General features: G+C 71.2%; 58 protein-coding genes (2 of these 58 only partly in view). 28 read left to right on the top strand and 30 right to left on the bottom strand.

All coding sequences use genetic code 11. The features are described from left to right. The 4 genes from ABZX11_RS15310 to ABZX11_RS15325 all read right to left on the bottom strand — a co-directional run. Positions 1-163 carry the 5' end (the start) of an RES family NAD+ phosphorylase gene (locus ABZX11_RS15310; RefSeq protein ID WP_176171350.1) on the bottom strand. Its footprint begins 494 nt before the window's first position, so the window shows 163 of its 657 coding nt (coding positions 1-163); the start codon lies at positions 161-163; its stop codon lies beyond the left edge, outside the window. A gap of 51 nt (positions 164-214) precedes the next feature. Continuing rightward, a complete protein-coding gene (locus ABZX11_RS15315; RefSeq protein WP_176171349.1) occupies positions 215-796 on the bottom strand; it encodes a DNA-binding protein in 582 nt (193 codons plus the stop codon). 333 nt (positions 797-1,129) lie between these two features. After that, positions 1,130-2,107 carry a LacI family DNA-binding transcriptional regulator gene (locus tag ABZX11_RS15320; RefSeq protein ID WP_176171348.1) on the bottom strand — a complete coding sequence of 326 codons (978 nt, stop codon included), beginning with the start codon at positions 2,105-2,107 and terminating at the stop codon, positions 1,130-1,132. Positions 2,108-2,169: 62 nt separating this feature from the next. Beyond that, the gene (locus tag ABZX11_RS15325) at positions 2,170-3,069 is read right to left on the bottom strand and encodes a helix-turn-helix domain-containing protein (protein WP_354913408.1); all 900 of its coding nucleotides are present in this window, start codon (positions 3,067-3,069) and stop codon (positions 2,170-2,172) included. Between the two features lie 410 nt (positions 3,070-3,479). On the opposite strand from ABZX11_RS15325, the gene ABZX11_RS15330 reads away from it, so the two are divergent. Both ABZX11_RS15330 and ABZX11_RS15335 read left to right on the top strand, forming a co-directional pair. Further along, complete coding sequence (locus ABZX11_RS15330) at positions 3,480-3,950, top strand: MmpS family transport accessory protein (protein WP_354913410.1); 471 nt, start codon at positions 3,480-3,482, stop codon at positions 3,948-3,950. A 27-nt stretch (positions 3,951-3,977) separates the two neighbouring features. Further along, positions 3,978-4,742 (top strand): ABC transporter permease, encoded by a 765-nt coding sequence (locus ABZX11_RS15335; protein ID WP_354913412.1) that lies wholly within the window; start codon positions 3,978-3,980, stop codon positions 4,740-4,742. Here ABZX11_RS15335 and ABZX11_RS15340 read toward each other — a convergent pair. After that, positions 4,705-5,391: a histidine phosphatase family protein gene (locus tag ABZX11_RS15340; protein ID WP_354913414.1), complete on the bottom strand. Its 687-nt coding sequence runs from the start codon at positions 5,389-5,391 to the stop codon at positions 4,705-4,707. The two genes, ABZX11_RS15335 and ABZX11_RS15340, sit on opposite strands and share 38 nt — an antisense overlap. A gap of 65 nt (positions 5,392-5,456) precedes the next feature. Beyond that, positions 5,457-7,319, bottom strand: coding sequence for a Na+/H+ antiporter (locus ABZX11_RS15345; protein WP_354913505.1), 1,863 nt, complete (start codon positions 7,317-7,319; stop codon positions 5,457-5,459). Between the two features lie 137 nt (positions 7,320-7,456). On the opposite strand from ABZX11_RS15345, the gene ABZX11_RS15350 reads away from it, so the two are divergent. Together ABZX11_RS15350 and ABZX11_RS15355 are read left to right on the top strand one after the other, a co-directional pair. Continuing rightward, entirely contained in the window at positions 7,457-8,842 is a 1,386-nt protein-coding gene (locus ABZX11_RS15350; RefSeq protein ID WP_354913416.1) for a carboxylesterase family protein, read from the top strand. Positions 8,843-8,965: 123 nt separating this feature from the next. After that, on the top strand, positions 8,966-9,607 hold the full coding sequence (locus ABZX11_RS15355; protein WP_354913418.1) for a hypothetical protein: 642 nt from the start codon (positions 8,966-8,968) through the stop codon (positions 9,605-9,607). Positions 9,608-9,671: 64 nt separating this feature from the next. Here the strand turns inward: ABZX11_RS15355 and ABZX11_RS15360 are convergent, their stop codons facing one another. The 5 genes from ABZX11_RS15360 to rnhA form a co-directional block, all read right to left on the bottom strand. Continuing rightward, complete coding sequence (locus ABZX11_RS15360) at positions 9,672-12,743, bottom strand: carbohydrate-binding protein (RefSeq protein ID WP_354913420.1); 3,072 nt, start codon at positions 12,741-12,743, stop codon at positions 9,672-9,674. Positions 12,744-12,861: 118 nt separating this feature from the next. Beyond that, on the bottom strand, positions 12,862-13,212 hold the full coding sequence (locus ABZX11_RS15365; RefSeq protein ID WP_354913422.1) for a hypothetical protein: 351 nt from the start codon (positions 13,210-13,212) through the stop codon (positions 12,862-12,864). A gap of 206 nt (positions 13,213-13,418) precedes the next feature. Next, complete coding sequence (locus ABZX11_RS15370) at positions 13,419-13,970, bottom strand: hypothetical protein (RefSeq protein ID WP_354913424.1); 552 nt, start codon at positions 13,968-13,970, stop codon at positions 13,419-13,421. Between the two features lie 32 nt (positions 13,971-14,002). Continuing rightward, entirely contained in the window at positions 14,003-14,377 is a 375-nt protein-coding gene (locus ABZX11_RS15375) for a YchJ family metal-binding protein (RefSeq protein WP_354913426.1), read from the bottom strand. Positions 14,378-14,429: 52 nt separating this feature from the next. Beyond that, complete coding sequence (gene rnhA, locus ABZX11_RS15380; RefSeq protein WP_354913428.1) at positions 14,430-14,891, bottom strand: ribonuclease HI; 462 nt, start codon at positions 14,889-14,891, stop codon at positions 14,430-14,432. Positions 14,892-14,966: 75 nt separating this feature from the next. Between rnhA and ABZX11_RS15385 the strand changes: the two genes are divergently transcribed. The 4 genes from ABZX11_RS15385 (at position 14,967) to ABZX11_RS15400 (ending at position 18,009) form a co-directional block, all read left to right on the top strand. Further along, positions 14,967-15,671, top strand: a complete 705-nt coding sequence (locus tag ABZX11_RS15385; protein WP_176171338.1) for a Crp/Fnr family transcriptional regulator — start codon at positions 14,967-14,969, stop codon at positions 15,669-15,671. 111 nt (positions 15,672-15,782) lie between these two features. Then, positions 15,783-15,950 (top strand): hypothetical protein, encoded by a 168-nt coding sequence (locus ABZX11_RS15390; protein WP_176171337.1) that lies wholly within the window; start codon positions 15,783-15,785, stop codon positions 15,948-15,950. A gap of 231 nt (positions 15,951-16,181) precedes the next feature. Next, entirely contained in the window at positions 16,182-17,108 is a 927-nt protein-coding gene (locus ABZX11_RS15395) for a hypothetical protein (protein WP_176171336.1), read from the top strand. A gap of 82 nt (positions 17,109-17,190) precedes the next feature. Further along, positions 17,191-18,009, top strand: a complete 819-nt coding sequence (locus ABZX11_RS15400; protein ID WP_354913431.1) for a DUF1684 domain-containing protein — start codon at positions 17,191-17,193, stop codon at positions 18,007-18,009. On the opposite strand, the gene ABZX11_RS15405 is transcribed toward ABZX11_RS15400, so the two are convergent. From ABZX11_RS15405 to ABZX11_RS15415, 3 genes are all read right to left on the bottom strand, one after another. Beyond that, positions 17,990-18,478: a hypothetical protein gene (locus tag ABZX11_RS15405; protein ID WP_354913433.1), complete on the bottom strand. Its 489-nt coding sequence runs from the start codon at positions 18,476-18,478 to the stop codon at positions 17,990-17,992. The genes ABZX11_RS15400 and ABZX11_RS15405 overlap by 20 nt on opposite strands. A 132-nt stretch (positions 18,479-18,610) precedes the next feature. Further along, positions 18,611-19,852: a hypothetical protein gene (locus tag ABZX11_RS15410; RefSeq protein WP_354913435.1), complete on the bottom strand. Its 1,242-nt coding sequence runs from the start codon at positions 19,850-19,852 to the stop codon at positions 18,611-18,613. Positions 19,853-19,996: 144 nt separating this feature from the next. Further along, on the bottom strand, positions 19,997-20,674 hold the full coding sequence (locus tag ABZX11_RS15415) for an MBL fold metallo-hydrolase (protein ID WP_176171332.1): 678 nt from the start codon (positions 20,672-20,674) through the stop codon (positions 19,997-19,999). Positions 20,675-20,785: 111 nt separating this feature from the next. Here ABZX11_RS15415 and ABZX11_RS15420 point away from each other — a divergent pair, with 111 nt between their 5' ends. Together ABZX11_RS15420 and uvrA are read left to right on the top strand one after the other, a co-directional pair. Beyond that, entirely contained in the window at positions 20,786-21,991 is a 1,206-nt protein-coding gene (locus tag ABZX11_RS15420; protein ID WP_354913437.1) for an acyltransferase, read from the top strand. Positions 21,992-22,066: 75 nt separating this feature from the next. Next, entirely contained in the window at positions 22,067-24,928 is a 2,862-nt protein-coding gene (gene uvrA / locus ABZX11_RS15425) for an excinuclease ABC subunit UvrA (RefSeq protein WP_354913439.1), read from the top strand. 3 nt (positions 24,929-24,931) lie between these two features. Here uvrA and ABZX11_RS15430 read toward each other — a convergent pair whose 3' ends face one another. Then, positions 24,932-25,471: a fibronectin type III domain-containing protein gene (locus ABZX11_RS15430; RefSeq protein WP_354913441.1), complete on the bottom strand. Its 540-nt coding sequence runs from the start codon at positions 25,469-25,471 to the stop codon at positions 24,932-24,934. 224 nt (positions 25,472-25,695) lie between these two features. Here ABZX11_RS15430 and ABZX11_RS15435 point away from each other — a divergent pair, with 224 nt between their 5' ends. From ABZX11_RS15435 to ABZX11_RS15450, 4 genes are all read left to right on the top strand, one after another. Further along, a complete protein-coding gene (locus tag ABZX11_RS15435; protein ID WP_176171328.1) occupies positions 25,696-26,199 on the top strand; it encodes a hypothetical protein in 504 nt (167 codons plus the stop codon). Between the two features lie 145 nt (positions 26,200-26,344). Next, on the top strand, positions 26,345-26,896 hold the full coding sequence (locus ABZX11_RS15440) for a sigma-70 family RNA polymerase sigma factor (protein WP_026469270.1): 552 nt from the start codon (positions 26,345-26,347) through the stop codon (positions 26,894-26,896). Beyond that, positions 26,893-27,603, top strand: coding sequence for a zf-HC2 domain-containing protein (locus ABZX11_RS15445; protein ID WP_176171327.1), 711 nt, complete (start codon positions 26,893-26,895; stop codon positions 27,601-27,603). The genes ABZX11_RS15440 and ABZX11_RS15445 overlap by 4 nt, the downstream gene beginning before the upstream one ends. A 1-nt stretch (position 27,604) precedes the next feature. Then, complete coding sequence (locus ABZX11_RS15450) at positions 27,605-28,048, top strand: SRPBCC family protein (protein ID WP_176171326.1); 444 nt, start codon at positions 27,605-27,607, stop codon at positions 28,046-28,048. Here the strand turns inward: ABZX11_RS15450 and ABZX11_RS15455 are convergent. Further along, positions 28,036-29,469 carry a DHA2 family efflux MFS transporter permease subunit gene (locus ABZX11_RS15455; RefSeq protein WP_354913444.1) on the bottom strand — a complete coding sequence of 478 codons (1,434 nt, stop codon included), beginning with the start codon at positions 29,467-29,469 and terminating at the stop codon, positions 28,036-28,038. The two genes, ABZX11_RS15450 and ABZX11_RS15455, sit on opposite strands and share 13 nt — an antisense overlap. Before the next feature lie 104 nt (positions 29,470-29,573). On the opposite strand from ABZX11_RS15455, the gene ABZX11_RS15460 reads away from it, so the two are divergent. Next, positions 29,574-29,969, top strand: a complete 396-nt coding sequence (locus tag ABZX11_RS15460; RefSeq protein ID WP_176171324.1) for a helix-turn-helix domain-containing protein — start codon at positions 29,574-29,576, stop codon at positions 29,967-29,969. 97 nt (positions 29,970-30,066) lie between these two features. Here the strand turns inward: ABZX11_RS15460 and ABZX11_RS15465 are convergent, their stop codons facing one another. Further along, the gene (locus tag ABZX11_RS15465) at positions 30,067-31,410 is read right to left on the bottom strand and encodes a cation:dicarboxylase symporter family transporter (protein WP_354913446.1); all 1,344 of its coding nucleotides are present in this window, start codon (positions 31,408-31,410) and stop codon (positions 30,067-30,069) included. A 157-nt stretch (positions 31,411-31,567) separates the two neighbouring features. Between ABZX11_RS15465 and ABZX11_RS15470 the strand changes: the two genes are divergently transcribed. Together ABZX11_RS15470 and ABZX11_RS15475 are read left to right on the top strand one after the other, a co-directional pair. Then, positions 31,568-33,142 (top strand): sensor histidine kinase, encoded by a 1,575-nt coding sequence (locus ABZX11_RS15470; RefSeq protein ID WP_176171322.1) that lies wholly within the window; start codon positions 31,568-31,570, stop codon positions 33,140-33,142. After that, positions 33,139-33,807 carry a response regulator gene (locus tag ABZX11_RS15475; protein ID WP_176171321.1) on the top strand — a complete coding sequence of 223 codons (669 nt, stop codon included), beginning with the start codon at positions 33,139-33,141 and terminating at the stop codon, positions 33,805-33,807. The genes ABZX11_RS15470 and ABZX11_RS15475 overlap by 4 nt, the downstream gene beginning before the upstream one ends. Before the next feature lie 11 nt (positions 33,808-33,818). Here the strand turns inward: ABZX11_RS15475 and ABZX11_RS15480 are convergent, their stop codons facing one another. Beyond that, entirely contained in the window at positions 33,819-34,292 is a 474-nt protein-coding gene (locus tag ABZX11_RS15480) for a hypothetical protein (RefSeq protein ID WP_354913449.1), read from the bottom strand. 128 nt (positions 34,293-34,420) lie between these two features. On the opposite strand from ABZX11_RS15480, the gene ABZX11_RS15485 reads away from it, so the two are divergent. Continuing rightward, the gene (locus ABZX11_RS15485) at positions 34,421-36,163 is read left to right on the top strand and encodes a M64 family metallopeptidase (protein ID WP_354913451.1); all 1,743 of its coding nucleotides are present in this window, start codon (positions 34,421-34,423) and stop codon (positions 36,161-36,163) included. A 142-nt stretch (positions 36,164-36,305) separates the two neighbouring features. On the opposite strand, the gene ABZX11_RS15490 is transcribed toward ABZX11_RS15485, so the two are convergent. The 8 genes from ABZX11_RS15490 to ABZX11_RS15525 are packed head-to-tail and all read right to left on the bottom strand — an operon-like array spanning position 36,306 to position 46,213. Beyond that, positions 36,306-37,673, bottom strand: coding sequence for a beta-N-acetylhexosaminidase (locus ABZX11_RS15490; protein WP_354913453.1), 1,368 nt, complete (start codon positions 37,671-37,673; stop codon positions 36,306-36,308). A 1-nt stretch (position 37,674) separates the two neighbouring features. Further along, a complete protein-coding gene (locus ABZX11_RS15495; protein WP_354913455.1) occupies positions 37,675-38,523 on the bottom strand; it encodes a carbohydrate ABC transporter permease in 849 nt (282 codons plus the stop codon). Next, a complete protein-coding gene (locus ABZX11_RS15500) occupies positions 38,514-39,461 on the bottom strand; it encodes a sugar ABC transporter permease (protein WP_354913457.1) in 948 nt (315 codons plus the stop codon). The genes ABZX11_RS15495 and ABZX11_RS15500 overlap by 10 nt, the downstream gene beginning before the upstream one ends. Continuing rightward, on the bottom strand, positions 39,461-40,744 hold the full coding sequence (locus tag ABZX11_RS15505; RefSeq protein ID WP_176171317.1) for an extracellular solute-binding protein: 1,284 nt from the start codon (positions 40,742-40,744) through the stop codon (positions 39,461-39,463). The genes ABZX11_RS15500 and ABZX11_RS15505 overlap by 1 nt, the downstream gene beginning before the upstream one ends. 8 nt (positions 40,745-40,752) lie before the next feature. After that, entirely contained in the window at positions 40,753-41,877 is a 1,125-nt protein-coding gene (locus ABZX11_RS15510; protein WP_354913460.1) for a lactonase family protein, read from the bottom strand. Positions 41,878-41,925: 48 nt separating this feature from the next. Then, entirely contained in the window at positions 41,926-43,314 is a 1,389-nt protein-coding gene (locus ABZX11_RS15515) for a gluconate:H+ symporter (protein ID WP_354913462.1), read from the bottom strand. Then, positions 43,311-44,906 carry a D-aminoacylase gene (locus ABZX11_RS15520; RefSeq protein WP_354913464.1) on the bottom strand — a complete coding sequence of 532 codons (1,596 nt, stop codon included), beginning with the start codon at positions 44,904-44,906 and terminating at the stop codon, positions 43,311-43,313. The genes ABZX11_RS15515 and ABZX11_RS15520 overlap by 4 nt, the downstream gene beginning before the upstream one ends. Then, on the bottom strand, positions 44,906-46,213 hold the full coding sequence (locus ABZX11_RS15525) for an amino acid deaminase (protein ID WP_354913466.1): 1,308 nt from the start codon (positions 46,211-46,213) through the stop codon (positions 44,906-44,908). Before ABZX11_RS15525 ends, ABZX11_RS15520 begins: the two co-directional genes overlap by 1 nt. 157 nt (positions 46,214-46,370) lie before the next feature. On the opposite strand from ABZX11_RS15525, the gene ABZX11_RS15530 reads away from it, so the two are divergent. From ABZX11_RS15530 to ABZX11_RS15540, 3 genes are read left to right on the top strand one after another with little or no spacing between them, the layout of a single operon-like run. Beyond that, on the top strand, positions 46,371-47,318 hold the full coding sequence (locus ABZX11_RS15530; protein ID WP_354913468.1) for a sugar kinase: 948 nt from the start codon (positions 46,371-46,373) through the stop codon (positions 47,316-47,318). Then, positions 47,315-48,073, top strand: a complete 759-nt coding sequence (locus tag ABZX11_RS15535; protein WP_354913470.1) for an IclR family transcriptional regulator — start codon at positions 47,315-47,317, stop codon at positions 48,071-48,073. The genes ABZX11_RS15530 and ABZX11_RS15535 overlap by 4 nt, the downstream gene beginning before the upstream one ends. Continuing rightward, entirely contained in the window at positions 48,073-48,456 is a 384-nt protein-coding gene (locus ABZX11_RS15540) for a RidA family protein (RefSeq protein ID WP_086864195.1), read from the top strand. Before ABZX11_RS15535 ends, ABZX11_RS15540 begins: the two co-directional genes overlap by 1 nt. 15 nt (positions 48,457-48,471) lie before the next feature. On the opposite strand, the gene ABZX11_RS15545 is transcribed toward ABZX11_RS15540, so the two are convergent. From ABZX11_RS15545 to ABZX11_RS15560, 4 genes are all read right to left on the bottom strand, one after another. Next, positions 48,472-49,467 carry a 1-aminocyclopropane-1-carboxylate deaminase gene (locus ABZX11_RS15545; protein WP_354913472.1) on the bottom strand — a complete coding sequence of 332 codons (996 nt, stop codon included), beginning with the start codon at positions 49,465-49,467 and terminating at the stop codon, positions 48,472-48,474. After that, on the bottom strand, positions 49,464-50,099 hold the full coding sequence (locus ABZX11_RS15550; RefSeq protein ID WP_354913474.1) for a GntR family transcriptional regulator: 636 nt from the start codon (positions 50,097-50,099) through the stop codon (positions 49,464-49,466). Before ABZX11_RS15550 ends, ABZX11_RS15545 begins: the two co-directional genes overlap by 4 nt. Positions 50,100-50,147: 48 nt before the next feature. Further along, complete coding sequence (locus ABZX11_RS15555; protein ID WP_354913476.1) at positions 50,148-50,642, bottom strand: hypothetical protein; 495 nt, start codon at positions 50,640-50,642, stop codon at positions 50,148-50,150. Between the two features lie 401 nt (positions 50,643-51,043). Further along, positions 51,044-51,403, bottom strand: coding sequence for a DUF1844 domain-containing protein (locus ABZX11_RS15560; RefSeq protein WP_176171307.1), 360 nt, complete (start codon positions 51,401-51,403; stop codon positions 51,044-51,046). A gap of 197 nt (positions 51,404-51,600) precedes the next feature. Here ABZX11_RS15560 and infC point away from each other — a divergent pair, with 197 nt between their 5' ends. The 7 genes from infC to pheT form a co-directional block, all read left to right on the top strand. Continuing rightward, a complete protein-coding gene (gene infC / locus ABZX11_RS15565; RefSeq protein ID WP_086840451.1) occupies positions 51,601-52,221 on the top strand; it encodes a translation initiation factor IF-3 in 621 nt (206 codons plus the stop codon). A 67-nt stretch (positions 52,222-52,288) separates the two neighbouring features. Then, positions 52,289-52,483 (top strand): 50S ribosomal protein L35, encoded by a 195-nt coding sequence (rpmI, locus tag ABZX11_RS15570; RefSeq protein WP_043780277.1) that lies wholly within the window; start codon positions 52,289-52,291, stop codon positions 52,481-52,483. Positions 52,484-52,550: 67 nt separating this feature from the next. Beyond that, positions 52,551-52,928, top strand: coding sequence for a 50S ribosomal protein L20 (gene rplT, locus ABZX11_RS15575; RefSeq protein WP_004559056.1), 378 nt, complete (start codon positions 52,551-52,553; stop codon positions 52,926-52,928). Further along, on the top strand, positions 52,925-53,740 hold the full coding sequence (locus ABZX11_RS15580) for an RNA methyltransferase (protein ID WP_354913507.1): 816 nt from the start codon (positions 52,925-52,927) through the stop codon (positions 53,738-53,740). Before rplT ends, ABZX11_RS15580 begins: the two co-directional genes overlap by 4 nt. Before the next feature lie 51 nt (positions 53,741-53,791). Beyond that, positions 53,792-54,625: a DUF6159 family protein gene (locus ABZX11_RS15585; protein ID WP_176171306.1), complete on the top strand. Its 834-nt coding sequence runs from the start codon at positions 53,792-53,794 to the stop codon at positions 54,623-54,625. 133 nt (positions 54,626-54,758) lie between these two features. Beyond that, positions 54,759-55,820 carry a phenylalanine--tRNA ligase subunit alpha gene (gene pheS / locus ABZX11_RS15590; protein WP_176171305.1) on the top strand — a complete coding sequence of 354 codons (1,062 nt, stop codon included), beginning with the start codon at positions 54,759-54,761 and terminating at the stop codon, positions 55,818-55,820. After that, on the top strand, positions 55,820-56,195 hold the 5' portion of the coding sequence (gene pheT, locus ABZX11_RS15595; protein WP_354913479.1) for a phenylalanine--tRNA ligase subunit beta. 2,195 nt of this gene lie beyond the right edge of the window; only the first 376 of its 2,571 coding nucleotides appear in the window; the start codon lies at positions 55,820-55,822; its stop codon lies off the right edge, out of view. Before pheS ends, pheT begins: the two co-directional genes overlap by 1 nt.

The following is a 56,195-nucleotide window of genomic DNA, read 5'->3' on the forward strand; positions in this document are numbered from 1 at the left end:
GCGGGCCGGTGTAGCGGAACGAGTTCCACTGCTGGGGGTGGTTGCCGTGCGCGGTGAAGATCCGTACGAGCCTGGTCGCGGGCTGGACCGTCACCACGTCGTCGGCGCGGTTCAGCTGCCGGACCAGGACGGATCGGGCGGGCGGCAGCGGGAGCCGGGCCATGGGTAGGGGGTGGTCCGTCCTTGTCGGTGATCTTGCTCGGGAGGGTCCAGCCTAGAGCGGAGTGCCGAGCGTGGCGATGAGGCGGGCCACGTGGTCCGGGTCACCACCGGAGAGCAGCCATTGCCGCGGGGTCGCGGGCTGGTCGTTGATGACGAGATCGTCCTGCGGAGTGCTCATGAAGGCGGCGACGACCAGTGCCGGCTGGTCCTCGGGGAGGGCCTTGAGCACGACTTCGAGGCCGGGCAGCACGCCCGAGCCGGCGAACTGCCACGCGGGGAGCCGCCACCCGCCGTCCTTCCAGCCGGTCAGCCGCCCTTCCTTCAGGCGGTGCCGGATCCGGCTGTCGTCGACGCCGAGCGCCTTCGCGGCTTCGTTGACGCTGAGAGCACCTTCGGCGAGCACGGCGTGGGCGGCGACGGTGCGCGCCCGGAAGTCGGGTTCGTCTTCCCGCCGTGGCGAGAGGTCCAGGCCGACGTCGGTGAGCGCGGCGCGCTGGTCGGCCGAGAAGTAGTGCGAGGGATCCGGATTCGGTGGGGACAGTCTGCGCGCGGCGTCTTCGACGAGTGTGAGGAACTCGTTCGCATCGACCTTCAGGCCCGCCTTGGCGAGGATGTTCTCCAGCGCTACAGACATGTGGCCCAGGTTAACCCGAAACAGCGCGGATGTGCGGGTTCGTGCGCTTTCTTGCCCTGTCTGTGGGTGAATTCACCAGAGATCGACACTCAGGGCACATCATCCAACACATTGAGTAGTCAACTTCCGGTCAGTTTCCCTGGATCGGAGGCGGTTGTCCAGCCCCGGTCCGGCTTGACAGTGCCGGGTGGGGAACCTAGGTTCCGGATGAGAAAACGATTTCCGCTCCGTGCCTACGAGACCCGGCGCTCCGGCGCCGGTGATGGGGGACACAGGGGGTGGGGCGTGCCTGGGGGGCCCGGCACGAGCCGGCCCCCAGGCACGTCGCTCCGGCTACCGGCGGGAGCTCTTCCGCACGATCAACCGGGCTTCGAGGGTCGTCGTCGTGGTGTCGCGGCTGCTGTCCGAGATGCGGGCCAGCAGGAGCTGCGCGGCCACCCGGCCGACTTCGTACGCCGGTTGGGCGACCACCGTCAGGGGCGGGTCGATCAGGGTCGTCCACGGTGCGTCGTCGAACGAAACGATGCCCACGTCCCGGCCCGGGCGCAGGCCGCGGGCCGACAGGGCTTCGAGCACCCCGATCGCCATCGTGCTGTTCGCGACCAGCAGCGCGTCCGGCGGCGACGGCTCGTCCAGCAGTTCCAGTGCGGCCAGCCGCGCGCCTTCCGAGCGGTACTCGGCCCGGCGGAACATGACGTTGCCTTCGCCGACGACATCCGCGTAGCCCGCCAGGCGGTCTTCGGCGGTGCGGACGCCCGGGGGACCGGTCAGGCAGCCGACCCGCCGGTAGCCGCCGGCGAGCAGGTGCCGCGTGGCTTCGGCGGCCGCGTGCCGGGTGTCGACCAGGACCTGATCGCCCTCGGCGGCCTGCAGCGGCCGGTCGACGGCCACCAGTGGCGTGCCCTGGCGCCGCAGGCCCTCGACGTTCGTGGACCGGCCGGTGGGCGAGAGCACCACGCCCGCGACGCGCTCTTGGAGCGCGACCTCGATGTAGCGGCGCTCCTTGTCTTCGTTTTCATCCGAGTTGCACAGCACCACCGAGTAGCCCGACCGCTGCGCGAGGTCCTCGACGCCCCGCGCGATGGCGGTGAAGAAGGGGTTCTCGACGTCGGAGATGATCAGCGCGAGCACCGCTGTCTCCTGCCGGCGCAGGTTCCGGGCCAGCCCGTTCGGGTGGTACCCCAGCTCGGCGGCCGCTTCCTGCACCCGCGCGGCCAGTGCGGGGTCCACAGTGGACTTCCCGTTGAGGGCGCGCGACACGGTCGCCGTGGAGACGCCGGCTCGCGCCGCGACGTCGCTGATGGTGGCCACACGTCCTCCCTGATCACTCGTCGAGGGGAGAATAGCGCTCTTGGTGGTCGTTTACCGTCCGCTTACCTTTTTGGGTGAACAGCCACTTCCGGTTGTCCGTGCGGGTTACGCCGAACGGAGTCGATCACCGGCTGTGATGTCCACAGTGGAGAGTCAGGGAAGAAGAGGCGCGGCGTGAGCCCGGTGAGGGCCCGGCATTCCCGGCTGAGATGAGCTTGATCGGCATACCCCGCGGCGGCGGCGAGCGCGGCCAGGCCGGAGAGGCGCGGGGCGAGTGCGACAGCTCGCTGGAAACGGCTGATCCGGAGGTAGGTGGCGGGTCCGTAGCCGACGGCTTGGGTGAACCGCCGGCGGAGCTGACGGTCGCTCACCGCGGTGGACGGGGGTGGATCCTCGGCCTGCGCTGCCGTGAGCTCTGGCGGGCTCGCGGCGAGTTCCGCCGCTCGCGCCGCGAGCTCTGCTGGTCGCACGCCGGCTCGGGCCATGTCCGGTTGGGTGAACATGGTTCGGGTCGCCTCACCGACGCGGGCAACCCCCGCCTCCAGCCGCGCGATCAGCTCTGCCACCGCCGGATCCACGGGAGGCGGCTCCGCCACCCGCGCGGCCACCGCGGAAACCGGCGACCAAGCGCCCTCCACGAGCCGCTCCGCCGAGCGCCGACCCCACAGCTCGTCCAACGGCACCCGCCAGTCCCGCAACTCGTCCGCCGCCACGCCCAGGACCGCCGCCGCCCGGCCCGGCGCGAACCGCACTCCGCTCAGCACCACTCCCGGCTCGGTCACCGAAGACCAAGCTCCGGTGTCCGGACCGGCCACGAACGCATGGCCGCCGCCGACCACGAGATCCACGCACCCGTCCGGGACGATCCGCTTCGCCCCCTCCGGAGCCGACCGCCAGACGCACCTCACCACGCCCCGCAGAAACGCCGGGGCGGCCACCTCCTCGTACACAGTTCCGATCATCCTCCGGGGACCGACAAAACCGGCGCTCGGGAGCCGGGCCGACCGTCGGCCCCCGGGTTGGACGGCGCGGCCGGCTCCTCCTGCTCGGCCTCGATCATTCTCTGGGGGACCGGTAAAACCGGTGCTCGGGAGCCGGGCCGACCGCCGGCCCCCGGGTTGGACGGCGCGGCCGGCTCCTCCTGCTCGGCCTCGATCATTCTCCGGGGCACCCGCAAAACCGGCGCTCGAGCGCCCAGGCCCACCGCCACCGGCAGGGCGGCAGCCCCTCAAGCTGGGGTCTTCCCTCCGCACCCACCCGTCCGGGTGAACATCGAACTTTCCGCAAACTCCGGCTAACACCCCGTCAGGTCACGGCGAGATATACATCGACGCACTCGATGGAAGTGCGCGCGACGAGAGAAGACCTCTCCATGGGCGTTTCCACCGCCACCCGGCCCCTGCGCGACTGCGCCGGGCGGGCTCGGTCGGCCGGCAGCTTCGTCGTCGTCCTCGGGGTGCTCGCCGCGGCTTTTGCGGTGACCTCCTACGTCGTTCCCCGGTCCGCTCGCGGGCCCGCGAAGGAAGAACCCGCCGCTCCGCTCGCGCCGGCCGCCGTGCGGACCGTCGATCACAGCGTCGTCTACGAACTGCTCGGCCCGCACGGGGCCCGCAACGTCACCTACGCCGCCGCCGGGGCCGCTCTCGCCCAGCACGCCGAGGTGGCCACCCCCTGGTCCGCGCGGTTTACCCGGGTTTCCCCCGCCGGGCGCACCGAGTTCTACAGCATCGCCGCCCGGAATCCCGGCCCCGGTGCGCTGCGCTGCCGGATCGTCGTCGACGGGGTCGTCGTCGCCGACAAGACCGAGACCCAACCGGACCGGCTCTTCAGCTGCGCTGTCTGAGCAGGCCCGAGCCAGCAAGATAGCGGCGTGAACGCCGCGATCACCTTCGGGCCCGCCCTGGTGGCGGTCCTCGTCCTCCTCGCCGTCACCGGCGCCGTCGTCGTCCGGGCCGGCGGGCTCGGCCGAGGCCGGTCCGTGCTGATCGCCGCCGCCCGTGCGGTCGTCCAGCTCGCCGCCGTCTCCCTCGTGATCACCGCCGTCCTGCGCTCGGTGCCGCTGACCGGCCTCTTCGTGCTGCTCATGTTCGGGATCGCCGCGGTGACGTCCGCACGCCGGGCCGGTACCGCCCGGAACGTCCCGTGGACGGCGCTGGCCATCGCCGCCGGTACGGCGCCCGTGCTCGGCCTGGTCCTCGGCGCCGGCGTCGTCCCGCCGCGGCCGATCGCCGTCGTGCCGATCGCGGGGATCGTGATCGGCGGCGCCATGACCGCGACGTCGCAAGCCGCCCGCCGGGCCCTCGACGAGCTGAAAGCCCGGCACGGCGAGTACGAAGCCGCCCTGGCCCTCGGCTTCCTGCCCCGCCCGGCCGCGCTGGAGATCTGCCGCCCGTCGGCCGGGCACGCGCTCATCCCGGCGCTCGACCAGACCCGCACGGTCGGCCTGGTGACGCTGCCGGGCGCCTACGTCGGCGTCCTGCTCGGCGGGGCAGGCCCGATCCAGGCCGGGACGACGCAGGTGCTCGTGCTGATCGGGTTGCTCGCCGCGGAAGCCGTCTCGATCCTGGTGACCGTGCAGCTCGTCGCGGCGGGGAAGCTCAGCCGAGCGGGGAAGCCAGGTGGGCCGTGTCGTTGAAGCGCCGCACGATCCAGGTGTCGCCGTGCAGCACCAGGTGCGAGATCGAGCCGTTGTCCGCGCCGAGGAACGCGAACCGCTCCACCGAGCGGCTGGCCTGCGCGAACACCTCGCCGATCACGCCGCCGTGGGTGAACACCGCCACCCGCTGGTCCGGGTGCGCGGCCGCGATGCGGGTCAGCGCGCCGCGCAGCCGGGCGCCGAAGGCCTCGTCGGACTCCGCGCCCGGGATCACGTCCCAGCGCTGTTCGGCCCACAGCCGGTCGACGATCGGGTGGCCGTCGGCCGTGTACTTGCGGAACAGGCCGTTCTCCCAGTCGCCGAGGTGGATCTCGCGCAGGTCCGGCTCGACGACCGGGGTCAGCCCGAGCTTCTCCGCCAGCGGCGCGGCGGTCTGCACCGTGCGGCGCAGCGTCGTCACGTAGATCGCGTCGATCCGCTCGCCTGCCAGCCGGACGCCGACGCGCTGGGCGTGGTCACGGCCTTCCGGCGCGAGGTCCGGGTCGGCCTGGCCGTCCACCAGCTCGAACGGGTTTTCGCCGCGGGCCGGAGCGGACTCGCCGTGCCGGACCAGGAAGATCTCCGTCGCGCCCGGGGGCGGGCTGAAACGGTGCTGGCGGTACTCGATCTCCTGCTCCGGGGTGCTCATGCTGGAGACGGTACAGCGGCGCGAAGCGCCTCCGTTGAGGGTGGTGGTGGGGAGGAAGGTGGAGATTAGCCCAGCTGCTTGTCCACGAAACACCATCGCCACGTCTCGCCCGGTTCGAAGCTGCGCATGACCGGATGGCGGGATTCGTGGAAGTGCTGGGTCGCGTGCCGGCGCGGCGAAGAGTCGCAGCAGGCGACGTTGCCGCACTTCAGGCACATCCGCAGGTGGACCCACGTGGTGCCCTCGGCGAGGCAGGCGGCGCAGCTGTCGGCCGAGCTGGGCTCCTTGTCCACCCACTCGTGGGCCAGGTGCTTGCACGAGCCCGCCGTCGCGGCCGGGGTGCGCAGCTCGCGGCCCTCGGTGTCGGGCTCGGCCTCGTCGCGGTCGAGCATGGACTCCTCGATGTCGAGCCGCTCCAGGACCTTGCGCAGCACGTCGTCGTCGGCGCTGCCGCTGTCGCGGGCCTTGAGGAACTGGTCGCGCTCGACTTCGAGCAGCTCCAGCCGCAGCCGGCGGTAGGCGTCACTGGGGGTCTCGGCCAGCGCGCTCTGCCTGCCGAGCTGCTCCCACGCCGAGTCGGCGCGGTGCTGCAGCCGGTCGCGCAGGCGCTGGATGATCTCCGGCGGGTCGTCGTCGGTGCGGATCTCGTCGAGCTTGGCCAGCGCCGCGCGGGTCATGTCGTGCAGGACGGCCGCCTCCTGCAGCGCGTCCTCCGCCGGGTCCGGGCGCGGCAGGCGCAGCTTGCGGATCAGCGGCGGCAGCGTCATGCCCTGCACGGCCAGCGTGCCGGCCACGACGACGAACGCCGCGAGCACCAGCACGGCCCGCTGCGGGGTGTCGGCGGGCAGCACGAACGCGGCCGCCAGCGTCACCACCCCGCGCATGCCCGCCCACGCGATGACGGCCGAGTAGCGCCACGGCCAGACCTTCGGCTGGTTCTTCTTGGGCAGCAGACGCCGCTTGACCCGCTTGCCGACGCCGATCCCGGCCATCCACAGCACCCGGGTGAGGATGGTCGCGGCCAGCACGGCGACGCAGATCCAGGTCAGCATGGCCAGCGAGAGCCCGCTGTCCCCGACCTCGGCGAGGATCCGCCGCAGCTGCAGGCCGATCAGCAGGAAGACCATGTTTTCCAGCAGGAACGCGATGGTCTGCCAGTTCAGCCGGGACGCCAGCCGGGTGGAGCCGGAGAGGATCTGCGGCGCCTTGTGCCCGAGGATCAGCCCGGCGATGACCACCGCGAGCACGCCGGAGCCGTGGATCGCCTCGGCCGGGATGTAGGCGATGAAGGGGACGGCGAACGACAGCGCGGTGTCGAGCACCGGTTCGTTCAGCCGGGCGCGGATGAACGCGGCCGCGAAGCCGACGACCAGGCCGACCACGGCCCCGCCGATGGCCGCGCGGAAGAAGTCCGCACCGACCTGCCACAGGCTGACCGACCCGGCCAGCGCGGCGATGGCGGTGCGCAGGGCGACCAGCGCGGCGGCGTCGTTGAAGAGGCTTTCGCCCTCCAGCAGCCGGATCAGCTTGCGGGGCATGCCGACCCGCCGGGCGACGACGCTGGCCGCGACCGCGTCCGGCGGCGCCACGACCGCGCCGAGCGCGATGCCGCCGGCCAGCGGCAGCCCGGGGATCACCGCCCAGGCGACCAGGCCGACGCCGAGCGCGGTGAACACGACGAGGCCGACCGACATCAGCCCGATCGCCCCGCGGTTCTTCCGGAAGTCGACCAGCGACGTCTGGATGGCCGCCGAGTAGAGCAGCGGCGGGAGCAGGCCGAGCAGCACGACCTCGGGGTCGAGGTGGTATTCGGGCACGCCGGGGACGTAAGAGGCGGCGACGCCGACGACGATCAGGCACAGCGGAGCGGACCAGTCCAGCCGCCGCGCCACCGCGCTGACGACCAGGACGGTCACGACCAGCGCCACTATCTCTGCAGCTACGTGCACGGGGTAATCATTACCCTCCCGCCGCGGCGGGTGTCACCTGGCCAGCCTCGCCGCCGCTCGGAGGTACGCGAGTTGGTCCTCCGGGTACGCGTGTCGTCCGGTCGTAGGCTGGACGCGTGACGACGGTGGAGATCACGGCCGGTGCCCTGCGCGGGTCCGAACGGGACGGGGTCCGGACGTTCCTCGGCGTGCCCTACGCCGAGCCGCCGGTGGGGGAGCTGCGGTTCCGCGCGCCCCGGCCGGTCCGGCACTGGGCCGGCGAACGCGACGCGACGACGTGGGCGCCCCGAGCGCCGCAGCCCGAGCTGACCGGGCGCGGCTTCACCGGTGACGAGGACTGCCTCTACCTGAACGTCTACGCGCCCGCCCGGCCCGGCTCGTACCCGGTGCTGGTGTGGATCCACGGCGGCGGTGGCGTGATGGGCGCGCCGCACCAGTTCGACGCGTCCGCGTACGCCCGCGCCGGCGTCGTCGTCGTGACCGTCGCCTACCGGCTCGGGGTGCTCGGGATGCTGCACCTGCCCGGGGCCGCCGACTCGAACCTGTCCCTGCGCGACCAGGTCGCCGCCCTCGAGTGGGTGCGGGACGACATCGGCGCGTTCGGCGGCGATCCGGACCGCGTCACGCTGGCCGGGCAGTCCAACGGCGGCCGGACCGTCGGGACGCTGCTGGCCGTGCCCGCGACCCGCGGGCTGGTCCACCGGGCGATCGTGCAGAGCGGCACCGGGGTCGGCTCGGTCGTGCACACCCCGGCCGAAGGCGCGGCGATCGCCGACGCCGTCCTGCGGGAACTGGACGCCCGGCCCGAGGACCTCGCCACGCTCCCGGTGACGCGGATTCTCGAAGCGCAGCAACGGGTTTCGGCGGTGTCCGGGACCAAGGTGACCTACCGCGTGGTCGCCGGCGACGAGCTGCTTCCCCGGCGGCCGCTGGACAGCGTCCGGGAAATCCCGCTGCTCATCGGGACGACCGCCGACGAGGAAGACCTGTTCAGCTGGCTGCAGTCGGGCGGCGCGAAGCTGCTCGGCGTCGGCTCGACGATGCTGGACGCGGCCGAGATCGAAAAGGACGTCGAGGTGTACAGCGACCTACTCGATTGGCCCCAGGACCAGATCCGCAACCGCGTGCTGACCGCGGGGGACTGGTGGATCCCGGCGATCCGGTTCGCCGAGAAGCAGCCGGACGCGTGGATGTACCGCCTGGACTGGCGGATCGCCGCGCGCGGCAAGGGCCTGGGCGCGCCGCACGGGCTCGACCTGCCGCTGGTGTTCGACGACATCCGCAACCGCAACTGGCGCTTCCTCTTCGCCGGCCGGACGTTCCCGGCCGAGCGGATGCAGGCGATGGCGACGGAGATGTTCGGCGCGTGGGCCCGGTTCATCGCGACCGGCGACCCGGGCTGGCCCCGCTACACGACGGCCGACCGGACGACCCGCCTCTTCGACGAGGTGAGCACCACGGTGTCCGATCCGGACCGCGAGCAGCGCCTGCTCTGGGACTGAGCCGGGGCGGCGCGCGCGTTACCGAGAAGAGGCGTTCTTCGAAGGGCCAGACGCCGCGGAGAGGCACCACGGGCAGCGGACGATCCGCGCCCCGGCGGCGCTCAACGGCGTGACGCGGTCGCAGTGCAAAGAACTCTCCAGCAACGAGTCGAAGATCATCTCAAAGGTGATTCGAAGGCGGCAGGAATCGCGGCGGCACTCACCCACTCGGGCGCTCCGGTCCAGCTTCCGGTGCCCGTTCGGATCTGGCTCGAGAACGAATCCAGCAGCGTCGAGGTTCAGGACGCCGTCAAGGATTTGCTGGACTCGCACGGATTCGTGGTGGCCCGTGCCTACCCGCCGAAGCAGGGTTCCTGGTACCGGTCATTCGCCTTCCGGCTTCGCCGGGCCAGCACGTCGGACGAGATGCGCCGCCGGATGGAAAAGCTCGAGCGTGGCATCGAACTCCAACTTGTGACCAAGAACCAGGCGCAGGTGGATCAGGCGCAGGGAGACGCCGTCGCGAAGCTCCTGGCCGCCCTGCAGGACTCGCCGACAGCGTTGATCCAGATCGGTTCCGTGTTGCTGGTCAAGATCGATGGTGTCCCGATGGTCCGCAATCTCACGCAAACCGAGATCGCGTTGCTTGACCGGAACCCGTCCCTGCTCGACAATCCCCGGTCGGCGTTGTGCGCTCTCAACGACGCTGCCGATGCATCCCCCGACCCCCGGGCCTTGCACACAGGTGATTCTGAGCGGCGGGAAAGCCGACCAAAGGTCGACTGACTCGCGGGCCGACGGTGAAGGTCTCCTTACCGGCTCGAGTCCGGCAAGGAGACCTTCACCCGCGCTAGACGGTGATCTTGTCGACGTTCGGGCCGCCGTTGGCGGTCGTCGCGGTCGCCTTGATCTTGTTGGTGCCCGCCGTGAGGGTGACCGGGATCGTGACCGTCTGCCACGTGTCCCAGTTCCCGGTGCCGCCGAACGCCAGCCCCGAGGCCACCTTCGTGCCGTTCACCGAGATGTCCATCGGGCGGTTCGCCGTGGTGCCGTTGGCGAATCGCAGGACCACGTTCGCGCTGCCCGCCGCGGCGGCGGACACCGTGAACTCCACCGCGCTGCCGACCGCGTTGTCGTAGTTGACGAACCCGGTTCCGGTGTAGCCCAGGTGGTTCGACTCCGCGACGCCGTTCGTGATCGTCGCGTCTTCGGCCTGGTAGTCCGCCGCGGGGCCGGGGTCGACCGAGCCGTCCGCCGGGATCGTCTTCGTCCCGGTGTTCCAGCCCGCGATGCGCACCGACGGCGCCGCCCCGCGCAGGTCCGCGGTGCGGTACGTCGCCGTCAGCGTGGTCGACTCGCCGGGCCAGAGGCTGACCTGGTTGTCGGTCCACCGCACCGGGAGCACCGGTGCGCCCGCCGCGCCGACCACGTGCGCGTCCACGAAGAACGCCGGCACCTTGCCGGTGGAGGTGTTCTTCAGCGTCACCTTGGTCGTCGTGGTGCCGTCGCCGTTCGCCGTCGAGGTCGCCGACGAGCCGAGCGTGACCGAACCCAGCGAGTTCAGCCCGGACAGGTCCGCGTACGACGTCGTCGGCGTGTAGTACCAGTCGCTGTTGCTCCAGTCGAGGGTGTCGGCCTTGGTGGACAGCCAGTATACGTTCCGGCTGACCTCCTTGCCCGACGAATCCGTGAGCACCAGCTTCGCCAGGTACGTCGTCGACAGCCCGCTCACCGAACCGATGGTCAGCGCCGTCGTCTTCGCGCCGTCACCGCCGACCGAAACACTCTTCGACTGGTCGAACTTCGAGGTGCCGTCCAGGTTGAACAGCTGCACGCGGGCGGTGAGGCCCGACGCCGCGTCGTGGTTGTGGTTGACCACCACGACCGACTTGGTGTCGTAGCTGTACTGGATGTGCAGCGGCTCGTTCGCCTTCTTGGCCCCGAAGTAGGAGCCGTTCTGGTCGAGGTAGGCGTCGAACAGCTGCCAGTGCAGCGACGTCCAGCCGCTGTTGAGCATCCAGTAGATGATCCCGGTGGCCGGGTTCGAGCTGTCGCTGAAGTTGCGCGAGTGCGACTCGAACTCGGCGCGGACGTTCTCGTACTGCGCCAGCTGCGCCTTGCGGACGAAGTCGTCGAGGCTCGCCGGCTTGCCGTAGCGGCCGGTCAGCGCGTCGCCGAAGAGCTTGAGGTTGGCGAACGTCGAGGACGAGGACCGGTGGTACTGCGCGGCCGACGGGTTCTTCCACAGCGTGTCCAGCTCACCGGAGGACATCATCCGCTTGAGCGTGTCCATGGTCGGGATGTCCGGCCCGGCGCTGGTCTCGGAGTTGAAGCTCCACGCGCCGCCGCTGTCGTTGTGCGCCTTGTCGTACCAGTACACCGGCGGGATCCAGTCGTACGGCCCGTTCATCTTCATCCCGGACGACCCCAGCTGCGGCGACGACTTCGCCGACGCGGCCGGGACCACCGGCGTCGCCCAGTCCGCGGCGGACAGCGCGTCGAGGTAGTTCTTCTCGATCGTCGCGTCGGGGGCGAAATCGCTGCCGATCAGGAACGAGATGACGCTCGGGTGGTCGCGCAGGCGCTCGGCCTCCGCGGTCATCGACGCCTTGGCGACGGGGTAGTCCGCGGCCGTCCACGGGTCACCCTTTTCGTCGCCGTTGACCTGGCCCTCCCACTTGTCGCAGCACTCCCAGCCGGGCAGCGTCAGCACGCCCATCCGGTCGGCGAGGTCGAAGAACTCGTCCGGCTCGATGTGCCCTTCCAGGCGCACGGTGTTGAGCCCGAGGTCCTTGACGTAGGCGAGCTTGTCGGCCGCGTACTGGGCGTTCCAGCGCAGGAACAGGTCCGGCGAATAGCCGCCGCCCTTGATCAGCAGCGGGCGCCCGTTGATCGTGTAGGACCGGCCGCCGCTCGAGTTCTTGTTCGCGGTCACCGTGCGGACGCCGAAGCTGGAGTGGGAGGTGTCCGACGCGGTGCCGCCGACGCTCGCGGTCAGGTCGAGGTCGTAGAGCGGCTGCCCTCCCATCCCGGCCGGCCACCAGACCTGCGGGTTGTCGATGCCGACCACGCCGAACGTGACGGTCTTCTTCTCCTTGGCCGCCAAGCTCACCGTCTGGCTGATCGCCCGGCCGGCGACCGTGCCGGAGACCGTCGTGCTCACCGCGCTCGCCGAGTCGTTGCGGACGTCGGCCTTCACGGTGAGGTCGGCGTGCGAGAGCCCGGTCAGCTTCGTGACGACGTGGCCGCCGCGCAGCGCCACCGGGCCGCTGCGCCGGACCAGCACGTCCCGCACGATGCCCATGTTCTGGTCCGGCGGGGTCTGCGCCCAGTCGATCCAGCCCATCGACAGGTCCTTGTTCGGGTCGTTCGGGTAGACCTTGAACGCGACGCTGTTCGTGCCCGCCTTCACCAGGGACGTGATGTCCAGGTCGTGACGGGTGTAGGCGCCGTTGACCTGCGTCTTGTCGGCCACGCGCGTCCCGTTGACCCAGACGTCGGCCTTGGACAGCACGCCGCTGAAGTCGAGGTAGGTGCGCTGGGTGGTGTCGGGGACCGTGACGTCAGTGCGGTACCACCACGGGACCTGGAAGTCCGCGGTGGGCACGTTCTTCATGTTCGTCGAGTAGAACGGGTCGGCGTACTTGCCGTTGGCCAGCAGGCCGGCGTAGACGGTCGAGCGCGGGCCGACCGGGTACCAGCCGGAGGTGTTGTAGCCGGGCTTCGACACCGCGGAGTCGTCGCCGACCTGCGCCGACGTCTGGATCAGGAAGCCGGGGACGGCGGTTGCCGGGGCCGCGGCCGCCACGACCGCGCGCGCCGGTACCTGCCCGGTCGCGGCCGGGACGGTCGCCCCGGTCACCGCGACGGCCAGCACGGCCGCCGCGAGGAAAGTCCGGGTTCTTCTCTGCCGATAGCTCACTAGCGCGCCTCCTAGGCACCACGGCGGCGGGGGAACAGCGGGACCATCGTTAGGGAACTTTCCTAACAATTGCGACGATCGTAGCGGCCCGGTCACCCCGGGAACAGGGCCGGTTTCGTCAGACCCGGGCGGCCCGCCAGGCCGCGGCGGCGCGCAGGGCCAGCAGGAGCGGCAGGGAACCGTCTTCCCAGAGCCGTTGAGGAAGTGCCCCGCTGAGCGGGACACCGTCGGCCAGCGCGGCGCCGACCGCGGCGAGGTCGACGTCGAACAGCGTCAGGCCGGCGCTGTAGAGCCGTTCGCCACCGGCCGGGCGACGCCGGGCGACCTCGGCGCTGTCGATCGCCAGTTCGGTCAGCCCGAAGAACTCCGGCTTGGCCCCGCGCTCCATCCAACGCGCGAAGCCGACCACCTTCGTCTCGCGGACGTCCTCGGGCGTGAGCCCGCTTTCCTCGCACAGCTCGCGTTCCATCCCGGCGCGGACGGCGGTGTGCAGGAACCGGCGCGGGCCGCCGTCGGGCGTGCGCAGGTCGCGTGGCTCGAGCGAACCGCTGCCGGACGGGGCGAGCAGCAGCCCGCTGACGGAGTTGAGCGGCGACTGCCGGACGGTGACCAGCTTGCCGTCAGTGGTGAAGGCGACCGTCGAGACGCCGACGAGGTCGGCCAGCGTGCTGCTGCTCAGCTCGCGCAGGGCGCCGGCGGTGTCCGTCGCTGAAGGCCACCGCGCCGCACGTGCTGCCGCTGCGGGCGCGGGGCCGGTTGCTGTTCAACGGCCCGATCGTCGGCATGCGCGGCGAGCCGCTGCCCGCCACCGGGGCGCGGCCGGCGCCGGTCCGGGTGCACCGGGCGCGGTTCTTCGACGCCGTCTGCTCGAACGAACTCGCCGCGCTGCGCATCACCCGCACCGACACCGGCGAGGAGTACGACCTCCGCAAGGCGGAGCTCACCGTAGGCGGGCGGCGGCGGCAGCTCGGCGGTCGGGAAGGGCGCGGCGATGGTGGTGAACTCGAACCCGGCCCAGCGGCGGCGCAGCAGCCGCAGGTCACGGGTGAAGGTGGCGACGCCGATCGCGAGCGCGACCACGGAAAGCACGACACCGACGGCACTGGGCAGGACGGTGACGACCCCGAGCACCACGCCCAGCCCGGACGCGGCGAGCGGCCACTCCCGCGCGCCGAGGAAGCCGAGGTAGTCCGCCTTGGCCCGGGCGCGGCGCGTCAGTTTTCCCATCGCCGCACTGTTTAGCACGCCCGGAGCGGGGTTCAGGCCCGGTCGTCGAGATAGACCCAGTGGCCGTCATCACGCCGGAAGCGGCTGTTCTCTTCGAGAAATCCGTCGCGGCCGCGGTGGCGGTAGTGCGCCCGGAACTCGACGGTGCCTTCCTGGTGCAGCAGGCCACCCCCGGAGCGGCCGAGGATCTCCAGCCGCGTCCACTCCTGGCGGGGATCGAGCTCCAGCTGCCGTGGCCGGGTGTCCGGGTGCCAGGTGCGGAGCAGGTAATCGGTGTCTCCCACGGCGAAGGCGCTGAAGCGGGAGCGCATCAGGAGCTCGGCGGTGGGAGCGGTGAGGCCGCCGCCGTGGAAGCGCCCGCAACAGGCGGCGTAGGACTCGGTGAGGCCACACGGGCAGGGAGGCATCGGGGAATTCTGCCACGGCGCCCGGAAAGCCGCCCGACCATCCACTCCGGACTCAACCCGCGTTGACCGGCTTCCCGGTCTCCCGTGCCTCCTGCGCGCCCCGCACCGCAAGCCGGTCCGCGCGCTCGTTCTCCGGGTGGCCCGCGTGTCCCTTCACCCACAGCCACTCGACCTCGTGGCCGCCGATCGCCGCGTCGAGGCGCTGCCACAGGTCCGCGTTCTTCACCGGTGCGCGGGCCGCCGTCTGCCAGCCGTTGTTCTTCCAGCGGGGCAGCCACTGCGTGATGCCGTTGCGCACGTACGTGCTGTCCGTGTACACCCGCACCTGCGACGGCCGGGTCAGGCTCTCCAGCGCGCGGATCGGCGCCGTCAGCTCCATGCGGTTGTTCGTCGTCGGGGTGGCTTCGCCGCCGTACAGCTCGCGCTCGTGCCTGCCGTACCGCAGCACCGCGCCCCAGCCGCCCGGTCCGGGGTTCCCGCTGCACGCGCCGTCGGTGTAGATCTCCACGTCCACCCGGCGACCCTACCGGTCGCGCCCCTCGCCGAACGCCGCCACGCCGGGTTACCGTGAAGCTCCGGAGGGGGAGCTATGAGCTGGCACGACGACACGGCGGACGGGGCGCTCCTGGCCTGTCTCGTCGACGCCGATCGCGAGTACCTGCGCTCGCGGGGCACCCGCCGCCGGTTCCGCGCCAACGACGCCCTCCTCATGCAGGGCGACCCCTCCGACCACGTCCACGTCCTGGTCTCCGGCTGGGTGCGGGTCTCCGCGATCGTCGAAGACGGCCGCGAAGTGCTCTTCGGCCTGCGCGGCCCCGGTGAGGTGCTCGGCGACCTCGCCGCGGTCACCGGCCGGCCGCGTTCGGCGTCGGTGCGCGCGATCGAGCCCTGCACCGTGCTCCAGTTCACCGGCGCGGAGTTCGTCGACGTCCTGCACGCGCGGCCGGCGATCGCCGTCGCGACGATCAAGACGGTCGCGGCCCGGCTCCGCGACGCCGAATCCGCCCGGATCGAGACGGCCGCCTTCGACGTCAGCCGCCGGGTCGCGGTGGTGCTGGTCCGGCTGGCCGAGGAGCGCGGCCGAACCGTGCCCGAAGGTGTCGTCGTCGACGCCCTGTCGCAGGAGGACATCGCCGCGCAGATCGGCGCCGCCCGGCGTACCGTTGCGCGAGCGCTGCGGGTGCTGCGCGAGCGCGGGATCGTCGAGACCGGCCGGCGCCGGTTCCTCATCCGCGAGCTCCGCGTCCTGCGCGCCTTCGCCCATTCTGAGCCAAACGGCACACACGGCTCGTGACACCGGACATCTGACCCGCCGCCGGTTCGGCCGATGCTGGAAACCGGCCGGGGAAGAATGCGATGCCACCCGGCCGGAAGTCATTTCGAGCGAGGTCGGGGAGTCCTTGTCGTGAACGTCTACTGCAAGATCGTGACCCTGGTGAAATCGGTCTTCGCCGCGTTCGTGGTCGGCGCCGTCGCGGGTTTCGCGGTGGCGGCCGGAAACGCGGCGGAACCGGCCGCGCCGACGTTGCACGGCTCCGCTCCGCTCTCCGCCTCGGCCTGGGAACAGCGATGAGGAGGTGTGTCTGATGGAGAGCCACGCGATCTGGGCCCTGATCTTCGGGGTGAACTGACCCGCGGGTGCGCCCCGGCCGGCCGGCTCGTGGGGGGCCGACCGGCCGGGCATTCCCGGATACCGGTACCGCCGATCACTTCCTGCTTTCCGAGAACGGGAACTGCTAGCGTGGGCAAATCTTCCGCAGGGGAACGAGGGGGTGGGACGACGGACGACCACACGTTCCCCTTCGTGCGTGAACTGAACGAACTGCGCCGCGGCCGCGGGCTCCACGCGGCCGACCTGCACCAGCGGATCGGCCCGTGCCTGCGGGAGGCGTGCGCGATCTCCGAAACCGACCAGCCCGCCGCCGCGCGCCAGAAGCTCGTGCTGCGGCTGACCGAGCTGTGCGGGAAGCTCCCGCCGGACCTGAAGCTGGCCGCGCTGGCGGCGCTGGGCCTGCACGAAGAGGCCGCCGGCGAGTTCCTCGACCGGCGGATCTCCTGGCTGGCCAGCGTTCTGGACCGCGACCCGCGCACCGCCCGCCGCCGGATCGACCTGGCGTTCCGCCGGCTCGACGAGCTGCTCGGCGCGCCCGCACCCCGCGGCGACCGGCACTCGCTGGGCGGCTGGTACGTCGAGTCGATGAAGGTGACGGTCCGGCTCGACCGCGACCCGCCGGAACTGCAGGAAGAACGCCGGATCGTCGCCGAGGTGGACGAGCTCGACGAGCTGGTCCTGCCGTTCAGCGTGCCGGCCGGGCCGCGCAGCGACCCACTGCCGGACATCACCGCGGACGCGCTGTTCGGCGGCGAGATCGTCGAAGCGCGCCAGGTGTCGGCGAGCCACGCGCAGTTCGTCATGCGGCTGCCGAACCCGCTGCGGCTCGGCCAGCGCCACGAGTACGGCATCCGGTTCACCCCGCGGCGCGCGGAACTGCGGCCGTACTACGCCTTGACGCCGTTGCGCCGCTGCGAGGAGCTCGCGGTGCGGGTCCGGTTCGACCGCGCGGCGCTGCCGTCGCGGGTGTGGCGCCTCAACGGCGTCCCGGGCCGGGTGGTCGACGACGGCGTCGACTCGGGCGACGCGCTGACCGTCAACCGGGTGGGGGAGGTCGGCCTGGAGTTCCACGACCTGCACCAGGGCCTGAGCTACGGGCTGCAGTGGTGCTTCGGGTGAGCTCCGCGTCCGGATGCTGGGACGTGGAATAGCGGCGCGAGCGGCGGGTTGGCACTGTCGTAGGCGACGGAAGGGGCCCGCGATGAGCACGTTCACGAGTGAGTGGCAGGACTGGAAGGCCCGGCGCGAGACCGACCTGGCCGAGCCGCACGGCTGGCTGGCGCTGGTCTCGCTGGACTGGCTGACCGACAGCCCGCGCGAGTACCCGGGCATCCCCGGCCGCTGGTGGCAGGACGCGGACGCCGCGTACGTCGACCCGGCCGGCGCCTCCCTGACGCACGAGGGCGAGCCGATCACCGGGGTCCGGCGGTTCGAGCTGGTCAACAGCGGCGCGGGCACCCGGGTGCTGTCCGGTGACGTCGAGATCGAGGTGGCCCGCCGGTCCGGGTACCTGATCCGCGTCCACGACCCGAAGGCCGAGGTGCTGCGCGAGTTCCGCGGCGTCCCGGCGTACGAGCCGTCGCCGTCGTGGGTGCTGCCCGGCCGGTTCGAGCCGTTCGACGAGCCGCGGCCGACCACCGTGGGTGCGGTCGTGGAAGGCCTGAGCCACGTCTACACGGCGCCGGGCGAGGTGCACTTCTCGTTCAACGGGGCGTCGCACACCCTGACCGCGTTCAACGGCAAGGACGGCGGTCTCAGCATCCTCTTCACCGACGCGACGAGCGGCGTGACGACGTACGCGGCCAACCGGTCGCTGCCGGTCGGGGCCCCGTCGGCGGACGGCTCGGTGACGCTGGACTTCAACCGCGCGCTGAACCTGCCCTGCGCGTTCACCGACTTCGCGACCTGCCCGCTGCCGCCGGCGGGCAACCACCTGCCGTTCGCGGTCGAGGCGGGGGGAGAAGATCCCGTACGAGCGCGGGTGACTCCCCCGCCCGCCGTCAGTGGGCGACGTCGATGACGACGCGGTTGGGCGCGGTGAGCGTGAAGACGTTCACCGCGGTCCGCGACCGCACCCCGAGCCCGATCGTGAGGTGCGCTTCGAAGTCCCCGGTGACGGCGACGGCCATGACGTTGGCGAGGTTCCGCGTCCGGAACTTCTGCGGCCCGGTGTAGGTCGGGTTCCCGCCGGCGTCGTGCGCGGCCGCGGGGGTCGCGGAGACGGTGATGAAGTACTCCCCGGTGAGCCAGACGACCTCCCCGCTCGGGTCGGCGGTGAGCTCGTCGACGAGCTGGTAGGAGACGGCGGGCGCGGACCCGCCGGAGAGATCGAGCACCACCCGGTCGAACCCGGTGTTGAGCCCGGTCCGGATGGTGGTCATGGTGGGGATCGCCGGCCCGGAGGCCTGAGCGGGCCCCGCGGCGGCGAGAACGCCACCGGCGATCAGCAGGCTGACGGCGGCGAGCGCGCGCCGCTTGGTTCTGGACATGGTGGGCCTCCTGGCGGAGAGAACCGATGGAAGTCCCAGCGCTGGGTCTGCTGGTGACGCCCGGTTCGTCCGGTGAGTTGCCCTTGGGCGGGTTTTGACGCTTCAAGCGTTACCCGGCTGCTCCGAACGTGGTCAGCCGCGCTCGCCGCGGACCAGGGAGAAGACGGTTCCGTCGGCAGTCGCGGAGTAGACCTCGCGTGATGCAGGCGGCCGCTCCGAGCCTCGCGACTCCTCGAGCCGGTCGGCGAACTCTTGTTGCGCCTCCAGGAGTTCCCCAGCGGAATCGCCGCTGAGCTGGTCGTCCACCGGCACGGCTACCCCGTACCTGACAACGAGCCGCTCCCGGCCGAAGCCGAAGTCGAGACTCGTGCCGCGCACCGGTCCCACCGGAGTCTCGAACGTCTCCCGCACTCGCGGCCGTCGCCGGATCCGATCCAGCATCACTTCCGGTGCCCATCGCTGGATCGCGGGGAGATTGCCGCCGAAGTCCGCGAGCATGGCCCAAGACGCCCGGATGGAGGCACTCGTGATTTCGGCTGCCGTGACATCGACCCGGTCCGACACGAACCGGAAGTTCCCGACGCGGTCGATCGTGTCCCCGTCGACTTCGTAGGACGGCTCATCGTCGTCTTCGGTGTTCAGCGCCAGGTACGACGTCCGGCTTTCACCGGTGACCATCGAGGTGGCCAGGCCGCGTGGTACCCGGCTGCCGACCGTCACCCCGTCCAGCTGGCCGACGGCCCGCGCCAGCTGGGACACGGCGTTGCCCGGGGTCTTCGTCCCTTTGCATTCGAGCACCCGCAGCCGGCAGCGGCCGGGGTCCCGCTGGTCGCCGCCGATGAGGAGGTAATCCGGGCGCCGGGTGCCGATGTGCTCGACCGCCGTGCTCGGCTCGAAGACGAAGCGGGCGTCCAGCGCCACGTCGATGTCGACGACCGTACGCAACGTGGCCGCACCGGTTTCGCCGAACCAGCGCGCAGCCAGTGCCGCCCCGAAGGCGATGCCCATCTCTTCCGAGGTCACCCGCCGCTGGTTGCCGGCGATGCGGCGGCCGGCGTCGCTCAACGCGAGTTCCGGCAAGCGAGAGTGGGAGTAGTCGTGGGTGAAGAACCCCAGGTAGCGCAGCAGGCCCCACCACAGGTACCGGTCGAGCACGTCGTCCTGGTAGCGGGGCCGGGTGACGTAGGACAGCCAGTGCAGCGCCTCGAGGGGACGGAGGTGGATGTCCTTCTCCAGGCCGGTTGCCGGAGACAAGGTCGAACGCGGCTCGCTGAACTCCTTGCGCCGCCGAATCTGCCGGAGAAGGGCGTCGTCGCTCTGCCCGGCCAGGTGGACGGGCGTGTCGACCACCGTGAACGCCTCTTCGAGATCCACTGGCTCCCCCTCGTACCCAGCGCAGGTGGTGGGGCGCCCCCGGCGGCCCCCCCCCCCCCCCACCCCACCCCCCCGCCCCCCCCCCCCACACCCCGCCCGGGGGGGGGGGCGGGCCGCCCCCCCCCCCCCCCCCCCACGACCGGCTCACCAGCCGCGCTCGCGCCACTCCTTCAGCTTCGGCCGCTCCGCGCCCAGCGTCGAATCGTCGCCGTGGCCCGGGTAGAACCACGTCTCGTCCGGCAGCTCCCCGAAGATCCGCGTCTCCACGTCGTCCAGCAGCGACGCGAAATCCGATGGCGACGACGTCTTCCCCACCCCGCCCGGGAACAGCGAATCGCCCGTGAACAGGTGCGGGTGACCCGCCGGATCCCGGTACAGCAGCGCGATCGAGCCCGGCGTGTGCCCGCGCAGGTGGATCACCGACAACGTGACCTCGCCCACCGTCAGCGTGTCGCCGTGCTCGACCAGGAAGTCCGGCGGCACCGGCAGCGGAGGAGCGTCCAGCGGGTGGGCCGCCGTGTTCGCGCCGTTCGCTCCCGCCACCGCGCCCAGTGCCTGCCAGTGGTCCTGGTGCTGGTGGGTGGTGACGACCGTCTTCAGTGACGGCCGGTCCGGGCCGTGGCCGATCAGGTCCGAGATGCGCTCCGGGTCGCTCGCCGCGTCGATCAGCAGCGCTTCGTTCGACGAGCGGCACACCAGGAGGTACGCGTTGTTGTCCATCGGGCCGACGGACAGCTTGGTGATGGTGAGCGCGTCCAGGGTGCGCCGCGTGGCGTCGCCGCCCGGGTCGACGTGCCCCGTGTAGGTGTCCACGATGTTCACCGTGCACACGGTAGTCGTTTCGTTCCAAGCGGTTCCACCCGCACAAGCGCGCGGCCGCGTCGCCACGTAGGCTCGGGCGCGCACCCCGACGGCCCCGACCTCAGGACGACCTTGCCCACCTCCCCGACGCCGCGCCGGATCAGCTGGGACCTCCTCCGGGTCGTCGCCGTACTGGCCGTCGTCCTCGGGCATGTCACCCACCAGGGTGCTCTTCTGCACCCCGAGCTGACGGGTTACCCCGTGCGGGTGACAGCGCAGTTCGGCGCCGCGATCCTGCTGGTGATCTCCGCCTTCTTCGTTTGCGCCAGCCTGCGCAAGGGCAATCCCCGCCGGTGGCTGTGGAACCGCGTCGCGCGGCTGGTGCCGGCGTACCTGGTCGCCGTGCTGGTGACGTACGTCGTGACGCGGTGGGCCGCCATCTCCTTCAGCGGCCTGCCCTACCCGCCCGGCGTCCTCGGCTTCCTGTTCGGGGTGCCGCAGGGCCCGCCGACCGACCCCTCGCCGTGGTACATCCCGACCTGGCTGGACCTGGTCACCAACCTCGGCATGGTGCAGGAGTGGGGCATCCGCTGGGACGCCTTCTACTACCTCGACGGCTCCTACTGGACGCTGCCGGTACAGCTGATGGCCTTCACCGGCGCCGCCGTGCTGTGGCCGCGGTCGTGGCGCACCCACCGGGTGACCGTCGCCCTGCTCTGGGCGCTGATCCTGGTCCCGCTCGCGCTGCGGTTCCTCGTCTTCCCGCCCGGGACGGCGGGGCCGGTCGTCGAGACCTTCTACTACGGCCTCGGCCTGCACCGGCTGCACGTGTTCGCCATCGGCGTCGCGGTCTGGCTGTGGGCGCAGCGCCGGCTGAAGACGTGGCACACCGCACTCTTCGTGGTCGCCACCGTGGCCGCGCAGGACCTGCAGGTGTTCCCGTTCCACGTCGCGCTGCCGCAGGACGCCCTGCGCTGGCCGTCCACGATCGGGTTCGCCGTCCTGCTGGTGCTGGTCTGCGTGGCCGCCCGCGGCCCGGACTGGCGGTTCCCCGGGCTGGCCCGGATCGCCCCGGCCGTCACCTGGCTCGCGGGCATCTCGTATGGTCTTTACCTGGTGCACCAGGAACTGGGCTACGTCCTGGCCCGCGCCCTGCTCGATCTCGGCCTCCCCGGCTGGCTGCGGCTCCTCCTCGTCGTCGGCGCCGCCGTGCTGGCCGGCTGGGCGGTCACCGCGGGGGTCGAACGCCCGGCCCACCGGTGGCTCACCAGACGTCGAAAGCCCGAAGAACCGCAGGTCAAGGACGCGGAACCCGTTTTTGTCGGTGGTGGCTCGTAGCATGGATCGCGGCCGCCCGTGCAACCTGAACCGGGTCGGCGACCGCACTGAAGAAGACATTGAGAGGACCCTGGCGTGGCTGATCGCCTCGTTGTTCGCGGTGCCCGCGAGCACAACCTCCGCGGCGTGGATCTCGACCTGCCCCGCGACAGCCTGATCGTGTTCACCGGCCTGTCCGGGTCCGGGAAGTCGAGCCTCGCCTTCGACACCATCTTCGCCGAAGGGCAGCGCCGCTACGTCGAGTCGCTCTCGGCGTACGCCCGGCAGTTCCTCGGGCAGATGGACAAGCCGGACGTCGACTTCATCGAGGGCCTTTCGCCCGCGGTGTCGATCGACCAGAAGTCGACCTCGCGCAACCCGCGCTCGACCGTGGGCACGATCACCGAGGTCTACGACTACCTGCGCCTGCTCTACGCCCGCGCCGGCAAGGCGCACTGCCCCACCTGCGGCGAGCCGATCAGCAAGCAGACCCCGCAGCAGATCGTCGACCAGGTGCTCGCCATGGAGGAGGGCACCCGGTTCCAGGTGCTCGCCCCGGTGGTGCGCGGCCGCAAGGGCGAGTACGTCGACCTGTTCGAGAACCTGCAGCAGCAGGGCTACGCGCGCGTGGTCGTCGACGGCACGGTTCACGCGCTCACCGACCCGCCGAAGCTGAAGAAGCAGGAGAAGCACCAGATCGGCGTGGTCATCGACCGGCTGACGGTGAAGGCGGCCTCGCGGCAGCGGCTCACCGACTCGGTCGAGACGGCGCTGCGGCTGGCCGACGGCCTGATCGAGCTCGAGTTCGTCGACCTGCCCGAGAACGACCCGCACCGCATCCGCGGCTTCTCCGAGAACCTCGCCTGCCCGAACGGCCACCCGCTGGCCATCGAAGACCTCGAGCCCCGCTCGTTCTCCTTCAACTCGCCCTACGGCGCGTGCCCCGAGTGCACCGGCATCGGCATCCGCAAGGAGGTCGACCCGGAGCTGGTGGTCCCGGACGACGAGCTGTCGCTGGCCGAGGGCGCGATCGCGCCGTGGTCGGGCGGGCAGAGCGCGGATTACTTCATCCGGCTGCTCGAGTCGCTGTCGGAGACCATCGGCTTCCGGATGGACACGCCGTGGCGGCGGCTGCCCGCGCGCGCCCAGAAGGCGGTGCTGCACGGCGTCGACGAGCAGGTCCACGTCCGCTACAAGAACCGCTACGGCCGCCAGCGCTCCTACTACGCGAACTTCGAGGGCGTCATCCCGTTCCTCGAGCGGCGCCAGGAGCAGACCGAGTCCGAGTACATGCGCGAGCGGTACGAGGGCTACATGCGCGAGGTGCCGTGCCCGGCCTGCCAGGGCACCCGGCTCAAGCCGGAGATCCTCGCCGTCACGCTGCAGCACAAGACCCGCGGCGACATGTCCATCGCCGAGGTCTGCGCGCTGTCCATCGCGGAGGCGTCGCAGTTCCTCGACGAGCTGGAGCTGGGGCAGCGCGAGGCGATGATCGCCGGTGCGGTGCTCAAGGAGATCCAGGCCCGCCTGCGCTTCCTGCTGGACGTCGGCCTGACGTACCTCTCCCTCGACCGCGCGTCCGCCACTCTTTCGGGTGGTGAAGCGCAGCGGATCCGGCTCGCGACACAGATCGGCTCCGGCCTGGTCGGCGTGCTGTACGTGCTGGACGAGCCGTCGATCGGCCTGCACCAGCGCGACAACCACCGCCTGATCGAGACGCTGACCCGGCTGCGGAACCTGGGCAACACGCTGATCGTCGTCGAGCACGACGAGGACACCATCCGCTCCAGCGACTGGGTGGTCGACATCGGCCCGGGCGCGGGCGAGCACGGCGGCCACATCGTCCACAGTGGACCGTACAAGAAGCTGTTGAAGAGCAAGGAGTCGCTGACCGGGCAGTACCTGTCCGGCCGTCGCAAGATCGAGGTGCCGGCGATCCGGCGGCCGGTCGACAAGAAGCGGCAGCTGACCGTCGTCGGCGCGCGCGAGCACAACCTGCGCGGGCTGGACGTCTCGTTCCCGCTCGGCTGCCTGGTCTCGGTGACCGGTGTCTCGGGCTCGGGCAAGTCGACGCTGGTGAACGACATCCTCGCGACCGTGCTGGCGAACAAGCTCAACGGCGCGCGCCAGGTGCCGGGCCGCCACACCCGGGTGAACGGCCTCGGCAACGTCGACAAGCTGGTGCGGGTCGACCAGTCGCCGATCGGGCGGACCCCGCGGTCCAACCCGGCCACCTACACCGGCGTCTGGGACCACGTCCGCAAGCTGTTCGCCGCGACCACCGAGGCGAAGGTGCGCGGCTACCAGCAGGGCCGGTTCTCGTTCAACGTCAAGGGCGGCCGCTGCGAGGCGTGCGCCGGCGACGGCACGATCAAGATCGAGATGAACTTCCTGCCGGACGTCTACGTCCCCTGCGAGGTCTGCAAGGGCGCCCGGTACAACCGGGAGACCCTCGAGGTGCACTACAAGGGCAAGACCGTCTCGGACGTGCTCGACATGCCCATCGAGGAGGCCGCGGAGTTCTTCGAGCCGATCAAGGCCATCCACCGCCACCTGCAGACGCTGGTGGACGTCGGCCTCGGCTACGTCCGGCTCGGCCAGCCGGCGCCGACGCTGTCCGGCGGCGAGGCGCAGCGCGTCAAGCTGGCCAGCGAACTGCAGAAGCGCTCGACCGGCAAGACGGTGTACATCCTCGACGAGCCGACCACCGGCCTGCACTTCGAGGACATCAGCAAGCTGATCGGCGTGATCAACGGCCTGGTCGACAAGGGCAACTCGGTGATCGTGATCGAGCACAACCTCGACGTGATCAAGACCTCCGACTGGATCATCGACATGGGCCCCGAGGGTGGCTCGGGCGGCGGCACGGTGGTCGCCGAGGGCACGCCGGAGCACGTGGCGGGCATCGAGGAGAGCTACACCGGCCAGTTCCTGAAGACGGTCCTCACGGCCGACTAGCGGCTACCGCTCCTTCCCGGTGGTCTGGTGGACCACCGGGGAGAGCGGGCCGTAGTGCAGCGTCCGAAGCCGGTAGGCCGAGCCCTCTTCGCCGGGCAGCAGCGAGAGCGTGCACGTCGTCACGTCCGGGTCGGTCACCTCGACCGGGTCGAACTCCGGCGCGCCCGGGCGGCGCATCTCCAGCAGGAAACCGGCTTCGTCGGGGGAGTGGTCGGCCCAGGTGAACGTCACCGTGTCACCCGAGACCACCGTGTGCAGGTCCGTCGTGACCGGGCCGGTGAACGGCTGCACCCGGTAGTAGAACCGCGTCTGCGGGATCAGGTCCGGGTGGTGGTAGCCCGTCGTGTGGGCGGGCAGGAACCGCAGCGTCGTCCACGGGCCGTCCGGGTCGTTGGCGTACTCGACGCGGTGGCCCGCGCCGTCGTCCGGCCAGCTGAGCACCACGTCCGTCGGCGAGGTCAGGGCCGCGGTGAAGGCCGGCGGCGGCGTGGCGGAACAGCCGGCGGCCAGCAGGGCCACGAGGACGAGGGCTTTGCCGGGCACGGCGGCCTCCCACGGGGACGGGGGCGGCGGTGCGGACGTCACGAGCTTAGGAAGCCCGCCCGCACGGCGACAAGATCGTGCCGATCACCGGGACACACCAATCCGCCGCCGAACCGGCACCGAACGGGTGTGAAACCGGCTGAACCGTTTCCCGCGACCGTCCGTGTCTCCAGGTGTCGAGGTCCACCGGATGGTGGAGCCGCCCTCACCGAGGAGAGAACGTCATGAACCGTATCCGGCCGCTGGTCGTCAGCGCGCTGGCGCTCGTCGCCGTCGCTTCCTTGTCCGCCTGCGGCGAGATGGCCGACGGTGCCCAGGGACCGCAGCACGGCGAGCCGGGGCACAAGATGCTCCAGGTCGGCACGGTCAACGGGGTCGGCTCGGTGGTCACCGACGCCGACGGCAAGACGCTCTACCGGTTCGACAAGGACCTCTCCCAGCCGCCGACGTCGAACTGCGACGGCGACTGCACGAAGTCCTGGCAGCCGATGCTCGCCGGGGTGGCCACCCCGATGCTCAAGGGCATCCAGGACACCCAGGTCGGCACGACGACCCGCAAGGACGGCAGCAAGCAGATCACGCTCAACGGCTGGCCGCTGTACGAGTTCACGGGCGACAAGGTGGCGGGCGACATGAACGGCCAGGGCGCGAACGGCACGTGGTTCGCGATCGCCCCGGACGGCAGCAAGATCACCGCGGGCAGCAAGGCCGGCGGATCAGGGTCCTGACGGACGACGGGTTTCCGGGCAAACGAGGAAGGACGGGCAGCCGATGAACACCATGGTCGCGCTGCGCTCGGCGCACGCACCGCCGGTGGAGCTGAGGGTTGCAGTACTGTCCTCGCCGACTCAGAACACCGTCGGGAGGACGAGGGTGGCCATAGGAGGCAGGCGGCCTAAGAAGGCCAAAGGCGAAGACCTGATTCGGCAGCTGTACGCCGAACACGGGCGAAGCCTGCTGGCCTACGCGACGAGGCTGACCGGGGATCGGGCGGCAGCCGAGGACGTGGTCCAGGAGACGCTCGTCCGTGCGTGGAAACACGCGGACGACTTGCAGAACGACGGAAAAGGCTCGGTGCGCGGCTGGTTGCTGACCGTCGCGCGCAACCTGGTCACCGACCGGGCACGGGCCCGTGCGGCGCGGCCACAAGAGGTGGCCGAACCGGCCGAAGGCGTGCCGACCCCGGCCGTCGAGCGGGACCACGCCCAGGGCGTGGTCGACTCGATGACCGTGCTCGGCGCGATGGACGGGCTGTCCAACGAGCATCGAGAGGTCCTGGTGGAGATCTACTACCGGGGACGGACGGTGGCCGAAGCGGCGAGAACACTGGGCGTCGCACCGGGTACCGTGAAATCAAGGTCGTACTACGCACTACGAGCACTCAGAGCAGCGATGATTTCGAGCGGAACGGAGGTGGCGCGATGAACTCGGTGGACGAGAGTCACACGCAGCTCGGCGCGTACGCCCTCGGCGCGCTCGATCCCCACGAAGCAGCCGACTTCGAGCGGCGGCACCTGCAGACCTGCGCGCAGTGCCGGTTCGACCTGAACGAGCTCGTGGCTCTGCGCGACTCGCTCGACGAGGTACCGCCCGAGGCGTTCCTCGACGGGCCGCCCGAAGGCGGGGACCTGCTGCTGCAGAAGACCCTGCGCCGGGTGCGCGACGAAGAAGAGCGCGCCGCTCCGGCTCGTTCGGGCGGACGCCGGGGCCTGGCCCTGGTCGCGGCGGCGGTGCTGGTGGTGGCCGCGCTCGGCGGCGGCATCCTGGTCGGACGGCAGACGGCTCCGGACAGCGGCGGCATCGCAGCTCCGGCATCGGACGTGCCCGGCACGAAGAACGTCGAAGGGCGGGATCCGACCACCGGTGTGCAACTGGCCGCGGCGGTGGCCCCGTTCCAGGGCTGGGTCAAGGTCGACGTCAACGTCAAGGGCGTCAAGGCCGGCGAGAAGTGCCTGCTCCAGGTGGTCACCAAGGAAGGTCAAGCGGTGACCGCGGGCAGCTGGCAGGTGTCGGAGAAGTGGGAGAACCAGGGCTTCAAGCTCGACGGGTCGGCGCTGGTCGCCCCCGACGACGTGAAGTCGGTCGACATCGTCACGGTGGACGGCCGGAAGCTGGTCTCGGCCCAGGTGTGACGTGACGGGCGCGCGCTACCGGTTCCGCAGCACGTGGCTGCTTCCGCGAACCGCGCCCGGGCGGGTGTTCGACGTGGTCACCGACCTCGCCGGCTACCCGCGGTGGTGGTCGGACGTCCGTGCGGTGCGCCGCGTGGACGACGACACCGCCGAGCTGGTTTGCCGGTCCCGGCTGCCGTTCCGGATCGTCGTCCGGATGCACCGGGACCACCAGGACGAGCGCACGGGCCTGATGCGGGTCAGGCTCAGTGGCGACCTCGACGGGACCCTGGCGGGAGCGGTCCGCGCGGCGGGCGCGGGCACGCTGCTGGAGATCACCCAGGACGTCCAGGCCCGGAAGGAGTTGCTGCGGCGCTTCGACACGGTGGCCCGGCCGCTCTTCCGCGCGAACCACGCGCTGATGATGCGGCGGGGCCACCGTGGGCTTTCCGCCTACTTGGCCTGACCGGAGCTGCAGAGCTCCGGCTCGGTCACGGCGCCCGCAGCAGCAGCGGCAGAGCGGGTCCGGCGGGCCAGCACCAGCCCGCCCAGCGCGACGGCCGCGATCAGGAAGCCCGCGCTCACCCCGTAGGCCAGCCGGAACCCCGCCGCCAGCGCCTCGCGGTGGTCCAGCCCGCGCAGGCTCTCCGTCCGGGAGGCGGCCACCGCGGCCAGCACCGCCGTGCCGACCGCCGCCCCGACCTGCTGGGTCGTGTTGATCAGGCCCGACGCCACCCCCGCGTCCGACGCCGGGACGTCCGCCATCGCCAAGCCCATCAGCGCCGGGATGGCCGCGCCGGCGCCGAGGCCCATCAGCAGCAGCGGCGGCAGGACGCCGGCGAAGTAGGAGTCCGAGGCGCGGGTGAGCAGCAGCAGCCCGACGATCACCAGCCCGAGCCCCGCGAGCAGCACCGCGCGCGGCCCGAACCGGGCCGTGAGCTTGCCCGCGAAGCCCAGTGACGCCACCGCGATCACCAGCGGCACCGGCAGGAACGCGACGCCGGTCCCCAGCGCGTCCAGGCCCAGCACTTGCTGCAGGTACAGCGCCGTGACGAACTGGAAGCCGAGCATCCCGGCCACCATCAGCACCATCACCACGTTCGCGCCGGTCACCGCGCGGATCCGGAACAGCCGCAGCGGCAGCAACGGCGTCCGCGCCTTCGCCTGCCGCACCGCGAACGCCGCGAGCAGCACGGCGGCCGCGGCCACCGCGCCCCACGACGCAGCCGAGATGCCGTACACACCCAGCATCACCGCGGCGGTGACCAGGACGGCACCCAGCACGTCCAAGCCGTTGCGCAGGCCCGTTCCGCGGTCCGCCTCGACCACCCGGACCGCCAGCAGCAGCGCGGCCACGCCGATCGGCAGGTTGACGTAGAACGTCCAGTGCCAGTTCAGCGCCTGCGTCAGCGCACCGCCGGCGATGAGCCCGATCGACGCACCCGCCGCCTGCGTGAAGCTGTAGACGCCGATCGCCTTCGCCCGGGCCCGGGGCTCGGGGTACATCGTGACGATCATCCCGAGCACCACGGCCGACGCCAGCGCGCCGCCGACGCCCTGGGCGAACCGGGCCACGACCAGGACACCCGCGTCCGCGGCCAGGCCGGCGACCAGTGACGCGAGGGTGAACAGGCCCAGCCCGCCGAGGAAGACGCGGCGGCGGCCGAGCAGGTCGCCGAGCCGTCCGGAGAGCAGGAGCAGACCGCCGAAGGCGACCAGGTAGGCGGTGAAGACCCAGGAGAGCCCGGCGGACGTGAAGCCGAGGTCGGCCTGGATCGCGGGCAGGGCCACCGCGACGATGCTGCTGTCGAGCACGACCATCAGCGAAGCGGCGCACAGCACCGCCAACGCGAGGCCGCGCGAGCGGGTGGGGTGGTTCTCGGCCATGACAGGCCCCTCCAGTCGAGAGTTCCCCTGGTCGTCGCCAGGGCACTTCTTGTAACAGTGCCCATCATGTGTGACTATGAGTGCCCGCGTAAGGAGGCACTTCCATGTCCCAGGGGAACATCGGTGTACCCGTCCAGGTCACCGAGATCGACCCGGAGAAACTCGACGTCTGCACCGTGCTGGAGGTCATCAACCGGATCAGCGGCAAGTGGGCGATCGGCATCCTCCTGGAGGCCATCCGCGGCCCCGTGCGGTTCACCGAGCTGGAACGCGCGGTCGAGGGCATCAGCCGGCGGATGCTGACGCTGACCCTGCGCAACCTCGAGCGGGACGGCCTGCTGGTCCGCACGATCTACCCGACCGTCCCGCCCCGCGTGGAGTACGAGGCCACGGCGATGGCGAAGGAGCTGTACCAGTCGCTGAACGGCCTGCTCGGCTGGGCGGAGCAGCACCGCGACGACATCGCCGCCGCGCGCATCGCCTACGACACGGCCGGCTGAAACGTGGAACGGGCCGCGGTGCGAGGTCGGGGAGACTCGCACCGCGGCCCGCGGTGGTTCGTGCACAGCGGGGGCGTGGGCACGAACGTCGAGGGAACTACCTCACCGCGACTTCTTCGGGCTCGGGCTGCTGCTCCTCGTCGATCAACGTGGCCTCGTCGAACGGCGCTGTCCCGGCGAACACCCGTTCCGCCTGTTCGCGGTCGAACTCCTTGGTCCAGTTCCCGATGAGGACGGTCGCCACCGCGTTGCCGGCGAAGTTGGTCAGCGCGCGGGCCTCGGACATGAACCGGTCGATGCCGAGGATGAAGCCGACGCCGTTGACCAGTTCCGGCCGGTGCGACTGCAGGCCGCTGGCCAGGGTGGCGATGCCGGAGCCGCTGACACCCGCCGCACCCTTCGACGCGATGATCATGAACACCAGCAGGCCGATCTGGGCGCCGATCGAGAGCGGCTCGTCCTGGGCCGCGGCGATGAACAGCGTCGCCATGGTCAGGTAGATGGCCGTGCCGTCGAGGTTGAACGAGTAGCCGGTGGGCACGGTGATGCCGACGACCGACTTGCCGACACCCAGGTGCTCCATCTTCGCGATCAGCCGCGGCAGCGCCGATTCCGACGACGACGTCGACAGGATCAGCAGGAACTCGCGGCCGAGGTAGCGCAGCAGGCTCAGGATGTTGACGCGGGCGCCGAGCCACAGCACCAGGCCGAGGACGACGAACACGAACACCAGGCAGGTCGCGTAGAAGCCGATCATGATGACCGCGAGGCTCTTCAGCGCGGCCCAGCCGGTCGCGCCGACCACCGCGGCGATGGCGCCGAACGCGCCGATCGGGGCGGCCCACATGATCATCGCCAGTACCCGGAAGACCAGGCGCTGGATGTGCTCGACCCCGCGCAGGATCGGCGCGCCCTTCGGGCCCAGCTTCTGCAGCGCGAAGCCGACGAGCAGCGCGATGAGCAGCGTCTGCAGGACCTGGCCTTCGGTGAAGGCGGACACGAACGTCTTCGGGATGATGTGGAGCAGGAAGTCGACCGGGCCGTCGGTGCCGGTGGCGGACTTCTGGACGCTCTTCACGTCGGCGGGGTTGAGGTGCAGCCCCTCGCCCGGGTGCAGCAGGTTGCCGACGACCAGGCCGATGGCGAGCGCGAACGTCGACATCACGATGAAGTAGACCAGCGCCAGGATGCCGACCTTGCCGACCTTGGCCGCCTTGGCGACCGAGCCGACCCCGATCACGATGGTGCAGAAGATGATCGGCGAGATCATCATCTTGATCAGGTTGACGAACCCGTCGCCCAGCGGCTTGAGGCCCTTGGCGAAACCGGGGAAGAGAAAACCCACCAGGATCCCGAGCAGGACCGCGACGATCACGGCCAGGTACAGGTAGTGGGTCTTGTCGCGGCGGCGCGGCGCCGCGTCGGGGGTCGGTGTAGGCACCGTTGCCTCCAGCTCGGGGGTGTTCAGGTTGCGGCACACTGTAGGCCGAGTTCGGTGATCCGGCTCACTTGTGTTCATTGAGTTCGTGTGATGATCGCACCGTCCCGTTCGGACAGCCGGCCGCGCGGTGTGCTGGTATGAGGAGGTGCCCCCGACGGTGCGGTCCCATTGGAGCCTCGCGCGCCAGCTGCTGGTGCTGCAGCTGGCGGTGCTCTGCGTGCTGGCCGGCGCCGGGATCACCTTCGCCTGGATCGACGCGCAGCGCGCGGTGGACGAGAACGCGCGCGACCAGGTCCGCGCGGTCGCGGCGACGGTCGCGGACGCGCCGACCGTCGCCGCCGCGGTGAGCACGCCGGACCCGAGCGTGACGCTGCAGCCGTTCGCCCTGCGCGTGCAGGCCCACACCCAGGTCGACTTCATCACGATCATGAGCCCGGCCGGGATCCGCTACACGCACCCGAACCCGGCCCTGATCGGGCAGCACTACATCGGCACCATCGACCGGGCGCAGCGCGGCGAGGAGCTCACCGAGACCTACACCGGCTCGCTCGGCCCGTCGGTGCGCACGGTCGTCCCGGTGTTCGACGCCGGCCACCGGGTCGTCGCCCTGGTCGCGGTCGGGATCACCGTCGCCGCGATCTCGGCCGAGCTGCGCGAACGGCTGTGGCCGCTGTTCGGCGTGGCCGGCGCGGTGCTGGTGGTCGGCGCGCTCGGCGGCTGGCTGATCAGCGCCCGGCTGCGGCGCCAGACCCGCGGTGTCGCGCCGGACGAGCTGAGCAACCTGTTCGAGTACCACGAAGCCGTGCTGCACTCGGTCCGCGAAGGCGTGCTGCTCGTCGACCGGGACGGGCGGATCGGCCTCTGCAACGACGGCGCCCGCGCGCTCCTCGGCCTCGACGCCGACCCGGTCGGCCGCGACCTGGCGACGCTGGGCCTGCCCGGCGGGCTGGCCGAAGCGTTCACGTCGGCGGAGAACCGGGCCGAAGAGCTGCACCTGACGGATTCGCGCGTGCTGCTGGTCAGCACGACCGCCGTCCGCTCGGGCGGCCGCGCGCAGGGCACCGTCGTCGTCCTGCGCGACCACACGGAACTGCAGACGCTCACCGGGGAGCTGACCACCGCCCGCGGCCTCGCCGAGGCGCTGCGGTCACAGGCGCACGAGGCCGCGAACCGGTTGCACACGGTCGTTTCCCTCGTCGAGATCGGCAAACCCGAGCAGGCCGTCGAGTTCGCCACCGCCGAGCTCGCCCTGGCGCAGGAGCTCACCGACCGGGTCGTCGGCGCCGTCGCCGAGCCGGTGCTCGCCGCGCTGCTGCTGGGCAAGGCGGCCGAAGCGAGCGAGCGCGGGGTCGAGCTGACGGTCACCCCGGACACGGTGATCGACGACGTCTCGCTCGGCATCGAGGCCCGGGACCTGGTGACCATCCTCGGCAACCTGATCGACAACGGGCTCGACGCGGCCGTGCGCGGCACCGGCCACCCGAAGGTCGTCGTCACCGCCCGCACGGACGAAGACGGGCTGCTCCTGCGCGTCGCGGACTCCGGTCCCGGCGTGCCCGAGGACGCCGACGTGTTCCGGCGCGGCTGGTCGACGAAGGCCGAGGACGGCCACGGGCTGGGGCTCGCGCTGGTCGGGCAGGCGGTGCGCCGCTACCGCGGCACGGTCGAGGTCGGGCACGACGGCGGCGCGGTGTTCACCGTGCGGCTCCCGCGGCAGGAGGCGAGCCGGTGATCCGCGTGCTGGTGGTCGAGGACGAGCCGGTCGCCGCCGAGGCGCACCGCGTGTACGTCGAGCGCCTGCCCGGGTTCGCCGTGGCCGGCGTGGTGCACTCGGGCGGCGAGGCGCTGCGGTTCTGCGAACGCGAGCCGGTCGACCTGGTGCTGCTGGACTTCTACCTGCCGGACACGCACGGACTGGCGGTCTGCCGCTCGCTGCGCGCGGCCGGGCTGCCGATCGACGTCATCGCGGTGACGTCGGCCCGCGACCTCGGCCTGGTCAAGGCGGCGGTCTCGGTCGGCGTGGTGCAGTACCTGCTCAAGCCGTTCACCTTCGCCACCTTGCGCGAAAAGCTGGAGCGCTACGCGGAATTCCGCGACGCTTCCGGCGAGGTCACCGGCCAGGCGGAGATCGACCGCGCCCTCGGTGCCCTGCGCACGACGGAGCAGCCCCCGCTGCCGAAGGGCATGAGCGTCCAGACCCTGGAAGCGATCACCGACGCCCTTTCCGGCGCGGCGGAGGGCCTTTCGGCGGGCGCGGCGGCCTCGGCGATCGGGGCGTCCCGCGTGACGGCCCGGCGCTACCTGGAGTACCTGGCGGACAACGGGATGGCCCACCGCGAGCCACACTACGGCCAGGTCGGGCGGCCGGAGGTCTGGTACCGCTTGACCCGCGTATAACGACTGCCGGCTCAGGACGACTCGGCTCCCGGCTCGCCGGCTCCCGTCGCCGCGGCGGACCGGATCACGTCACGGGTGCGCCAGCCCCACTGGCTCGTCCGGCGATCGATGTCGAAGGCCAGCAGTTCCAGGTGGTATTCGGTGCGCTCCAGCCCGAGCTCTTCGAGCCCCCACCGCCTTGCTTCGCTTCGCTCGCGATCCGGCTGCTGGGTCGCCAGGAAGGTGAAGTAATCGGTGCTCCTGACGCGCAGCCGGACTCCCGGTGCCTCGTCGACACCAATACGGTGGACGGAAAACCCGGACACGGCACAGGTTGGGCCGTTCCAGTGTGCGTGTGCGCCCGCGCGGGCCGACTCTCCTTGACGCGCGGCTACCTCGTCCCGTAGCCGCGCGACATCGGCGGGCAGGTCCACCACGGCGGGATCGACGACCACGTTCACCGCTTGCTCATCGATGACCTGGGTGCCGTCTCCCTCGACGATCACGACGCTCGTCCGCAGCGGGCCGAGGGTGCGTATAACGGCCTACACGGCTGCGTCTGCGACTTCCGGCGGTTCCGGCGACGCTCGCCGTGCGGTACACCGGAACGATCACCGACCAGGGGAGTGCCGCCATGCGGAAGTGGGCCGGGTTCGTCGCAGCTCTCGTCGTCACCGCCGGGCTGGCCGCGCCGGCGCACGCCGCCGAGCCTGCGGCCTCCGTCACCGAGGTGCAGGTGAGCGGGCCGGTTGCGCAGCGGTTCAACCTCGTCGTCCTCGGGGACGGCTACACCGCCGCCGAGCAGCCGAAGTTCTTCGCCGATGTCCAGCGGCACGTGCGCACCCTGTGGTCGCTCGAGCCGTTCAAGTCCTACCGCAGCTACTTCAACGTCTTCGCCGTCTCCATCGCCTCACCGGAGTCCGGTGTGGACTGTGACCCGGGCCTGGACGCGCCGCGGCGCGACACCCCGCTGAACATGGGGTTCTGGGGCGGCTGCAACGCGCAGAGCGTGCAGCGGCTGCTGACCGTCGACGACGCGGCCGCCCAGCGGTACGCCGACCTCGTGCCCGGCACGACCCGCGCGAACCGGCAGATCCTGGCGCTGGGCAACAGCTCCACCTACGGCGGCGCGGGCGGCACGTACGCGACGGCATCCGGCGGGAACGCCTTGTCCGCGCTGATCTCGCCGCACGAACTCGGCCACTCTCTCGGCGGCCTCGACGACGAGTACGACTACTACGCGCGCAACGTCCCGGGCGGCGCGTACGAGGGCGGCGAACCGGCGTCGATCCACCACACGCTGCTGACCGAGCCGCAGATGCGCGCGCAGCACGCGAAGTGGTGGCGCTGGCTCGGCGAGCCCAGCGAGTCCGGCGGCACGATCGGCCGGTTCGAAGGCGGGCTGTACACCCAGACCGGCGTCTGGCGGCCGAGCCGTCACTCGATGATGAAGACGCTCGGCTACGCGTTCGACCAGGTCGGCCGCGAGCGGATGACGCAGCGGATCGCGGCGAAGGTCCCGCTGATCGCGGGCGGCACCCCGGCGGGGACGATCGGCGCCGACCGCGTGGTGTGGGTCCGCCCGATGCACCCGGTGGACCACCGCCTGGACGTCACCTGGACGCTGGACGGCAAGAGGCTGCCCGGCCGCGACGCGGTCGACCTGCGCACCGCGCACGTGAAGCCCGGCCGCCACACGCTGACCGCGACGGTGACCGACCCGACGCCGTTCGTCCGCGACCCGGCGGCCCGGCCGTCCGCGAGCCGGACCTGGACGGTGGACACGGCGGTGGTCACCGCGCCCGCGGGCGGCCCGGCTGTCGTGGCGTCGACGTCGCTGCCGGTCGGCGGGCACGACGTGGTCTACGTCGAGACGGGTGAGCCGACCGGCTCGATCCCGGAGGTTTTCTGGTCCCTGGACGGCCGTTACGCCGGGACTGGCACCGACTACGCCCTCGACCTGTCTCGCGGCACGCACACCCTGACGGCGACGACCGGCGGCACGACGGTGACGTGGACGGTGGACGCGACCGGCCCGGAGACCACGGCGGAGCTGCCCCCGGGCCCCGAGTACCACGACTCGTTCACGCTGAAGCTCGAGTCACCGGACGGCATGCCGGAGTTCCGCGTGGACGGCGACGGCTGGCACAAGTACTACGGCTGGCCGACGGACCCGAACGCGCCGTACCTGTTCACCCCGCGCGGCACGGAAATCGACGGGCTCGCGTACGGCAACCTGGGCGAGGGCGGGCTGACGGTGTCGCCGTTCTCGGAGCGCAAGCCGGGGTACGGCCAGCACCGCATCGAGTACCGCTCGATCGACGCGGCGGGCAACGTGGGCCCGACGAAGTCGGTCACGGTGACGCTGCTGCCGTAGTCTGTCCACGCCCGGAGGTGCGTGTGGACAACTCCGCGCGCTGGTCGGTATCCGGCCGGGTTTGTCGGTGGCAGCCGATAGACTGGACTTGGGAACGCCCCCCAGGGAGGGCGGGGAGTCTGCGGGCCCAGGCGCGCAGCCGCTAGCGCGGCCGGCCCGGCACCCCGGGCCGCAGCTGCCACGGGTGCGGACCGTCCAACGGCCGGTACTCCACGCCCAGCGCGTCCAGCCGCGGCAGGTGGTGGTCGCGCAGCCGGGGCAGGAACTCCTCGTAGTCCCGCGGCCCGGAACTCCAAGCCACCTCCGCGAACGCCGACAGCCGTGGGAACGCCATGTAGTCCACCCGCCGCACGCTGTCCAGGTGCTCGCTCCACACCTGTGCCTGCACGCCGCGCAGCCGCGCCCCGCTCAACGCCGGCTCGTACGCGTACACGTCCTCCAGCGTGTGCACCTCCCCGACCGGGATCGGCTCGTCCGGGTGCGGAGACTGCCGGTGGTCCAGGTACACGTGCTGCTCCGGGCACATCACCACGTCGTGCCCGAGCGAAGCCGCCCGCAGGCCTGCCTCCTCGTTCTGCCACGAAGCGATCACCATCGGGGGGAGCCCGTCGATGTCGAGGACCTCGTCCCAGCCCATCGGCGTCCGGCCGCGGGCCACCAGGTGCGAGGCCAGCTGCCGCACGAACGCGCGGTGCTCATCGGTCGCGCCCGGGGTCTCGTCGCCGCCCAGGGCGATCACCGGCGACGGGAAGATCTCCAGCAGGTGGTCGAACACCTCGCGGAAGAAGTCCAAAGTGGACGGAGTAGGCGAAAGCAGCGAAGTGCTGATCCCCCAGGAAGTCCAGACCTCGTAGGAGGACGACGTCCCCAGCGAGGGATAGGCGGCGAGCGCCGCCCGCGCGTGGCCGGGGATGTCGATCTCCGGCACCACCGTGATCGCGCGCGCCGAAGCGTAGGCGACGATCTCCCGCAGGTCGTCACCGGTGTAGAACCCGCCGTGCGGACGGCGGTCCTGCTCGCCGCCGCTGCCCACCATCGACGACGGCCGCCAGCCGCCCACGGACGTCAAACGGGGGAACGACGGGACCTCGAAGCGCCAGCCCTGGTCGTCGGTGAGGTGCAGGTTCAGCACGTTCAGCTTGTGCGCCGCCAGCAGGTCGACGAACCGCAGCACCTCGGCCTTGGTCCGGAAGTGCCGGGCGACGTCGAGCAGGCACCCGCGCCACCCGAGCCGCGGGTGGTCCTCGACGACCCCGCACGGCAGCGACGACGGCGCGAACCCGGCCACCCGGAACGCGGCCGGGCCCGCCAGCTGCCGCAGCGTCTCCCGTCCGTAGACCTCCCCGGCGGCGTCGGCCACTTCCAGCACGACACCGGACGGGGAAATCGTGAGCCGGTAGCCCTCCGGTGGCAGTGAAGCGGGCCGGACGTCCACTGTGGACGGCCACGGGCACGTGCCGGGAGCGGGCGTCACGGAGACCGGGCGGGGGAGCAGGGTGTCGAAAGCCATGTCAGCCCTTCACGGCGCCGGCCATGCCGGACACCAGCCGTCGTTGGACGAGGACGAAGAACACCAGCACCGGGATCGTCATCAGTGTCGAAGACGCCATCACCGCACCCCAGTCGGTGTCCTCCGGCTTGAAGAAGACCAGGATCGCCTGCGGCAGTGTCTGGTTCTCGGTCTTGGAGACGATGAACGTCTTGGCGAACAGGAAGTCGTTCCACGCGTGGATGAACGCGAGCACGCTCACGGCCACCAGCCCCGGCGCCACCAGCGGGAAGAGGATCTGCCAGGTGAACCGCACCCGGGACGCGCCGTCCAGCTTCGCCGCTTCCTCGAGTTCCACCGGCACCGCGGCGACGAACCCGCGCAGCATCCAGATCGCGAACGGCAGGCTGAACGCCAGGTGCACCAGCACCAGCGAACCCAGCTCGTTCAACCCGAAAGCCGGCACAGCCGCACCGAGTGACCGCATCAGGAAGAACAGCGGGATGGTCAGCGCCTCCACCGGCACCATCTGGGCCACCAGCGTCATCACCAGCAGCACCGTGCGCCCCCGGAAGGAAAACCGCGTCAAAGCCACCGCCGAAAGGAACGACAGCAGCAGCGACAGCGCCACGACGACCAGCGCCACCAGCAGGCTGTTGACGAAGTACCGCCCGAAGCCCGAAACGGTGAGCACGCGCGAGAAGCTGTCGAACGACGGGTGGAACGTCCACGGCTTCGGCGAAGCCGACTGGATCTCGCCCGCCGGCTTCACCGCCGACAGCAGCATCCAGTACAGCGGGAAGGCGACGATCCCGGCGACCACGACGGTGACGACCTCGGCGATCAGCCGGCCCGGACGTTTCACAGCCATGCCGCGCTCCGGCGCTGCGACCGGACGTACAGCCCGGTGACCGACAGCAGCAACAGCGTCATCACGACTCCGATCGCCGAGCCGAGGCCGTACTCCTGCCCGGCGAAGGCCTGTTGGTAGGCGTACACGTTGAGGACCAGGTTGCGCCCGGCCACGCCGCCGCCGTTGGTCATCACGTAGATCTGGGTGAACACCTTGAAGTCCCAGATGATCGACTGGACGGTGGCGATCATCAGCAGCGGCCGCACCATCGGCAGCACGATCGTGCAGGTCGTGCGCCACGCCGACGCGCCGTCGAGCGAGGCGGCTTCGAGCACCTCGTCCGGCACGCCCTTGATCCCGGCGTACATGGTGACCAGCACGAACGGGAACGAGCACCAGATCACCTCGGCGGCGACCAGCCCGAACGCGCCGAGCGTGCCGAACGTCCACGAATGGTGTTCGAACGGCAGCCCGATCCCCGACAGCACCTCGTTGACCAGGCCGAAGTCGGTGTCGAAGAGGAACAGCCAGACGTAGGAGCCGGCGATCGCCGGCGTCGACCACGCGCCCAGCGCGGCCAGGAACAGCAGCATCCGGGGCAGCGAACGCACCCGCGAAGCCAGCACCGCGAGCCCGGTGCCGACGACGAGCGAACCGACGACGCAGGCCGCGGCGAACCCGACCGTCTTGCCGAGCACGGTCCAGAACTGCGCCTGGGACAGCAGGTCCGCGTAGTTGGCGAAGCCGAGGAACACCAGCGGCGCGTTGCCCGCGGCCTGCGGCTGGCCGTAGTCGTAGAACGAGATCACGACCAGCTGGTAGATCGGGTAGGCCAGCAGCGCGGCGAGCAGGACGCCCGCCGGGGCGAGGTAGAGCGCGGCGGCCCGGCCGTCCCCCTTCCGCCGCGGCCGCCGTGCGGGCGCCGTGGCGGAAGGGGTCTCCTGGATCGTTACCACTAGCCGAAGGCCCGGTTCATCGCGGCGGCCGCGTCGGCCAGCGCCGCCGCCGGGTCCTTGCCGCCGGTGGCGATCTGCTGCACGGCCGTCGGCAGCACGTTCTGGCTGTCGATCTTCGACCACGCCGGCGTCGCCGGGACGAACTTCGTGCCCGCCTTGAGCGTGTCGACGAACGGCTTGAGGAACGGGTCGTTCGCCGCGAGCTTCTGCTGCACGCTGCCCAGTGTCGGCAGGTTGCCCATCGCGGTGTACATCTTCTCCTGGTACTTCGCGCCGCCGAGCAGCTCGACGAACTCCAGGGCCAGGCTGCGGTGCTTGCTCGCCTTGAACACGCCCAGCAGGTTGCCCCCGGCGAACGCGGGCGCGACGCTGCCCGCCGTGGTGCCCGGGATCGGGACGACGGCGTACTTGCCCTTCACCGCGCCCTGCTCGACGGCCTTGCGGTTGAAGTCGCCACCGATCGTCATCCCGGCCTTGCCGCCGGCGAACGCGGTGACGCTCTGCGTGCCGGTCAGGTTCGCGCACTGCGCGGGCGGGCAGATGTCGTCCTTGAGCAGGGACGCGTACTGCGTGACGCCGGCCTTGGCCTGCTCACCGTCGACCGTCGACTTCCACTTGCCGCCGGTGTCCTGCGCGAGCTCCCCGCCGTTGGCCCAGAGGAAGGGCAGCATGGCGTAGGTGTACTTGCCGCCGACGGAGATGCCGTAGAGGTCCGGCTTGGCGGCCCGGATCCGGCGGGCGGTGTCGGTCAGCTCCGCCAGCGTCGACGGCGGCTTGAGACCGAGCTCGGTGAAGACGTCGGTGCGGTAGTAGAGCGCCCGGATGCCGGTGTACCAGGGCAGGCCGTAGGTCTGGCCGCCGGACTTCGCCGTGTCCAGCACGGTCGGGATGAGGTCCTTGCCCTCGGGCCACGCGGCGAGGTCGCCGGTCAGGTCGGCCAGCGCGCCGGTGGCCGCGTAGCTGGAGACGTCGGTGTTGCCGAACTCGGCGACGTCCGGGGCGTTGGCCGGGTCGTTGAAGGCGCCGGAGAACTTGTCGGCGCGGCCCTCGACCGGCACCCACTGGACGTCGACCTCGACGCCGGAGTGGGCCGCCTTGAACTCGGTGATCGCGTCCTTGACCGCGGCTTCCTTCGGCGCGCGGTTGGCTTCGTCGAACAGCCAGACGCGGACGGTGCCGGTCTTGTCGTCCCCGCCGCTGCCCGCGGGCGCGGACTGGGTGGGCGCGCAGCCGGCCAGCAGGGCCAGCCCGGCGACGACGGGCAGGGTGCGGCGCAGTCTCATGGTGAACCTCACGAGGCGAAGTAGACGGAGTTGACGGACCCGACGGCGAGCGAACCGGCGGGCGCGCCGGGCAGGCCGGTGGCCGGGTCCCGCGGCAGCCAGGTGACGGTGCCGGAGCGCTGGTTCGAGACGTAGAACCAGCTTTCGGAGGGGTCGAGGGCGACGTGCCGCGGCCAGTTCCCGCCGGTGGACACCGTGGACACCAGCTTCAGCGTGGCGCCGGAAACGGAGAACGTGGCCAGCGTGTTCGGGCCGCGGACGGTGGCGTAGGCGAACTTCCCGTCTTGCGAAAGGATGATCTCGCCCGGGTAGAGCTCGCCGGTGCTCCCGCTGGGGACGGCCGGGACGACGGAGAGCGCTTTCAGCGTCCCGGTGGCCGCGTCCCAGCTCGCCACCGTCACCTCCGGCCGCAGTTCCTGCAGGATGTAGGCGAACTTCCCGCTGTGGTCGAACGCGAGGTGCCGCGGCCCGGCGCCGGCGGGCAGCTTCAGCTGCTGGTGCAGCGAAAGCTTCCCGGCGGTGAAGCCGTAGACGTACACCGAGTCCGCGCCCAGGTCGACCGCCAGCACCCAGCGGCCGGTGGGGTCGTTGACGACCTGGTGGGCGTGCGCCTGGCCGGAGTCGGCGTGGTGGGTCACCAGGTCGGTGGCCGCACCGAGCTTGCCGCCGGCCAGGATCGGCAGCACGACGACGCTGCCCGAGCTGTAGTTGGCGGCCAGCACGTACTTCCCGCTCGAGTGCACGCTCAGGTGCGTCGGCGCGCCACCCTTCGACGAAACCTTGTTGAGCAGCTTCGGTTTCGCGGGATCGGCGATGTTCAGCGCCGAGACGTACCCTGCCGGGTCGCCTTCGTTGGTGACGTACAGCGTCTTGCCGTCGGCGCTGCGGTCGAACCACGACGTGTCGCTGATACCGGGCACCGTGCGGACGGGGTTCAGCGCGGCGCCGGACCGGCTCGTGACGTCGAGCCCGTGCCCGGTCGCCCCGCTGGTGTAACTGCCGATGTACACGGTTCCTCCGGCGAAGCAGCCTTTCGGCGTGGTGGCGGCCGACGCGAGCGAGCTGCCCAGAACGGTGGCGGCGCCCGCGCCGGCCGCGGCGCCGAGGAACGTGCGACGGGAAAGTCCGGTCATCGTCTTTGTCTCCCAACGGGTTTCGGCGGTGACGGACTCCAGTATGGTCTAGACCACGGCCATGAGCAATGCCGAAGCCCCGAATCCCGAAAGGGAAAGCACGGTTTCCAGCGCGGTCCAGGACTTCAGCGTCTGCGGCACGGTGAGGTTGAAGTACCGCGAAACGATCCAGAAGCCGCCGTCGTTGACGTGCGAGGCGATGATCGAGCCCGCCGAAATCGCCATCACCAGCAGCGCCAGCTGGATCTGCGAATACCCGAGCTGGGCCACGGTCGGCGCGATGATCCCGCTCGTGGTCACGATGGCGACGGTCGCCGAACCCTGCGCGATCCGCATGCCGCAGCTGATCACGTACGCCGCGAGCAGCACCGGCAGCCCGGCGTCGTGCAGCGAGTCGGCCACGGCCTTGCCGATCCCGGTGGCCGAGAGCACCGCGCCGAAGAACGCGCCCGCGCCGACGACCAGCAGGATCATCGCCACCGGCCGCAGCGACTTCGCGGCCAGCTCGTTGAGGTCCTTGCCGGTGAACCCGCGCCGCAGGCCCAGCAGCCAGGACGCGAGCAGCACGGCGACGGTCAGCGCGACCGCGGGCGTCCCGATGAACGCGGCGACACCGGCGAGCGCGGAGCCCTTGGGCAGCCAGATGCTGCCGAACGTGCCGGCCAGGATCAGCACCAGCGGCACCGCGATGATCGCGGCGACCAGCCCCAGCGACGGCGGGTTGTCCTCGCGTTCGCCCTCTTCCTCGGCGAAGACCATGTCCTCGGGGACGTCGACGGAGATGCGCTTGCCGATCCAGGTCGAGTACAGCACGCCGCCGATCAGGAACGCGGGGATGCCGCAGGCCAGGCCCATCAGGATGATCCAGCCGAGCTCGACGTGCAGCAGCCCGGCGGCGGCCACCGGGCCGGGGTGCGGCGGCAGGAAGGCGTGCGTGATCGACAGGCCGGCCAGCAGCGGCATCGCGTACAGCACCAGCGACTTCCCGCCCTGGCGCGCGGCGACGTAGACCAGCGGGGCCAGCACGAAGATGCCGATGTCGAAGAACACCGGGATGCCGAAGACGAACCCGGCGACCCCCATGGCCAGCGGGGCCCGCTTCTCGCCGAACGACCGCAGCAGCGCGCCGGTGAGCACCTTGGCGCCGCCCGAGCGTTCCAGGATCGAGCCGAGGATCGTGCCCAGGCCGATGATCGCCGTGATGTGCCCGAGGATGCTGCCGAACCCCTTCTCCAGCAGGGAGTCCGATGCCTTCTGGGCGGAGCCGACGATCGTGCCGACCGGCAGGCCGGCGGCCAGCGCGGTCAGCAGGCCGACCACGATCAGCGCGATGAACGGTTCCAGCTTGAGCTTGATGATCAGCACGAGCAGGACGGCGATCGAGACGGCGGCGAGCGTCAGCAGCCCGCCCGTGGTGTGTTGCAGCCAGTGGATCATCGGGCTCTCCGGGGGTTGCGCAGGGAGTGTCCGGCGAGGGCGCCGGTGGGGGTTCCGTCGTCGAGGGCGGCGGTGCCGTTGACGAAGACGTGGGTGATCCCGGCGGCGGGCTGCCGGGGATCGTCGAAGGTGGCGGTGTCGGTGACCGCCTCGGGGTCGAACAGCACCAGGTCGGCGGCGTAGCCGGCGCGGACCAGCCCGCGGTCGGCCAGCCGCAGCCGCCGCGCGGCCCGCCCGGTCAGGTGGGCGACGCACTCGGCGAGGTCCAGCACGCCGAGCTCACGGACGTACCGGGCGAGGTAGCGGGGGAACGTGCCCCAGGCGCGCGGGTGCGGCCGGGCGCCGACGAGGAGGCCGTCGCTGCCGCCGGTGTGCGTCCGGTGCCGCATGATCGCCTGGACGTTCTCCTCGTGCCCGACGTGCATCAGGCAGGACGTCCCGAGCCGTTCGTCCAGCAGGGTGTCGAAGTACAGCTGCGCCGGTTCCGTGCCTTGCTTGACGGCTGACGCGGCGACGCTGTGGCCGACCAGGTGGGCGTTGTGCTCGTGGCGCACGCCGTTGATTTCGATGGCTTCCCAGTCGATCGGGACGCCGTGCGCACCGTCCGAACCGGACTCCTCGATCTCGGCGCGGATCCGCTCGCGTTCGTCCACATCGGACAGCCGGGCGAGCGTGGCGTCGAGGCCGCCTTCGGTGGCCCAGCTCGGCAGGAGCGCGCTCAGGTAGGTCGCGCCCGGCAGGTACGGGTAGGTGTCGAGTGAGATGTCGCAGCCGTCGTCGAGGGCGTCGTCGAGCAGCTGCAGCAGGTCAGGCGCCTTGCCCTTGTTGACCGAGAAGTTCATCGTGGCGTGGGCCAGGTGCAGCGGGCAGCCGGACTGCCTGCTCACGTCGATCATCTCGGCGAACGCCTCGAGGGCGCCCTTGCCGTAGCTGCGGTGGTGCGGGCTGTAGAAGCCGCCCCGCTCGCCGACCACCCGGCACAGCTCGACCAGCTCGCTCGTCTCCGCGTACATCCCGGGCGTGTAGGTGAGGCCGGACGACATCCCCATCGCGCCCTCGGCCAGCCCGGTCGCGACCAGTTCCTTCATCCGGTTGAGCTCGGCCTCGGTCGCGGGCCGGTCGGCCCAGCCGACGGCGAGCATCCGGACCGTGCCCTGCGGCACGAGGTAGGCGGCGTTGACGGCGATACCGCGGTCGAGCCGGTCGAGGTACTCGCCGACCGAGCGCCAGTTCCAGTCGAACCCCGGCGGGTCGTCGTTCCAGCCCGCGAGCTGCTGCCGCAGTGCCTCGAGCACGGTGTCGTCGACGGGCGCGTACGACAGGCCGTCCTGGCCGAGCACCTCGGTCGTGACGCCCTGGGTGATCTTCGCCGGGTGGTCCGGGTTGGCCAGCAGCTGCAGGTCGGAGTGCGAGTGCATGTCGATGAACCCGGGCGCGAGCACCAGGCCGTCGGCGTCGATGACCCGGCCGCCGGTCAGCGACCCGGCGTCGGCGACCTCCGCGATCTTCCCGCCGGCGAGGCCGACGTCGTGGCGGGCGAGCGGGGCGCCGCTGCCGTCGGCGACCAGCGCGTTCCGGATGACGACGGACATCAGAACCACGTCCGGACGTAGTCGACGACGGTTTCGCCGTCGGCCGCGGTCACCGGCAGCAGCGGCCACTTGTCGAACACCGTGCACGGGTGGGACAGGCCGAGCGCGATCCAGTCGCCGACCTCGACCGGGGAGCCGGGCGGCAGGGCCAGGAAGGCGTGCTGGTCGTTCAGCTTGGTGACGGTGTGGCCGTCGAGGGGTTCGGCGGGGCCGCCCGGGGTGCGGCGCAGCTGCGGCTGGGGCAGGCCCTCGTCGAAGGAGGCGTCGCGCTTGCCGATGGTCAGCAGGGCGAGCTCGTCCGACGGCTTCGACGTCACCTGCGCCCACGCCCGCAGCGCCGGCCGGAAGGAGTCGACGCCGTCGATGCGCGGGTGCTCGCCCAGCGGGGAGATCTCGCGGTAGAAGCCGTCGTCGTGGGTCAGGTAGGCGCCGCTGCGCAGCACCGGCAGCACGTCGAGGCCGTCCGGCCACGGCTTCGTCAGCTCGTTGACGACCCGGTCGAAGTAGGCGCTGCCGCCGGCGGTGACGATGATCTGCCCGTCGAGGAGTCCCTTGTCCGCCAGCAAGATCGCCAGGTCGCGCAGGCTGTCCACATAGGAGCTGATCTTGGCCAGCGCGGCCTCGTCGGTGCCGTGGGACAGCGCGCCTTCGTAGCCGCCGGTGCCCCGCAGCCGCAGCACGGGGCTGGCGTGGACCGCCTCGGCGACCGCCAGCGCGGTCGCGGTGTCGCGGACGCCGGTGCGGCCGCCGTCGGCCCCCACCTCGACGAGGACGTCCACCGGGCGCTCGGTGCCGTCGAGGGCCGCGGTCATCAGCTCGACCCCGCGCACCGAGTCGACCCAGCAGACGAACTCGAACCCCGGGTCGGCGGCCAGCTCGGCGGCCAGCCAGCGCAGGCCGGCCGGGTCGAGCAGCTGGTTGGCCAGCAGGACCCGGGACACGCCGAACGCCCGGTAGATCCGGAGGTGACCGGCGTTCGCGCAGGTCACGCCCCAGGCGCCGTGCTCGGCCTGTCGCGCGAACAGCTGGGGCGCCATGGTGGTCTTGCCGTGCGGTGCCAGCACCACGCCCCGCGCGGCGCACCACGCGGCCATCGTCCGCAGGTTGTGTTCGAGCGCTTCGTCGTCGAGGACGACGAAAGGGGCGAAGAACCCGTCGGTGAACAGGTTCAGCCGGCGGTCCGCAGCTTCGGCGAGGGTGAGCCCGGTCAGGGCGGGGGCGGCCGAGCGGAAGCGCCAGTCGATCCGCTCCTGGCGGAGGGCGTCGAGTGCGGCGTCGTTCAGGGTGAAAGCGGCGGGTGCGGTCATCGGCGGCGGTCCCTGGGTTGGCTGGTTCGTCGTTGCGTATGTTGCAACGACTGTTGCGCATTTTGAGTGCCATAGGTGTAGCATCCGGGTCGCCACAGGTCAACGGGGTGAAGAACAGGGGAGACGGAAAGTGACGAGCGGGCCCGAAGTGTTGTGCGTGGGCGAGACGATGGCGCTGTTCGTGCCCGCCGAGCCCGGCCCGCCGGAGCAGGTGAAGCGCTGGGTGCGCACCATCGGCGGCGCCGAATCGAACGTGGCCTGCAACCTGCCGACGCTGGGTGTGCGCAGCGGCTGGGTGAGCGCGGTCGGGGACGACCCGTTCGGCCGGGCGGTGCTGCGCGAGGTCGCGTCCCACGGCGTCGACGTCAGCGGGTGCGTTGTCGATCCGACCCGCCCGACCGGGCTCTACGTCAAGGAAAGCGGCGCCGGCGGCAGTCCGGTGCGCTACTACCGGGCGGGCTCGGCCGCGTCCGGGATGGGACCGTCGCTGCTGGACCGGCTGGACCTCGACGGCGTCCGCGTGCTGCACCTGTCGGGGATCACGCCGGCGCTGTCGGACAGCTGTCTCGCGCTGGTCCGCGCGCTGCTGGAGTTGCCCCGCGGCGACCGGCTGATCTCCTTCGACGTCAACCTGCGGCCGGCGCTCTGGACCGGCCGCGACCCGAGCCTGCTCGCCGAACTGGCCGCGCAGGCGGACATCGTGCTGACCGGCGACGACGAGGCCCAGCGGGTGTGGGGGACCGGCGACCCGGAACGGCTGCGGGCCCTGCTGCCGCAGCCGCGCACGCTCGTCGTCAAGCACGGCGAGCGCGGGGCGACGCTGGTCGAGGGGGAGCCGCTGTTCGCGCCCGCGCTGGCGGTCGACGTCGTCGAGCCGGTCGGTGCCGGGGACGCCTTCGCCGCCGGGTTCCTCGCCGCGACGCTGCGCGGTGCGCCGCCCCTGGAACGGTTGCGGCAGGGGCACCTGCAGGCCGCGGTCACCCTGCTGACCCACGACGACGTCGGCGTGCCGCTGCCGCGGGACGTCGTGGCTACCCTGCTGCAGGCGGACCCGGACGAGTGGCGTTCGGCGCGGCTGACCGGAGAGGGCGTGGTGCTGACGTGAGCCAAAGTCTGGACCGGGCGCTGACGTTGCTGACCTCGATCGCGCAGGACGCGCGCACCCTCGACGACCTCGCCGACGAGATCGGCGTGCACAAGTCGACCGTCCTGCGGCTGCTGCGCACCCTCGAGCAGCACCACTTCGTCCGCCGCGAAGGCGCCCGCCACTACCGGCTGGGCAGCGCCATGTTCGACCTCGCCAACCAGGCACTGGATTCGTTCGACGTCCGCCGCAGCGCGCACCCGGCGCTCGCCGCGCTCAACGCGCGCACCGGGCACACCGTGCACCTGGCCAGCTACGAAGACGGCGAAGTCGTCTACATCGACAAGTTCGAAGGCCGCCATTCGGTGCGGATGTACTCGCGCATCGGCAAGCGGGCGCCGCTGCACTGCACCGCGGTGGGGAAAGTCCTGGTCGCGGCGATGCCCGCGGCCCGCCGCGAGGAGATCGCGCGGTCGATCGAGTACCCGGTGCGGACGCCGAACACGATCACCACGGCGGCGGAGTACCTGGCGGAGCTGGAGCGCGTGGCCGAGCGCGGGTACGCGGTCGACAACGCCGAACACGAGGACTTCATCCACTGCATCGCGGCGCCGGTACGGGGGACCGGCGGTGAGGTGCTGGCCGCCGCGTCGATGTCGGTGCCGAAGGTGCTGCTCGACTACGAAGGACTGCTGGCGCTGGTGCCCGAGCTGCGGGCCGCGACCAGGGAAGCTTCCGTCCACAGTGGATGGACGGAGAACGGAAAGGGGCACTGATGAGCAAGACGGCAGTTTCCACCGAGAACGCGCCGAAGCCGCCGGCGAAGTTCTCGCAGGCCGTCCGCAAGGGGAACCTGCTGCAGGTCGCCGGCCAGGTCGCGTTCGACCCGGCCACGGGCGCGATCGTCGGCGACGACGTCGTGGGCCAGACCCGGCAGACGTTCAAGAACATCGAGGCCGTGCTGGCAGAAGCGGGTTCGAGCCTCGCGGACGCGATCATGGTCCGGGTGTACCTGACCGACACCGCGCACTTCGCGCCGTTCAACGAGGTGTACAACGAGCTGATCGGCGACGCCCCGCACGCGGCGCGCACGACGGTGTACGTCGGGCTGCCGGGCGAGCTGCTCGTCGAGATCGACGTGCTCTGCGTGCTGGACTGAGCCTCCGGCGGGCGGTCAGCCCAGAACGCTCGTGTAGCCGTTCAGGGCAGGCTGCCCGCCGAGGTGGGCGTAGAGGACGTTCGAGTCGCGGGAGATCTCGCCGGTTCCGACGAGGTCCATCAGCCCGGCCATCGACTTGCCCTCGTAGACGGGATCGGTGATCATGCCCTCCAGCCGGGCGCACGTCTCGATGGCGTCCACAGTGGACTTGTCCGGGATCCCGTATGTCCCGGCGTGGTAGCGGTCGTCGAGTTCGACCTCGGGGATCTCGCCCCCGCCGATCAGCTCGGCGGTGGTGCGCGCGATGCGCGTGACCTGCTCGCGGGTTTCGCCGGGCTTGGCCGAGGCGTCGATGCCGAGGATGCGCCGCTTCTTGCCGATGGTGGTCCCGGCGACCATCCCGCCCTGGGTGCTGCCGGTGACCGAACAGACGATGACGGTGTCGAAGAAGACGCCGAGTTCTTCTTCCTGCTGTTCCAGTTCGACGATCCAGCTCGCGAAGCCCAGGCCGCCGAGCCGGTGGTCCGAGGCGCCGGCCGGGATGGCGTACGGCTTCCCGCCCCGCTCTTCGACCTCGGCGACGGCGTTCTCCCACGTCTCCTTGAAGCCGATGCCGAAACCGGCCTGGACGAGCCGGACGTCGGCGCCGAGGATCCGCGACAGCTGGATGTTGCCGACCTTGTCGTAGAGCGGGTCGTGCCAGTCGACCCAGCTTTCCTGGACGAGAACGGCCTTCAGCCCGGCCCGCGCGGCGGCCGCGGCGACCTGGCGGGTGTGGTTGGACTGGACGCCGCCGATGGAGACGAGCGTGTCCGCGCCTTCTTTCAGCGCGTCGGCGACGAGGTACTCCAGTTTTCGGGTCTTGTTCCCGCCGAAGGCGAGGCCGGAGTTGACGTCCTCGCGCTTCGCCCAGATCTGGGCGCCGCCGAGGTGTTCGGTGAGGCGTTCGAGGCGGTGCACCGGCGAGGGGCCGAAGAGCAGGGGGTAGCGCGGGAAGTCGGCGAGGGTCATCGGTCCTCCAGGAGGTCGGTCCAGATGGTCGAGATCACTTCGACGGCGGTCTCGGTGTCGTGTGCTGCCAGCGCGTCGATGAGCCGGGTGTGGCGTTCCACCGAGTTCCAGGCCAGGGTCGAGCTGAACCGGGCGTGTTCGAGGCGGCGCAGGAGCGGGGTGTAGCGGTCGAGGGTCGCGGCGACGGCGGCGTTGCCTGCCAGCCGGACGGGGACGTCGTGCAGCTCGTCGTCGGCCTGGACGGCGGCCGCGATGTCGCGGGCTTCGATGGCTCGGGCGAACCGGTCGTTGGCCGCGCGCATGGCGGCGACGTCCTGCGGACCGCACCTCGTGGCGGCCTGGCGGACGGCGAACTCGTGGAGCACGCGGACGATCTCGCGGGCGTCGAGCACGTCGGGGGACATCACTTCGGAGACGCGGGTGTAGGACTGCGGCTTCTGGTCGACGAGGCCGTCGTCGGTGAGGCGGCGGAGGGCTTCCCGGACCGGGGCCTTCGAGAGCCCGAGCTGGTCGGCGAGGTCGGCGTCGCGCAGGGGGGCGCCGGGCGGCAGGGTGCCGTCGACGATCGCCCGGCGGATGCGGTCGTAGGCCTCATCGCGGAGGAGGGGGCGGCTGACCTTCGAGAGACTCACATCTAACATGTTAGATGTCTGTGGCCGGGTTCGGCAAGCTTGCCTATGTCAGTGCGGAACGGTGAGCCGGCGAGCCAGGTCGGTGAACTCGTCGAAGGCGAGCCGCCCGCGCTGCAGCACGGCGGACATCTCGTCCGAATGCGACTGCCGGGCCGAGGGGTCGCGGTCGAACCAGAGCTGCCGCAACGCCCGATCGGCCTCGGCGACGGCCACCGCGCCCGCGATCAGCTCGTCCGGCCCGACGAGGCGGAGCAGCAGGAGTGCCTTCTTGAGCTCGCTGCGCGCGTTCCAGTAGCGCTGTTCGGCTTCGGCGACCAGTTCGGCGCCGGCGGTGACGGCGGGTGCGACGGTGCGGACGGTCCGGAAGAGCCACAGAACGGCATCACGGGCGGTGGTCGCGGCCTCGACGAGCTGGGCGCACCGCAGGGCGCGTTCTTCCCGCAGCCGCGCCCGGGCGGCGACCCGGGCCTTGACGGGTTCGAGGAAGACCCCGAGAAGCACCCCGGCCAGCGCGAAGACCCCGGCAACGAGTGGAGTGAGCACGGCACGAAAGTGTGCCCCACCCGTCGGGAAGCCGAGTCGGCCCGGCGGAAACCCGGATCGCCGCGGCTTGCGCGAGCCGACCCGGCCGATCGGCAGCGGGTGGGTGCTGTGGTGTCTGGTCGGCGGGATTCGGTTCGCCGGCCTGGCGAGCGCGATCCGCCGGCCGAGCTGATCAGCGGTTGCGGTGTCGTCGCGCCCGCCCGGCGAAGCTCGCCTCGCTGATCAGCGGTCGGGGATTGTGGTGTCCGGCCGGCGGGCGGTGCGCCGGCGGGCCGGACAGCAGTGGTGGGCGTCGTCATGCCGACCGGCGAGACCCACTCCGTCGGACCCGGGAGGCGAGGGCGGCGACCAGTCACACCGCCGTGGCCACCCTCGCCCGCGTCAGCCCGCATGCACCCAGGTCAGTAGACCGGACCGGTGAACTTCTCGCCCGGACCCTGCCCGGGCTCGTCCGGCACGGCCGAAGCCTCCCGGAACGCCTTCTGCAGCGACTGCAGGCCATCACGCAACGGCCCGGCGTGCAGCCCGAGGTACTCCGCGGAGGCCGTCACGAGGCCGGCGAGCGCGGTGATCAACCGGCGGGCCTCGTCGAGGTCGCGGTGCGGGGACGTCGCCGGGTCGGCGTCGGCGAGCCCGAGGCGCTCGGCGCCTGCCGACAGCAGCATCACCGCCGCCCGGCTGATCACCTCCACGCTGGGGATCTCGGCCAGGTGGCGGTCGTCCGGGGAATAAGGGGCCTGTTCGGAGGGTTGTTCTGACACGTCTGGTACCCTTCCACGAGCGACCAGCCCCCGAGCGATCGGGGGCGGCAAGTGGAGCCCCGCTCCCACCCGCGTCACCGTACAGGTGTCCGGGTCCGGTCTCGCCAGGACGCAAGTCCGAAGCGAAGCAGTGCCCTCCGGGGCACGATCGGAACAGAGTGGGCCCCGCGCACCGAACGGTGACCGGGGCCTTCGCTATGTGGGCACCAGGTCGAAACGAGAACAGGAAACATTCCTCGGACCAAGGAGGCCCCATCAGCTCCGAGACACGCATCAACGACCGAATCCGGGTGCCGGAGGTCCGTCTCGTCGGACCCGCCGGCGAACAGGTCGGCATCGTCCGGATCGAGGATGCGCTGCGCCTGGCGCAGGAGAACGACCTCGACCTCGTCGAGGTCGCGCCGCAGGCCCGCCCGCCGGTGTGCAAGCTCATGGACTTCGGCAAGTTCAAGTACGAGAGCGCGCAGAAGGCCCGCGAGTCGCGGCGCAACCAGCAGCTGACCGTCATCAAGGAACAGAAGCTGCGCCCCAAGATCGACCAGCACGACTACGAGACCAAGAAGGGTCACGTGTCGCGGTTCCTGGCGGCGGGCAACAAGGTCAAGGTCACGATCATGTTCCGCGGCCGCGAGCAGTCCCGGCCGGAGCTCGGCTACCGGCTGCTGCAGAAGCTCGCCGAGGACGTCACCGAACTGGGCTTCGTCGAGTCGTCCGCCAAGCAGGACGGCCGCAACATGATCATGGTGCTGGCCCCGCACAAGAACGTGAAGCCGAAGGCCAAGGCCGAGCCCGCTCCCGAGCAGGCCCCCGAGGCGTAGGCGCCGACCAGCACGAGTCAGCGGCTCACCGGTTCTCCGGTGAGCCGCCGCACGAAAGAGGACACCAATGCCGAAGATGAAGACCCACAGCGGGACGTCCAAGCGCATCCGCAAGACGGGGACGGGCAAGCTGCGCCGCCAGATGACCGGCCGGCGCCACCGCATGGAGAAGAAGTCCAGCCGCGTGACCCGCCGTCTCGAGGGCACCACCGAGGTGTCGAAGACCGAGGTCGGCCGCGTCAAGCGCCTGCTCGGCATCTGATCCCGCAGAACTTGCTCTAACCCACCCGGGGCGTCCCCTCGCCCCCCGAAATCGACAGGATGGACCCGTGGCACGCGTCAAGCGGGCGGTCAACGCCCAGAAGAAGCGTCGCGCAACTCTCGAACTGGCCAGCGGCTACCGCGGCCAGCGTTCGCGGCTGTACCGCAAGGCCAAGGAGCAGACGCTTCACTCGCTCAACTACGCCTACCGGGACCGCCGTGCCCGCAAGGGTGACTTCCGCCAGCTGTGGATCACCCGCATCAACGCGGCCGCTCGCGCCAACGGCGTGACCTACAACCGGTTCATCCAGGGCATCAAGGCCGCGGGTGTCGAGGTCGACCGCAAGATCCTCGCGGACCTCGCCGTCAACGACGCCGCCGCCTTCACCGCGCTGGCCGAGCTCGCCAAGGCCAACGTCAACACCGGCGAAGCGAAGTCGGCCTGACCGGCAGCTTTCAGCGACCCGGGGCGGAGCCGTTCACCGAACGGACCCCCCGGGTCGTTGCTGCGCGCAAGCTGACGCGGCGCGCGGAACGCGACAAGACCGGCCGGTTCCTGGCCGAAGGCGCCAACGCCGTCGAGGCCGCTCTGGCCGACGGCACGGTGCACGAGCTGTTCGTCACCGACCGCGCGGCCGCCCAGCACGCGGACCTGGTCGACGCGGCCCGCGCGGCCGGCGTCACCGTCTCGCCGATCACCGACCGCGCCGCCGACGGGCTGTCGGAAACCGTGACACCGCAGGGCATCGTGGCCGTCTGCGCGCTGCTGGACCGGCCGCTCGAGGAGGCCGTGACGCCGGAGGCGAAGCTCGTGGTCGTGCTCGTGGACGTCGCCGACCCCGGCAACGCGGGCACGGTGATCCGCGTCGCGGACGCCGCCGGTGCGGACGCGGTGGTCCTGGCGGGCGACACCGTCGACCCGCACAACGGCAAGTGCGTCCGCGCGGCTGCCGGCAGCCTGTTCCACCTGCCGATCGCGCGGGTCCGTGACGTCGCGGGCGCGCTGAGCGCCTGCTCGGCCGCGGGCCTGCGGACGCTCGCCGCCCACGGCTACGCCGACGCCGAACTCGATCGGGTGGACCTCACCGCCCCGACCGCGTGGGTGTTCGGCAACGAGGCCCACGGCCTGCCCGCCGACGTCCTCGACCGGACCGACCTCGCCGTCCGGATCCCCCTGTACGGCCGCGCTGAGAGCCTCAACCTGGCCACCGCGGCGGCCGTGTGCGTCTACACGAGCGCGCTGGCGGCGCGGCGCTGACCTGCGAGTAGGCTCCCGCAATATCCATTGTGGCCGATATTGGGGGGTTCCATGGGCAGGCTTGCCCGTTCGTTCGCGCTGTTCTCCGCTTCGTTCAAGGTGCTGCGCGCCCACAAGGGCCTGGCGTGGTTCCCGGTGCTCGCCGGGATCGCCGGACTGCTGGTCGCCGCGGTGTTCCTGACACCGGCGTTCTTCACCGTCCACCTCGAGGCCGAGAACTTCCGGCCCACCGCCGGCACGTACGTGCTGCTCGCGGCGTTCTACCTCGTCTCGGCGTTCGTCACGATCTTCTTCAACGCCGCCCTGATCTCCCAGGCGGACATCGCGCTGCGCGGTGACGGCGGCATGCCGGGTGTCGGCGCGGGCCTCGCCGCAGCCGGGCGCCGCTGGCCTGCCCTGCTCGGCTGGGCCGGGGTGACCGCGACGGTCAGCGTGGTGCTGCGCACGATCGAGGAGCGGCTCGGCTTCCTCGGCAGCATCATCAGCGGCCTGATCGGCATGGCCTGGCGGTTCACGACGTACCTCGTGCTGCCGGTCGTCATGCTCGAGGGCACGGGGGTGAAGGCGAGCGTCAAGCGGTCGGTCGAGCTGTTCCGCCGCGCCTGGGGCGAGAACGTCGCCGGCACCGCCGGCCTCGGCCTGGTCGGTTTCCTGCTGACCTTCGCCGGTTACGTCGTGCTCCTCGGAGCCGGCTTCCTGCTCGGCGGCACGGCCACCGTGTTCGTCGCGGTCGGGCTGGCGATCGTCTGGACCCTGCTGGTGGCGGTCTTCATCACCACGTTGTCCGGCATCTACCAGACCGCGCTGTACCGCTACGCCGCCGAGGGCGTGGTGCCCGGCGAGTTCGCTTCGGTCGACTTCTCCGAGGCGTTCCGCCGGCGGTGACCGTGCGTCCGCGCGCCCACGGGGCGACCGGGGGCGCGCGGAGCCGATCCCATAGACTTTTCCCGCCTTTGACCTCTCGCGTGCCGTGTGCGGCGGCGCGTGAACGACCAGTCCCAGCGGACGCCGAGGAGTTATGTCCGGAGCCACGGAGAAGGAAGCACAGGGCGCGGTGCTCGCCCCCGAGACGCTGCAGGAGGCGGTCAAGGCCGCCGAAGCGGCGTTCGCCGCCGCGACCGGGCTCGAAGGGCTGGCCGAGGTCAAGCCGGCCCACCTCGGTGACCAGTCCCCGGTGGGCCTGGCCCGCCGCGGGATCGGCGCCCTGCCCAAGCAGGAGAAGGCCGAGGCTGGCAAGCGCGTCAACGAGGCCCGCCAGGCGATCCAGGCGGCCTTCGACGCCCGCCGCGCCGAGCTCCAGGTGGAGCGCGACGAGCGCGTGCTGCGCGAAGAAGCCGTCGACGTCACCCTGCCGTGGGACCGCGTTCCGCGCGGCGCCCGGCACCCGATCACCACCATCTCCGAGCGCGTCGCCGACGCCTTCGTCGCGATGGGCTACGAGGTCGCCGAAGGTCCCGAGCTCGAAGCCGAGTGGTTCAACTTCGACGCGCTGAACTTCGGCAAGGACCACCCGGCCCGCCAGCTGCAGGACACCTTCTACGTCGGCGAAGAGGACTCGGGCCTGGTGCTGCGCACGCACACCTCGCCGGTCCAGGCGCGCACGCTGCTGCACCGCGACCTGCCGGTGTACGTCGTGTGCCCCGGCCGGACCTACCGCACCGACGAGCTCGACTCGACGCACACGCCGGTGTTCACCCAGGTCGAGGGCCTCGCGGTGGACAAGGGCATCACGATGGCCCACCTCAAGGGCACGCTGGACGCCTTCGCCCGCGCGATGTTCGGCGAGAACTCCAAGACACGGCTGCGCCCGCACTTCTTCCCCTTCACCGAGCCGTCCGCGGAGGTGGACGTCTGGTTCGAAGAGAAGAAGGGCGGCCCCGGCTGGGTCGAGTGGGGCGGCTGCGGCATGGTCAACCCGAACGTGCTGCGCGCCTGCGGCGTCGACCCGGACGTGTACTCCGGGTTCGCCTTCGGCATGGGCATCGAGCGCACCCTGCAGTTCCGCAACGGGATCCCGGACATGCGCGACATGGTGGAAGGCGACGTCCGCTTCACCCTTCCCTTCGGAACGGAGGCGTAGTGCGAGTTCCAGTCAGCTGGCTGACCGAACACCTCGAGCTCACCGACGAGGTCACGCCGCAGGACCTGGCCGACGCGTTCGTCCGGATCGGCATCGAGGTCGACGACCTGCGCGAGCTCGGCCCGGTGACCGGCCCGCTGGTCGTCGGCCGGGTGGCCGAGATCGAGGAGCTCACCGAGTTCAAGAAGCCGGTCCGCTTCTGCCGCGTCGACGTCGGCGAGCCCGCCGACGAAGCCGAGGAGCTCGACGAAGACCTCGACGACGAAGACGAGGACGACGACGAAGCCGGCGAGTTCGACGAGGGCCCGCACGGCATCAAGACCCGCGGCATCATCTGCGGCGCGCGCAACTTCGTCGAGGGCGACCTGGTCGTCG

It is taken from the genome of Amycolatopsis sp. NPDC004169 (assembly GCF_040610315.1).
GTDB lineage: Bacteria > Actinomycetota > Actinomycetes > Mycobacteriales > Pseudonocardiaceae > Amycolatopsis.

What these genes read in the sequence shown, in the direction of transcription:
- ABZX11_RS15315 (WP_176171349.1), bottom strand. Translation starts at nt 796, where the DNA reads ATGTCTGTAGCGCTGGAGAACATCCTCGCCAAGGCGGGCCTGAAGGTC.
- ABZX11_RS15325 (WP_354913408.1), bottom strand. Translation starts at nt 3,069, where the DNA reads ATGATCGGAACTGTGTACGAGGAGGTGGCCGCCCCGGCGTTTCTGCGG.
- ABZX11_RS15330 (WP_354913410.1), top strand. Translation starts at nt 3,480, where the DNA reads ATGGGCGTTTCCACCGCCACCCGGCCCCTGCGCGACTGCGCCGGGCGG.
- ABZX11_RS15340 (WP_354913414.1), bottom strand. Translation starts at nt 5,391, where the DNA reads ATGAGCACCCCGGAGCAGGAGATCGAGTACCGCCAGCACCGTTTCAGC.
- ABZX11_RS15365 (WP_354913422.1), bottom strand. Translation starts at nt 13,212, where the DNA reads ATGGAACGCGAGCTGTGCGAGGAAAGCGGGCTCACGCCCGAGGACGTC.
- ABZX11_RS15370 (WP_354913424.1), bottom strand. Translation starts at nt 13,970, where the DNA reads ATGGGAAAACTGACGCGCCGCGCCCGGGCCAAGGCGGACTACCTCGGC.
- ABZX11_RS15375 (WP_354913426.1), bottom strand. Translation starts at nt 14,377, where the DNA reads ATGCCTCCCTGCCCGTGTGGCCTCACCGAGTCCTACGCCGCCTGTTGC.
- ABZX11_RS15385 (WP_176171338.1), top strand. Translation starts at nt 14,967, where the DNA reads ATGAGCTGGCACGACGACACGGCGGACGGGGCGCTCCTGGCCTGTCTC.
- ABZX11_RS15400 (WP_354913431.1), top strand. Translation starts at nt 17,191, where the DNA reads ATGAGCACGTTCACGAGTGAGTGGCAGGACTGGAAGGCCCGGCGCGAG.
- ABZX11_RS15405 (WP_354913433.1), bottom strand. Translation starts at nt 18,478, where the DNA reads ATGTCCAGAACCAAGCGGCGCGCGCTCGCCGCCGTCAGCCTGCTGATC.
- ABZX11_RS15435 (WP_176171328.1), top strand. Translation starts at nt 25,696, where the DNA reads ATGAACCGTATCCGGCCGCTGGTCGTCAGCGCGCTGGCGCTCGTCGCC.
- ABZX11_RS15445 (WP_176171327.1), top strand. Translation starts at nt 26,893, where the DNA reads ATGAACTCGGTGGACGAGAGTCACACGCAGCTCGGCGCGTACGCCCTC.
- ABZX11_RS15455 (WP_354913444.1), bottom strand. Translation starts at nt 29,469, where the DNA reads ATGGCCGAGAACCACCCCACCCGCTCGCGCGGCCTCGCGTTGGCGGTG.
- ABZX11_RS15460 (WP_176171324.1), top strand. Translation starts at nt 29,574, where the DNA reads ATGTCCCAGGGGAACATCGGTGTACCCGTCCAGGTCACCGAGATCGAC.
- ABZX11_RS15485 (WP_354913451.1), top strand. Translation starts at nt 34,421, where the DNA reads ATGCGGAAGTGGGCCGGGTTCGTCGCAGCTCTCGTCGTCACCGCCGGG.
- ABZX11_RS15490 (WP_354913453.1), bottom strand. Translation starts at nt 37,673, where the DNA reads ATGGCTTTCGACACCCTGCTCCCCCGCCCGGTCTCCGTGACGCCCGCT.
- ABZX11_RS15495 (WP_354913455.1), bottom strand. Translation starts at nt 38,523, where the DNA reads ATGGCTGTGAAACGTCCGGGCCGGCTGATCGCCGAGGTCGTCACCGTC.
- ABZX11_RS15505 (WP_176171317.1), bottom strand. Translation starts at nt 40,744, where the DNA reads ATGAGACTGCGCCGCACCCTGCCCGTCGTCGCCGGGCTGGCCCTGCTG.
- ABZX11_RS15510 (WP_354913460.1), bottom strand. Translation starts at nt 41,877, where the DNA reads ATGACCGGACTTTCCCGTCGCACGTTCCTCGGCGCCGCGGCCGGCGCG.
- ABZX11_RS15515 (WP_354913462.1), bottom strand. Translation starts at nt 43,314, where the DNA reads ATGATCCACTGGCTGCAACACACCACGGGCGGGCTGCTGACGCTCGCC.
- ABZX11_RS15520 (WP_354913464.1), bottom strand. Translation starts at nt 44,906, where the DNA reads ATGTCCGTCGTCATCCGGAACGCGCTGGTCGCCGACGGCAGCGGCGCC.
- ABZX11_RS15525 (WP_354913466.1), bottom strand. Translation starts at nt 46,213, where the DNA reads ATGACCGCACCCGCCGCTTTCACCCTGAACGACGCCGCACTCGACGCC.
- ABZX11_RS15540 (WP_086864195.1), top strand. Translation starts at nt 48,073, where the DNA reads ATGAGCAAGACGGCAGTTTCCACCGAGAACGCGCCGAAGCCGCCGGCG.
- ABZX11_RS15545 (WP_354913472.1), bottom strand. Translation starts at nt 49,467, where the DNA reads ATGACCCTCGCCGACTTCCCGCGCTACCCCCTGCTCTTCGGCCCCTCG.
- infC (WP_086840451.1), top strand. Translation starts at nt 51,601, where the DNA reads ATGTGGGCACCAGGTCGAAACGAGAACAGGAAACATTCCTCGGACCAA.
- rpmI (WP_043780277.1), top strand. Translation starts at nt 52,289, where the DNA reads ATGCCGAAGATGAAGACCCACAGCGGGACGTCCAAGCGCATCCGCAAG.
- ABZX11_RS15585 (WP_176171306.1), top strand. Translation starts at nt 53,792, where the DNA reads ATGGGCAGGCTTGCCCGTTCGTTCGCGCTGTTCTCCGCTTCGTTCAAG.
- pheS (WP_176171305.1), top strand. Translation starts at nt 54,759, where the DNA reads ATGTCCGGAGCCACGGAGAAGGAAGCACAGGGCGCGGTGCTCGCCCCC.